Origin of the sequence: Halodesulfovibrio sp. (assembly GCF_015482765.1) — a bacterium.
In the GTDB taxonomy this organism is placed as follows: domain Bacteria; phylum Desulfobacterota; class Desulfovibrionia; order Desulfovibrionales; family Desulfovibrionaceae; genus Halodesulfovibrio.
The window spans coordinates 1-57,671 of sequence record NZ_JADMLB010000067.1 but is presented as its reverse complement, the minus strand read 5'-3'; the positions used below and the strand labels follow the sequence as shown (position 1 = coordinate 57,671).

Here is a 57,671-nt window from a genome sequence, read left to right as displayed (position 1 = left end):
AGTTCAAGGTGAAGATTTTCAGATTTATTCTCCGAAAATTTCGTTGGATTTCCATGAAAATTCCACGAATTTCATTTGTAACTGCCCGGAGGCATTTTCCGGTGCGTGCCGTCACGTCGGTGCTGCTGCACTTAAGTTCATTCCTTCACTTGAAGAAGGTAATGCAACGGAAGCAGCTCCTGCAAAGCCGCGCTCTGACTGGAGACAAAACTTCAGGTCTTACTTTGCAACCGAGCTCGAACCAGAGGCCGGTAGACACTACCTTCTTTACCGTTTTCACCCTGAACCGGGCAGACTGCAGGTTTCGTTCTTCCGTGCGAGACAGAACAAATCCGGACTGTCCACCGTACATAACGAAATTACAATCCAGCAAATTCTTGATCATCCGGACTGGCATGAACAGATCTCCGGTCTTGCAGAGCTGCTGGAGCAGGTTGGTAAATACAACGACTATTTCGGACATCGTGTAGAGATCCCTGACGGGCTGCTCACTTGGTTCCTGTGGACTGTTAAAAACGAGTATTACTTGTTCTGGCAGGACACAGATAAGCCGTGTCGTATTGAAACGACAACAATGCAGCTTAAACTCAAGCCCGATCTTGAGGACGCAGGACTTACTTTTGCAGTAATGATTGAAGGAAGCGGTAAGCAACCGTTATCCATTACTGAAGAAGATGTTTCTTTTCACGGTCAAATGCCATTATGGGTTTGCTGGAAAAAAGGGTTCCACCCTGTGCACACAACACTGGACTCCATGCTCGTTCAGGATCTTGTGCAGCATCCTCCTCATGTCAGCCGTGACGATATTCCGGAATTTCTTGACAGGGTATGGACACAGTTCCCTACATCCGATCTGCACGAGCCTGAAAAGTTTTTGGAGCATATGGAACCGATCTTTGTACCGGGTACATATAATCCAAAATTGTTCCTCGACGAAGAAGGCTCACTGCTCACTTTAGAAATTCAGAACTTTTACGAAACAATTCATGGTGAATTCCTGCTTCCGGGACCTAACCCTGAATTTATGACAGGCAGTTATTCTTTCGAAGACACAACCTACCTCATTCGTCGCATGCAAGATGAAGAGGCAAAGCTTGCTGAAAAACTGCTTGAAATGAACTTCCAGCCACGTAACAACCGAATCTGGTTCCTCGAACCGGAAGAAGCCATTACGTTCCTTCTGGATGCGTATCCAAAACTTATTGAGCAATACCGTGTATTCGGTGAAAAAGCGCTCTCTAAATACAAGGTTCGCCTTGCCACACCGGTTATCAATGCCACTGTGGAATCCAATGAAGACGAAAAATGGTTCTCTCTTGATATCGAAGTTGATTACGACGGCCAGAAAGTTCCTATCGACCTTATCTGGAAGGCATGGTCACAGGGCAAACGCTATGTTCAGTTGAAAGACGGTTCATACACAAGCCTGCCGGAATCATGGCTCGAGAAAGTTGCACACAAACTGCGTGCAATGGGTCTTGATCCGGAAAAACCACCTCAGCAGCGTTTTGAACAGTACGAAGCACCTGTATTGGACAACCTGCTTGATGATCTTCCTGAAGTTGAAACTGACGGTTTCTGGGACACATTGCGTGAAAAAATTCACACCTTTAAAGAGATTTCTGTGGTCAACCAGCCGGCTGGCCTGCAGGCAACTCTTCGAGGATACCAGCAGCAGGGTCTCAGTTATCTCAACTTCCTGCGTGAATACGGCTTCGGCGGTATTCTTGCGGATGAAATGGGTCTTGGTAAAACAATTCAGACACTTTCCTTCATTCAGCACATGGTTGAACGCGGAGACACTGGGCCTAACCTCATTGTTGTACCGACATCCGTTCTTCCTAACTGGGATCGTGAGGCTTCCAAGTTCGTACCTGAACTTAAGCGTCTGATTATTTACGGAACCCGTCGTGAGAACATGTTTAAACAGATCAACGAATCTGATCTGGTTGTCACAACATACGCATTGCTCCGTCGTGACCTTGAAGAGCTTCAGAACTACGAGTTCAACTCTATCATTCTTGACGAAGCACAGAACATTAAGAACCCGAACACAATCACAGCCCGTTCAGTTCGAAAAATCAATGCCCGTCAGAGACTCTGTCTCTCAGGTACCCCGATTGAAAACAACTTGTTCGAACTGTGGTCATTATTCGAGTTCCTTATGCCGGGCTTCCTTGGTTCTCAGCACGCATTCCAGCGCGGCATTGTAAAGCCGATCAAGGATGGCGATGTAGAAACCATTGAGCAGCTCCGTACCCGCGTACGTCCGTTCATTCTGCGTCGTACAAAGGCAGAAGTGGCAAAAGACCTGCCGCCTAAAATCGAAAACGTTCAATACTGTGCACTTGCTGAAGAGCAGGCAGAGCTTTACGGCGCACTCGCTGCTAAGCTGAAAGAACAGGTTATGTCCGACGTTGACGAAAAAGGCATGGCAAAAAGTCAAATGTCCATTCTGGATGCATTACTCAAACTGCGTCAGATTTGTTGTCACCCGCGCCTGTTGAACCTCAACATGCCTGGATTCACAACAAACCTTCCGTCCGGTAAGTTTGATGCATTCAAGGATATGATTACAGATATCGTTTCTGAAGGTCACAAAGTACTGGTCTTCTCACAGTTTGTATCCATGCTGCACATCATTCGCTCATGGTTACAGATCGCAGATATTCCGTACGCGTACCTTGACGGTACTTCAAAAGACCGTTTTGATCAGGTTGACAGGTTTAACGATTCTCCGGATATCCCGATCTTCCTGATTTCCCTGAAGGCGGGCGGTACCGGTCTTAACCTGACAAGTGCTGATTACGTTATCCACTACGACCCGTGGTGGAACCCTGCTGTTGAAGATCAGGCAACTGACCGTGCTCACCGTATTGGTCAGAAGTCACAGGTATTCTCATACAAAATGATTTGTCAGAATACAGTTGAAGAAAAGATCCTCAAACTTCAGGACATGAAAAAAGGTGTGGCAGACTCCATTATTCCTGGCAAGGAAGCATGGAAGTCCCTCACCAGAGACGACCTCGAAATGTTATTCGACATTTAAGTCTCAAAAAAAACAAGCGATAAAAAAGGGGGAACCTACTGGTTCCCCCTTTTTTATTTCACTTCATACATCATACCTGAGGTCTATATACAGCGCTTACCTTTCAAAGTGAGAAAGCGGCTTACACGGCACAATAAAATCAACATGAATATGCTCATCATGACGCACCCATGAACGTCGGGTAGAAAAAGCTATGTGCTTGGAAAGATACGTCCATCGCTTTGTCTTTTTCAAGTTTTTCTGAAGTTCCGAATCAAAAATTACTCTCCATATTCGTATATCGTAAGCCGACGCCTTCTTGTGCAGCCAATAAATCTGCTCTGCCAACGCTTCAAAATCTATCTGTAGCGACCCCATCCGACCGGCACTATCGAACTCTAGCGCGTATCCGAGTTTGTTAAAAACAGAACACGGCAAAGGAACTGAACGCCCCTCTGCATCTCTGACCGGCACCATCAAATCAACCGATAGTCCGTTTTGATGCGTCTTGTGCGGTTTAAATGATCCACCACTCTCCCAGCCTGTTTCTCCATACACAAATACGGCATCAGGTATTGTCTTTTTCAAAGAAGCATATGAAGCAAGCACAACCTGAGCAACCTTGGAATGAACATACGTTCTTCCTGCAAGCCACCCCACGGTCGAGTATGCGGAAAAATTATCGCCGCTATAGGGAAGTGAAACTCCGCCAGCTAAACGCCCATGTTTCGTTTTTCCAAAACAAATACTCTCTTCTGCCCACACCTGCGAACAACACCCAAAAGCAATGCTTATCAGCATTACGAAACAGGCAATTTTACCTATTTTACTCATTCGATACTTCTAATAAAAGCAGCCGCAAAAGATGCGGCTGCCTGTTTCTTTATATTTTGTGTTACCTGTTTACACAGCGGATCTCTTTGCAGAGTTATCAAGAACACCTTTCACAAGCTCCGGCAATTGCGCCAAATCAGGACTGATAACAAAACCAGCATCACGCATGGCCTGAAGCTTTCCTTCAATGCCTCCTGTCTTTTCATCCAGAATTGCACCGGCATGCCCCAACCTTTTACCCGGAGGAGCTGTTCGCGCCGCAATGAAGGAAACGACAGGCTTTTCAAAACCAGTCATCTTCACATAACGGGCAAGCTCTTCTTCAGCAGAACCGCCCACTTCACCCAGAATAAGAACTGCGTGCGTGTTATCATCATTACGTACCAGTTCAAAAAGATCAGTAAAGCTTGTTCCGATAAAAGAATCGCCGCCGATACCAACACATACTGACTGCCCTATTCCAGCCTGAGAAAGTCTGTCTGCAGCTTCATACGTCAACGTGCCTGAACGGGAGAAGATTGCGACATTACCGGCTGTGAAAACTTTTGCCGGCATAATCCCGATCTTGCATTGTTCAGGAACAATTATTCCCGGCGTGTTCGGGCCGATGATCCGTGTTCTTGTTCCGGAAATATCCTTAAGTGCAGACAGCATACTCGCTTGCGCAATACCTTCTGTAATACAGATAACCCAAGGGATATCCTCAGCTGCGGCTTCAGCCACGGCATCGGCTGCAAATCCGGCAGGAACAAAAATGATTGATGCATCTATGCGGTGATGTTTTTTTGCTTCATGAACAGAGTTGTATACAGGAATCCCCATAACCTCTTGCCCACCTTTGAACGGAGTGACACCGGCAACGATTTTTGTTCCGTACTCCTGCATCAACGCAACATGCCTCTGGGCAACTTTACCAGTTATCCCCTGCACCAGAACTTGTGTGTCCTTATCGACACCAACCACATTATCTAAACCAGTTCTGGTAAACGGAGGCATCAATGAAGGTATCTCTTCTTCATCAAGAACGTATTCTACAGTGGGAGCATCAACTGGCTTCAACGAATGAAGCGTTTCTAGTGCTTCGTTCATTTCACCTGCTATGAATACATTTTCCACAGCAGCTTCATCCATTAAAGCCCGTCCCTCTTCTGATTCAAAACCGGCCATACGGATAACAATCGGTTTCGGTGCAGGTTCGCCTTCCAAAACAGCCAGCAAAGCCGCGCCAACTTCTTTACACGAAACAATTCCACCGAATAAATTTATGAAAACAGCCTTCACATCCTTGTTACCGAACAAAAGATCCAAAGCCCGCTTAATACGTTCTCTGTCGGCCGCACCGCCAAGATCCATAAAGTTTGCAGCAGTCAGACCGTTAAAGTTCAACAAGTCCATGGTTGCCATAGCCAACCCTGCACCGTTAACAAGGATACCTACCCAGCCCTTAAGCTCCACATAACTCAGCCCTGCTTCACGAGCGACAGTTTCTTCGCGGGAATGATGCTCAGGCGTGTAGTACTCTTCAAGCCTGTCCGGATACAACTCAACCATGTTGTCATCCAGCTCAACTTTACCATCAAGCGCAACCCACTGCCCTTGCGGCGTAATAACAAGCGGATTGATCTCTGCCATAAGCAGACCAAGTTCTGTGACAATACCGTAGAGCTTTTTAACGAGATCGCAGAATCCCGCAAAATGTTCTTTACCCACCCCAAGCTCAAAAAACGCAGCACGCAAGTGATGAGATTTGAGACCGGAAAGGAGATGAATACGCTGAATAAGGGGTTTGGCAGCTTGTGTTGAATTCTCAACCTCAATACCGCCTGCGGAACTTACTGTGAAAAGAAGGTCTTTGCGCTCACGGGAAAGCACAAAAGAAAGGTAACATTCTTTTGCAATATCAGTTGCTTCTTCTACGCGAATAAACGGAACCGAATTGCCTTTAATCTGCATGGAAAAAATTTTTTCTGCATTCCGGTGAAAATCTTCAGGCGTATCCGCCCGTAAAATACCACCGGCTTTACCACGCCCGCCTGTCAGCACCTGTGCTTTCAGATACCATGGTGGACTCATATTTTCGGGAACAGAAACAGACTCTGGAGTTAATAAAATTCCCTCTGGGATTGTAATTCCTGCCTCGCCAAATAACTTCTTGCTCAAGTGCTCGTTCAGAAACATGGTGCTCCGTCCGTAAGATGAGAGTTGTCAGTCATCAAGTCATGGAACCATTCGCTGGACAAGAATATTTGCGTACAGTTTCCCGTACATGTCGGATAAAGACATCTGCTTATGCCAGCAGGTGACATATACACTGATGACACTCCAGAGTTTGCGTCCTCTCACTACATCCGGAGAAATACCGACTAAAAACACTTTTTCATCAAATACTTACATCCAGCTTTTTAACCGTACGCATTATGCACTATCCTATCAAGTGAACAATTCATACAGGTATCATTTCATACCCCCTCAACAATCGCCTTTTCATGTGGCTAATATTGCAAACTGTTGAGATACGCAGTGCCCGTAGCGGGCACTGCCATTATCTACGCATGTACTAACCTGCTATAAAACGATAGCAAATTAAAAACCTGCATCTTCATTAATAAGAACAACTTTAATGCGTTTTGCAGGGAAAGACTTTTCAGTGATAGTCCAGATATTACAGATACGCTGCGGGCTGGAACAGTCCATACAGTGACCTGTTTTTTTGCAAGGAGTTTTCATGTCCAAGCGCATGGTGTTAACTGGTGCAGCATAATCTTTTACGCGGAACATCGCGTCATCGACAGTTTCAACCAATTTATTACGGCTGATGAAAAGCACAACATGTTTAGGGCCAAAGTTCATTGCAGCAACACGGTTACCAACCATATCAAGGTTAACCAGCTTACCGCATTCAGTTACTGCGTTGGTGCCTGTAAGGTACAAATCTGCAAGTAAAGACTGACGGCGAAGTTCGTACTTCTCTTCGTTAGGCAGTGACTTGTTGTATGTATCAATAACGTCCAAAGAATCATCTTCGCGTACAGCTTCCACAATACCAGTATCCATAAGCGTTGCAGAGCCACCGAAAGACACAGTTTTTACACCTTCAAGGGAAGGCAGAATCTGTTCTTCAAAAACTTTTTTAGAATCGGCAACTGAATCTGCCATGAAAACTTCAAAGTTATTTTTTTCAAGAGCCAGCTTCAGTTCTTCAAGACGTAAAGCCCAGTAAGTTTCGATCGGTTTCGTCATAACTAGTCATCCATACCTGTTTTAAATGGTTTGTTCTCTTTATACAGAGCCAACCGCTTTTCGTATTTCGTCAGCTGGAAGTTAGGCAATCTATATTGAACGCCTCGTTTCACAGCTTCCTGCTGTGTAGCCACAGCCTTTTCAAATTCGCCAGAGGCTGCATACGCCGCAGCTAAAGAATCAAGCACACGCGGATGTCTTTTGCTTCGTTCAACAAGCGGAAGAAGCAAAGCAACAGCACGCGTTCCATCCCGTACAGAATCATCAGGAGATGTTGCTAAAAACCATGCGGCTTCATTAACGGCAGAAATAGAACCGGACAGCAACAGAATCTGCTCCATGTCAGCTTTTGCTGAAACAAAATCACCCATATCGCTAAACGTCTGCATTCTGGAAACAAGTAAACGGGCATCACTCGGTGTAGAAGCCAATCCGGTATTCAAATCCTCAATAGCAGCGGGAAGATTACCGGTAGCACGCCACAAAGCGGCACGGTTAAGTAACGCTTCAGAATATTCACTGTTAATTGAGATAGCACTGTTGAAATCACTGAACGCTGCATCCAGTTTTCCCAGCGCAATCCTGCAATATCCTCTGTTATTGTAGGCAACGGCATTACTGGAATCCCGTTCAATCAACTTTGAATACATAATTTCAGCCGCGGAAGACTGCCCAAGTTTCTGCAACAGTCGTCCTTGTGCCATCATTAAATTCAACCGCTCAGGAGCCAACGCAGCCGCTTTCTCAAGCCAGAAATATGCTGTTCCATATTCGCCTTTTTTTAATGCAATCTTGTAAAGATAATACACCGGCTCCATCATGGTGGAATCATACATATGTGCTGTTTTTAAAAAAGGTTCGGCCGCATTATAATCTTTCATTTTGTAGGCAATAACACCACGTGCAGCCGGAATAACAGCGTAGTCATCACCGCTGTCTTCAACAGTTCGAAGAATATCATGCGCAGCAACAAAATCTCGTTTATGAGCAAGAGCAATAGCTGCCAGCCCCTGAGACATCACAAACTCTTTCTTCTTTTTTTTCCGCAGGGAATTAAAAAACTTAATCCCTTTGTCCTGCCTGTTCTTTTCATCTCTATCTACACTGAAGGCTGTAGACCTTCGAGGAGAAAGATTAAGCAACGCGTACTGCTTAGAAAATTCTTTCGAAAGTGAAAGCACTTGTGACCACTTTCGATTTTCATAAGCACTCAACAGTGAAGCGTACACTTTGTCACTGTCAGCAAGTTTCACCTGCAATTCAGGAGAAATAAATGTACTTGCTGTCGCAGGAAGAATCATTCCCGCACAAAAACAAACGGCGAGGAGCAAAGCCCCCGCGCCGTTACGTATTCTATTAAAAACCATACCGCATGTACTCCTTGTCCCTGCGGTTAATGCTTTGTATAAATCGATACTTTTCATTGTTACATGCCTGTTCAAGAACTTTTTTACCAATATCCCTGCATCGGTCACATGCTCCAACCGGAATCTCAACACCTAAGCTGAGAGGATTCACAGATGACCACGTTTCGAGACGTAAAACTCCGGAACACTCAGGACACAGCAACACAGACTCAATCTGACTCTCGCTGATCCCGTCAGTATCGTAATACACATCTTTCGCGCGAACAATAAAATCGCCGTCGCGATCATACCCCTGCTCTTTCACCAACGCATCAATATCCGGCGTTGAAGAAGCAAAGTAGCCGTCCAGCAATTCGCTGGAAAGCGCTTTAATATATTCGGTTACCTGTTCCGTCTGCGCATAGCGTCGCGGATCAAAATCCGGCTCTGCAACATATCCGTAATCGATACCTGCCATTGCCAGACATATGCCGAGGTTTACATACGGCAATGCGCCTTGGATTGAATAACCGCCTTCAAGAACTGCAATATGCGGATTCAGCAACTCGTTAAGTTTTGCGTACCCGCGTGCAGAAAAATTCATATTCGTAATAGGGTCTGAATAGTGATTATCCTGCCCAGCTGAATTTATTATGATATCCGGTTTAAAGTCGTCCAGTACCGGAAGCACAATGTTTTCGATGGCGTACAAGAATCCTTCATCAGAAGTATTCGGCGGCAGCGGAATATTGAGCGTTTTGCCATAGGCATTTACACCGCCGCGTTCTGCCGGAAAACCACTTCCCGGATACAGCGTACGCCCATCCTGATGCATGGAAATAAACAGAACGTCCTTATCATTCCAGTACACATCCTGCGTTCCGTCGCCATGATGGCAATCAGTATCAACAACGGCAATTTTGAGCGGGCCATAGGTTTCCCGTATGTACTCAATCATCACAGCTTCAATATTGATATTGCAGAATCCTCGGGAACCATGAACTGATTTCATCGCGTGATGACCGGGAGGGCGAACCAAAGCAAACGCTTTATCCTTTTCTCCCTCCATCACCAGCTGAGCAGCACGAATAGCACCACCGGCAGAAATTAAATGTGACTTAGTGCACACGCTCTCTACGTTGGGAAAACAAAAATGCGTGCGTTCCACATCTTCCAAAGAAGCCACCAGCGGTTTGTACTCTGAAATGCCTTCAATATCGAAAAGTCCTTCTTCACGCAGTTGATCCTGTGTGTACAAAAGACGTTCTTCTCGTTCCGGATGCGTTGCACTTATTGCCCAGTCATAGGCGGGGAAAAAAATAACCCCTAAAGAATTCTTCGCTCGTAGCATACGTTTTTTCTGCCTGCTCTTGCCAGCCAACAACCGTTGACTCAACATTTTTTGTTTAGTCAACACTCTCAGTTTTCATCATTGCAATAGCTGTTCGCATCTTATCAACCACCTGTTCAAATACTTCATCAGGAGTTAAGGAAGCGTCTACAACAGCAAAGCGTTTATTGTTCAAAGCTGCCCAGGTAAGATACCCTTCACGCACGCGGGAATGAAATTCCATCGCCTCAGCTTCAAAACGCCCTTCCGCTCGGGAAAGTCCCTGCTCAATGTTACGAGACAAAGCACGACGCAAACCAATTTCAGGTTCAACATCAAGAAGCAGACTCACATCCGGCCAAAGCCCTTTGGTGGCAACTTCGTTAAAGGAATGAAGCAGATTCGGATCTAAACCGCGACCATACCCCTGATAGACAACAGTTGAATCAGCGTAACGATCACAAAGAACAACCTTTCCCTCTTCAAGAGCAGGCTTAATAACTTGCGATACATGCTGCGCTCTGTCAGCAAGATACATGAACAGCTCAGCTTCGCTGGTAATATCTGTATTCTCAACATCAAGCAGTAAAGCGCGAAGAGTTTTACCAAGCTCGCTGCCACCCGGCTCACGAGTAAGCAGTACTTCGTACCCTTCGCCTTCCAACCAGGCGTGTAATCTTTTTAAAACGGTACTTTTACCGGAACCTTCCATTCCTTCCAAAGAAATAAACATAATGTATCCTTACTAGCGCCTTGGGCGAGTCTGTTGCGAAACAATCCCCCGTTACAAGGAGGTGGCTTTTCAGCATTTCAAATTCGTTCGCAAAATAATCAACTACGAAAAAGACTCTACTCTTCGCCTGTTGTAGGTGTACCCGAAGGCGTTGATGTATCTGAAAACGCTTCAGGAGAATGAGTGACAGCAGTTGTACCGAATACTTCTTCTGCAAGTGCATTCGGCTCCGGCGGGGTCATTTTCGGCTTAAAAATAAACCGACCTAATGTATTCTGATACGGAGTCCAACCAGTATCACCATCTTCAAAATCACTGAATAAGCCGCGAAGCTGTGCAAGCTTTGCATCAATATTATCAGCATAATGCAGCACCAGTGCTTCAGCGGTAGCAGGAAGTACTGGGGAACCCCATTCACGCTGCCCATGGTGTCCGAGGATCAGATGCTTAAAGTGCATCTGAAGCTCAATAGACAATCCGGAAGCAGCCAAATACGGCTCAACTTTTTCTAAACCGATATTGATGTGCCCGATCAGTCGGCCTTCGTCCGTGTAGTCTTTAACCAATCCGGCACTCAATTCCCATGCCTTCCCGATGTCATGGAAAATTGCTCCGGCAAGCAATACCTGACGATCAAGCTCAGGGTAATGATCACACAACTTCATGCACAGTTCAGCAACAGACAACGTATGTTCGAGCAGGCCGCCAAGATATGCATGGTGAACATTTTTCGCACCAATAGCATTCTTGAAACGTGCAGAAATTTCTTCATCATCAAGAGCACTCTGAACAAATGTCATCCACGGAGCATGTGTAAAAACTGAAGAACACAACGCAAGAAGATCTGCATACATGTCATCAGGATGCCGCTCTGCTGCTGCAACAAAATCGCCCATATCAAGCTCTGATTCATCTTCAGGTGTGAGTATTTTCATATGCTCAATATTCACATCCAAAATGTCCCGATACGTACTGGCACGACCTTTTACCGCAAGCATTTGCCCCGCGGCAATTTCAGGGAACTGCTGAGCAAGAGGACTCCAGACCTTTGCCCCGATTGAGCCGGTCATATCAGATAATTCGAGTCTCCAGTACGGTCCATTACGGGCTTGAGCAAGCGTTGCCTGAGTGATGGAAAAAATGGAAAGTACTTCATCATTATTGGAAATATCTCGAACAAATTGTATTTTTTTAAGGTCCATTTTATACCCTGAAGAAATAAACATACGACGTTTTTACAACAGCCGCGTAAACGCAGCCAGTTTATAAACTATACAGTATAACACCTGCTCATTGATTTTTTCTGAAATACACAGAAAAACAGTAAGCACACATAAAAGCTGTGCTCAAAGCGCAGGCAGAATTTACGTTTCAAAAGTAATACCAGCAAGTACCACTTCTATCATTAACAAAGATATGCTTCCTGTTTTTTAAAGAAGTTGTCAAACCATTTGATGCTGGAAAATACACGCAATTACCAGAGGTTCTTATGATTATTGCACTTACTAATGATGACGGAATACAGGCACCGGGTTTAAGAGCCATTTACAAGGCACTCGTCGAAGCAGGCCATACCGTCCATTGTGTAGCTCCGGTTACAGAACAATCTGCTGTAGGCCACGCTGTAACACTTTCCATGCCTCTTCGAATCAAAGAGTTCAAAGAAAACGGCTTCAAGGGAAAAGGCGTATACGGAACACCCGTAGACTGCGTCAAGCTTGGACTCAACAGCCTTATTGATGAAAAAATAGACCTTGTCATCTCCGGAATTAACGCAGGAGCAAACGTAGGGCCGGATATCCTTTACTCCGGAACAGTTTCAGCTGCGACAGAAGGAGCAAGTATGGGGTACCCGTCAATGGCAGTATCCTATGACAACTTCCGCCCTGAAGACTTGTCCGAGCAAGCAAAGTTTGCAGTGGAACTTGCGGAAAACTTGCCATGGAATGCACTGCCAAGGCGCTGCGTTGTAAACTTGAACTTCCCTAACATTCCAATGGATCAAGCAAAAGGGCTGAGAGTCTGCCCGCAAACCAGCGCTACATGGAAAGACTGGTATGTACACAAAACAGACCCGCGGGGTGGTAGTTACTGGTGGCTGGATGGAAAGATTCCACCGGAAGATGTAGCAATGGGAACAGATCGTGACCTCTTAACTGAAGGATACGTCACATTAACTCCACTGAAATTTGAATTCACGGATGAGCAAACCCTGTCAGCGTTGTCGGTTTTGAATACAGACCAGTAGCTCAGCACTGCTGTTTAGTGAAGTAGCTTTCAACAAAAGAACAGTACTACCCGTATCGTGCTGCTGTTTCCTACCGCAGTACGGTACAATTAGTAAGAAAAATTGACCATTGCAAACCGGTGCAAACAGTAGTTTTTACGATTGTTCACAAAAATAATTTGAGAAATATGCAACTAGCTATTGCAGTTTGTTTACTTTGCTTTTATGAGCACCACGTGTAAAGTACACATGTTTGACGTCAGAGAGAAATATTCTCCGCGCGTTAAACTGGATATACCATTTTCAACCTGCGTCTACTGCCCCATGAGGCACCGAGCCGGTGCTTTGCTACAGTCGAGTGTAAACGGTTAACTTACCGCACGGCCCATACGCGCCCATGGTCGAACTCGTCTTTTTAGTAGCAATGTGGCAGCGTTGGACGTATGTGTTTTGTATCAGTAATCATAGTATTATAGCTTGTTATACGTAATACAATGGCTACCATAATTTTTTTTGAGGAGGTTATTTATGCCACTGATCGGTACTAAAGAGATGTTTGCTCGTGCATACAAGGAAGGCTACGCAGTTGGTGCGTTTAACGTAAACAACATGGAAATCATTCAGGGTATCATGGAGGCAGCTCAGGAAGAAAAGGCTCCTCTCATCCTGCAGGTATCCGCAGGCGCACGCCGCTACGCAGGTCAGACCTACATTAAAAAGCTCATCGAAGCTGCTCTTGTAGAAACAGACCATCCTCTCGCGTTACACCTTGACCATGGTCAGGACTTTGAAATTTGTAAGCAGTGCATTGACGGCGGCTTCTCTTCTGTAATGTTCGATGGTTCCCACCTCGACTTTGAAGAAAACATCAAAATTACCAAGCAGGTAGTTGAATACGCGCACGAGCGCGGTGTTGTTGTTGAAGCAGAACTTGGTCGTCTTGCAGGCGTTGAAGATGATGTACAGTCTGACGAGTCCATCTACACTGATCCTGATCAGGCAGTAGAATTTGTAGAGCGCACCGGTTGTGACTCTCTTGCTATTGCTATCGGAACAAGTCATGGCGCATACAAATTCACAGGTGAAGCACGCCTTGATTTTGATCGCCTTGAAAAAATCAGCAACATGCTCCCAGAGTACCCTATTGTACTCCACGGTTCCTCTTCCGTGCCTCAGGAGTTTGTTGAAATGGCAAACAAATACGGTGGAGACATTGGCTCTGCTCGAGGTGTTCCGGAAGAACTGCTCCGTAAGGCTGCCACTTACGGTGTTTGCAAGATCAACATCGACACAGATATCCGTCTTGCAATGACAGCAAACATCCGCAAACATTTTGCAGAGAACCCATCCCATTTTGATCCACGCCAGTACCTCAAACCAGCCCGTCAGGCTGTAAAAGATATGGTTCAGCACAAGATTAAACACGTGCTGGGCTGCTCTAATAAGATTTAACACACTACCGCTTAGGGAGCTTTCTCATGGCTGTGAAGCTTGGTATCAATGGTTTTGGTCGTATTGGCCGCTATCTCGTTCGTCTTCTTGCTGACGACCCTGAACTCGAAATTGCTGCGATTAACGCACGCGCAGACAACGAAACCCTTGCTCATCTTTTCAAATATGATTCCGTTCACGGTACATTTGCCGGAGAAGTTGAAGCAAACGAAGAAGGTTTCAAAGTTAACGGTAAACAGATTATCGTTACCCGCTGTGCACGCGGCGAATGGATTTGGGGTGAACTCGGAGTAGAGATCGCTGTAGAAACCACAGGTACCATCAAAGACCGTGACGGTCTTGCCGAGCATATTGCATGCGGTGCAAAGAAATCTATCATTTCTGCACCAGGCAACGGCGTGGATGCTACCATTGTAATGGGCGTTAACGATGACACATATGATGCTGAAAAACATCACGTGCTCTCCAACGCATCCTGCTCCACTAACTGTCTTGCTCCGGCAGCTAAGGTAATTAACGATGCTTTCGGCATCCAGCATGGTCTCATGACAACCATTCATGGTTACACAATGGGCCAGCGAATCCTTGACGGTTCCCATAAAGACCTTCGTCGCGCACGCGCGGCGGGTATGTCTATGATTCCAACAACTACAGGCGCAGCTAAAGCTGTTGGTCTTGTGCTTCCTGAACTTCAGGGTAAACTCGATGGCATGGCTATTCGTGTACCAATCCCTGACGGTTCCCTCATTGACCTTACTTGTACTGTGGATAAAAACACCACTGTAGAAGAAGTCAACGCAGCACTCAAAGCTGCTTCTGAAGGTTCTATGGGCGCACACCTTGGCTACTCCGACGAACCACTTGTTTCCGTTGATTACATCGGCGACACTCATGGCGGCGTAGTAGACAGCCTCTGCACAAGCGTAATGGACGGTAACATGGTTAAAGTTCTCGTATGGTACGATAACGAAGCCGGCTTTACCAACCAGCTCGCTCGCCTCCTCCGTATGGTTGGCGCATCCCTGTAGAACTCATTTGAGTACAAAGAAAAAGCCCGTTGCATTAGCAGCGGGCTTTTTTTTATGCACATGTTCGAGCCCCCACACACAAAAAACTTCCCTAATCGGGATCAAAGGGGCGGGCTCCCTTGCGGGGATGCAAGGGGCAGCGCCCTTTGCCCCTCGGAAAGCCGCCGGAGGCAAACAAAAAAAGCCCCCGACACGTATGCATCGGGGGCTTCATATACTGAATCAAAATGACTACAGTTCGTTAGGCAGTTCCTGAAGTTCAGAATACTTGAACACAGGACCATCTACACAAACGTATTTGTCACCGATGTTACAACGACCGCAAAGGCCAACACCGCACTTCATACGTTTTTCGAGAGTAGTGATGATTTTGTCATCTTTAAAGCCAAGCTCATTAAGAGCCATGAGAGTGAACTTAATCATGATTGGAGGTCCACAGGTCACAGCGTAGCCGCTGTTGTCCGGATTGATCTCCTTGAGTACGTTCGGGATAAGACCGGTCTTTTCATGAGGATTTTTGCCCCATTCTTCGTCCGGATTATCAACGGTCAATACTACATCAATGTCGTCACGCCCAAGCCACTCTGCAATATCTTCCTGATAGCTCAAATCCTGAGGAGTACGAGCACCGTAAAGCAGAGTAATTTTGCCGTAGTCATCGCGGTTATCCAACAAGTACACAAGAAGTGTACGAAGCGGAGCCATACCGATACCACCACCGATGAAAGTTACATCCTGTCCTTTCATCTCTTCAGTCGGGAATGCGTTACCAAGCGGTGCACGCACGCCGACAGAATCGCCAGCTTTAAGCTGGTGGATACGGGAAGTAACTTCACCTACTCGCATAACGGAGAACTGGAGGTAATCCATACGGGTTGGAGAAGAGTTGATTACGAATGTTGATTCACCGATACCGAAAACAGACAGCTGACCCACCTGACCCGGTTCAAAGGTGAAGTTTTTCATCACATTCTCATCATCAAAACGCACACGGAAGGTTTTAATGTTGGAGGTCTCTTCAACAACTTCCATGATGGTAGCCATATCCGGCAGAACTGGATTAGCTTTCATTATTTAGACTCCTTCTGAGCGCTGCGAGCCTGTGCTGCTTTAACAATTGAACGGATATCAATAGAAGCAGGACAACTCTTGATGCAACGACCACAACCACAGCAAGCAAGATGCTGATCGTATGTATCAGGGAAGTATGCGAACTTGTGGTTCACACGGTTTTTAAGACGTTTACCTTTTGTTGTACGCGGGTTGTGACCGCTACCTTCCAAGGTGTACTGGAAGCTCATGCAGGTATCCCATGAACGCAGACGCTTGCCGGTTGTGCCTGTTGATTCATCAGTAATGTTGAAGCAGTAACAGGTTGGGCAAAGGTACGTACATGCACCACAGCTCAAGCAAGCTGCAGCCTGATCATCCCAGAACTCGTCATCATCAAACACAGCAAGAAGTGCTTCCGGAGCGTTGGAGAAGTCATGTGCTTCGCCAAGCATTTCACGGGTTGCCTTCTTCACAGCTTCAGCTTCAGCACATTTGTCACCGCCGTCAGCGAAGAAGCTTGCTTCAAGCATCTTTTCGCCGCGCTCGGTAACAGCTTCAGCAGTGTAGCCGCCCTGAACAGGAGTCAACAGTACGTCAGAACCAGCTGTATCAGCAGGACCGCTACCAACTTCATGACAGAAACAGGTAGACTCTACTTCGTGACAAGCGAGAGTAACGTACAATGTGTTTTCACGACGTGTTGCGTAGTAAGGATCGCGAATACGATCGTTTACAAACACGCTATCAAAAACGGTCATACCACGGGTACCACAAGGACGCGCACCGAAAACTACTGCACGTTCTTTCGGCAGAGTTTCTTTAATGCGAACAGAGGTACGTTCCGGGTCTTCCGGATCTTTATCATACTTGTAAGTAAGCAGAGTTTCGTTCTGAGGGAACACTGCTTCTTTAGGTGAACGCACTGGCATACGGTCAAGAACCGGCTTACGGCCTTCTCCATACGGACGGAAGGTCACACTTCCGCCATCATCCACCGGAATAAACACTACGTGGTCTTTAGCAAGAGCCTCAAGCCACTGGTTTGTGTCTTCGTGTGAGATAAATTTGCAAGCCATGACTAGTGCCGCTCCTCGATAGTTGGTTCTTCCACTTTAAAACACATAAGCGGAGGAGTCTCTTCCGCGTTGGTTCCTGCATTGTATGCAAATACATCGCGTACAATGCCAGCCATTTTGCGTCTTAACAGCATAATCGGAATATCCATTGGACAAGCACGTTCACATTCACCGCACTCAACACAACGACCGGTAAGGTGCATTACGTGAATAAGCTGGAACATGAAGTTATTCTGCACATCAACATCTTCGCTCAGCCATTTAGGCTCACGAGAGTTTGCAAGGCAGTGATCTTTACATACACACATCGGACACGCGTTACGGCATGCGTAACAACGGATACAACGACGCATCTGGTCCTGCCAGAATGTAAAGCGTTCTTCCATGGTAAGCTTCTCGAAATCTTCAAGAGCTTTATCTGTTGCAGAATCAGCCTGTTTAGCGGATTCCTCACCAGCAAAGTGAGAACACTGCAAGGTGTTAGGGTAAGAGCATGTTAAGCACTTATCAGCACACAATTCAGTAAACGGCACAGTTTCTTTTTTGTCGCCGGCTTCAACGGTTACGTTTGTACCGTCGTTTTCAAGAGACGTAATGAAGCCGATGTCGCCGAAACGAGCCTGAAGTTTTGTGTGGTTCAAAACACCGTTACAACCGAAGCCGAAGATAGTGAGATCTTCTTCTTTAAGAAGTTTCTCCTGAAGAAGCTGGATAACGGAACGGGAGTCACACCCTTTCAGCACGAGACCAACTTTCTTACCGCCGCGCATTTCACGCAGGTAAGTAGCCGGGTTCACAACGCAGAATTCGTTAACAACGAGCTTATCAATATCTTCTTCAGAGCGGATAAAGAGAGGGCTGGTGTGCAATGCATCATAACCCTGCTGCCAACCGATAACTACATCCAGATCAGGTAATGCCTGACGGATTTGTTCTTTAAGTTCTGCAAGAGCCTGCATTACGCTTTCTCCTTATGGCACGGGCACTGGTCACCAAGGGAAACAGCAGCCGCGATTTCTTTCAGACACTCTTCATCATAACCGGTGCCGCCAGCCATTTTTGTAGCCGGTCCCAGTTTGCGAATACGTTCTGTAAAGGAGGTAACAACATCCTGCCAGCGCTGGCCTTCAGATGCAGAAACCCATGTGTAATGAAAGCGTTCCGGATCAATACCGGTAACGGACAGGAACTGCTTGAGCATTTCAAAGCGACGGCGGGCGTAGAAGTTACCTTCAGCGTAGTGGCAGTCACGTGGGTGACAACCGGATACGAGTACGCCATCAGCACCGCTAAGGAGTGCACGTGCAATAAACAGCGGGTCAATACGACCGGAACAAGGTACGCGGATTACGCGTAAATCTGTAGGCTGTTCAAAGCGAGCAACACCTGCGGTATCTGCACCACCGTAGGAGCACCAGTTACACAGGAAACCAACGATACGAAGATCTTGGCCTTCTGTTAAAAGTCCAGTTGAGCCTGACATAAGGCGTTAACCTCCGCGAGAATCTGGTTGTCTGTAAAGTGCTGCAGCTGGATAGCACCCTGAGGACAGGTAACGGTACAAATACCGCAACCCTGACATACTGTTTCAATAACTTCAGCTTTCACATTGCCTGCACGGTCGGTTACTTCTTTGATTGCACCGAACGGACAAGTGGTAGCACACTTCATACAGCCTATGCAGCGGGAAGTATTCACGCTGGAAACCTGCGGGTCGCTTTCAAGCTTGTCTTTGGAGAACAGAGTCATAACTTTAGCTGCGGCTGCACTACCCTGACCAACAGAAGTTGGAATATCTCTTGGGCCTACACAGGAACCTGCAAGGTAAACACCGGCAGTGTTTGTTTCAACAGGCTTCAGTTTAGGGTGAGCTTCCATAAAGAAGCCGTAGTTATCGTAAGAGATACGCATTTTTTCAGCGAGTGCAGGTGCATTTTTCGCACTTTCCGCACCAACAGCCAGAACAACAAGGTCAGCTTCCACTTCAACCTGAGTACCGGCAAGAGTATCAGAACCACGAACAACGTAACGATCGCCTTTAGGGTAGATCATGGATACGCGACCGCGGAGGTACTGAACGCCGTACTGTTCCTGTGCTCTACGGGTGAACTCATCGTATCCTTTACCAGGGGAACGAATGTCCATGTAGAAAACGTAGGAATCAGAATCAGGGATGTGATCCTTAGTAAGGATAGCCTGCTTTGCAGTGTACATGCAGCAGAAACCGGAGCAGTAAGGGCGGCCTACGGAAGGATCACGAGAGCCTACGCACTGTACAAACACAACTTTTTTCGGCTCTTTACCATCGGATGGACGAATAATGTGACCACCGGTAGGGCCGGATGCGTTCATAAGACGCTCATACTGCAGGGAGGTAATAACGTCCGGGTACTGACCTGCGCCATACTGTTTGTACACAGAGTGGTCGAACATGTCGTAACCGGTAGCGGCGATAACAGCGCCGACTTTTTCGGTAATAATTTCATCCTTCTGCTCAAAGTCGATGCACTTAGTAGGACAAACTTTGGCACAAACGCCGCATTTGCCTTTCTGAAGCATCAGACAGCCTTCAGGATTGATAGCGGCTTTCTTAGGAATAGCCTGCGGGAAAGGAATGTTAATTGAGGTACACTTGGAAATGCCTTCGTTGAACTTATCAATGTTCTTTTTACTTGGGCATTTTTCCATACATGCGCCACAACCGGTGCACTCATCCCAGTTTACGTATGTAGCTTTTTTGCGCACCTGCACATCAAAGTTACCAACGTAGCCTTCGATTTTTTCCACTTCAGACAAAGCATACAGCGTGATGTTTTCATGCTGTGATACGTCTACCATCTTCGGTCCCAAAATACATGAGGAACAGTCGACAGTCGGGAAGGTTTTATCGATTTTTGCCATTTTGCCGCCGATGGATTGCTCACGCTCAACCATCACAACCTGATATCCGGCATCAGCACAATCAAGTGCAGCCTGAATACCGGCAACACCACCACCGATAACAAGAACGCGTTTTGTTACGTCGAACTTGTTTGCGTAAAGTGGATTGTTGTTACGCAGTTTGGCAACAGCAATAGATACCAGCTCAAAAGCTTTAACCGTGTTACGTTCCTTGTTCTTACCGATCCAGGAAACGTGTTCACGAATGTTCGCCATTTCGAGCATGTAACGGTTAAGACCGGCACGCTCAAGAGCACGACGGAACGTTGCTTCGTGCATACGTGGTGAACAGGAAGCTACCACTACGCCGTCAAGCTTGTGCTCTTTAATGGCTTCAATAATTTCATTCTGTCCCGGCTCGGAACAGGTGTACATAGTGTCTGTAGTAAACACTACGTCCTGCAAACCCTTTGCTTGCTCCGCTACAGCCGGACAGTCAACAGTAGCCGCGATGTTACTGCCACAGTGACAGATAAATACGCCTATACGCATACTCTCTCCTTGCTATAAAACGTCAGCAAAACGCAGACGAGGTGTCGGGTCTACTACGAGCTTGGACAAGCCAACCTCTTCAGCAGAAAGACCAAGAGCCAAACCGAGCAGCTGTGTAAAGTACACAACCGGAATATCGTAGCTTTTGCCGTTTGCACGATTCACCTGACCCTGACGAAGGTCGAGGTTCATCTGACACAAAGGACACGCAGTAACGATAATCTCTGTATTCAGGGAATCAGCCACTTCAAGCAGACGACCTGAAAGTTCAGTTACGATATTTTTCTTGGGCATACCGGCTGCGGCACCGCAGCACTCAACTTTAAGCGGGAAAGGCAGTACAGTCGCACCGCAAGCTTCCATGATCTTGTCCATCGCCATTGGATTTTCAGGATCATCAAACTTCATCAGTTCCGGCGGGCGGTTCATAATGCAGCCGTAGTAACAAGCTACGTTAAGATCTTTAAGAGGCTTAACAACAGCTTTCTTGATAGCATCAATGCCTACGCGTTCGATGATGAGCTGCAAGGTAGAAGCAACAGAAGCCGCTTCTTCACAGGATTCATCAAGCAGAGCTTCAACTTTCGGACGATATTCTTCGTCTTCAATTTTATGAGAAGCAGTGCGAAGGTTGGCAAGACAGCTCGGACAAGGAGTTACAACTTCTTCCTGTCCCTGCTTAGCAGCAAGAACGAGGTTGCGAGCAGAAAGTGCTGCAGAAAGAGTGTGGTTTACTGTATGAGCCGGAGTGGAGCCACAACAGCTCCAATCGTCGATTTCGTGAAGCTCGATACCGAGCTTTTTACAGACTGCACGGGTGGACTTGTCGTATTCTACAGACGTGCCACTACCGGAGCAGCCCGGGTAGTATCCTACAGAAATTGACATTAGCTGTTCTCCTTGACGGCATCACGCTCTCTGAAACGTTTGAAAATTTCAGATACGTGTTCTTTACCGCGAATTTCATGCGGTTTAATCGAAAGCTTATTTTTAGGAAGCATTGCTGGAGCGAGATCAACATCTGTCCAGAATCTACCAGTTTTGCGAATGTATGTAGCTGTTACGCCAAGTTCATACACACGACCGTGCTTTTCGACCGATTCAAGGAAAGCATCGCCGAATGCTTTAACATTACGCTCAGTAGCGTAGCCTGCTTCACGTGCCATGTGACGCAGAACATCCATAATTTTGGCGACATCAATGCTGTTAGGACAGCGAGTTGTACAGGACTGACAGGTTGCACACAGCCATATTGAATGGCTTTTAAGAACAGCTTCACGCTGACCAAGCTGCACAAGACGCATCACGCGACTTACAGAGAGGTCGTACGCAAAGTTATAAGGACAGCCAGCGGTGCAGTTGCCACACTGGTAGCAAGCTAACACATTCTGTCCACTTCTCTCCTGAACTTCACGGATGAATTCTCTATCCGGTGAGTTAAGAGGGATGGTTTCCATGGCTCCTCCGAATGTTGACTGAAAAAGGCAGCAAATTGGCATACAAAACATGCCTAAACACCAGTTCAGCACAGCGTGATACAGGAAAACGAAGAACTCGGAAGCACTTCAGACCCCAACTGATATGCAACAAAGGCGAGACAGGGCTGACCATATCGTCAGCTTTTTACGGAATATACTCGAAAAGAGTGCGGATCTTTTTGTTGCTTTAACCCATAAACAACAAAAACCGTACTTTCTCAGGTAGGCAAACAAGTGCTGTCTCACACATCAACTCTTCCAACTTAATCCCCGTAAACATTGTGGGTACCAATCACAATAATAGGGATGAAGTGTATCACTCTATTTATATCCATAGACTAACGCCGCTAACAAACATTGGCAACCCGTATAGTGTTTTTTTTTGCATTTATTTTCTGCAAAAAAATTCAAAAAAAACGCTGTTTTGTGATTTTACCATCACAATAACTACAATATTTTACTGGATAATACGAAATCATTGAAATTTTGTGCTGATTTGAGCGTTCAATCATTTTGTAAAAAAATATTTGATTGATCGCTCAAATATTAGGAAACGAATATCCATCTCTTCAAGCGCAAAAAAACGGGGAAAAAAAGTGGAATAAATTCCACTCTTTTTCCCCGCAAACCTGCCCGAAGGCTCGGAGTGTTTCCATTGGCCGAGGGCGTCCCCCCGGCACTTTATGTGCAAACAGGCAGCGTGCCCGTCCTGCTCTACACTGGTTGTATTATGCCCATAAGTTTTATCTTCGCTATGATATGAGACAGAAAAAAACACTTCTATAACAGCTAGATGCCTACTAACAGTTGTACATCACCCCACTACCGCCCACCCTCTTGTCTTTACCGGTACACATAATTTATGTACATTACTGACTAAATTTTCTTCACCATAAGGAATTACTATGCCCGGATATAAAGCTCACCTTACAGGTGGCGCAGTATTAGGCGGCAGCACCATTGCTGCTGCAGTTTACTTTTCCTACCTTCCTCAGGATGTCTGGCTTCTATCAGTGCTGTTTGCCATAGCAGTCATGGCATCCCTCTTCCCCGATACAGACACAGAATCCAAGGGGCAGAACTTTTTTTACTCGATCATGGCAATTACGGATGTGCTGCTCATTGTGAACAAATACTATCAATGGGCTGCAATACTCGGTCTGTTTGCGATGCTCCCAGCATTGGGAAAACACAGAGGCTGGACACATACATGGTGGGCAATGCTGCTCGTACCTGCACCGCTTATTGCGCTGCCGTGGATATTCTTCCGCGAGACATGGGTTGTCACACTGCCTTACTACCTTGCAGCTGTTGTAGGATATTTTTCACACCTGCTGCTCGATAGAGAGTTTTAAAAACAAAAAATCCTGCCGAAGTACTTCGGCAGGATTTTTTTATTCAAACTACATACGTCCGTGAATTGTCAGGTACAAATCACCGACCCAGCCCCCGATCTTGCGACCAAGCTTTCGTAAACGTATCGGATGCCCGACACGAAAATCTTGCGGCAACGTTATTTCCAACTGTCGGGTTCCACCGGCAAGCCCCTGAGAAAGAGTAAGACGAACTTTTGCTCCGGGGCGCAGGTTATGCATAGGCAGGTGCATTACCTGATTGTCATCAAGCTGCCTTTGCAACCATCCTTTCATTCCACCAGTCATGTCGACTGAAAAATCACGCTCACCCCACTGCATAGAAAACTTACGTTTCTTAGGCAGCTTTATTGATGTGCCACCATCCCTGCGTATTTCCCGATAAATGTCTTCAAAAACACGCTTTGCAAATGGATCATTTAAAATTTCATTAAGAACAGATTCTTTTGAATAGCTGCGCTGCTCTTTGCTCCAGAAGGAATCATCAAATTCAGGACGCTCCTTATTATATGTATCACCACTCTGCGAAGCTTTATTCCGTTGCGCATCAAAATTAGTTTTTGCTTTTCGATATGCAGCCCGCGCTCTATCACGCACATTGCCATCACGAGAAGCACGCTCGGAACGATATCCGCTCGCAGCAGAACGAGCTTTACCGGTAGACTGTGAAGAACGCTTCGGCCCCCCGTCTTTGGCAGAAGAAGTAATAATAACATACGCTTCATTCAGCTTTTGAAACTTCTTGGAAGCATCAGGATCATCAGGATGCAAATCAGGATGCAATTCAAACGCACGCTTACGGTATGCTTGCTTTACGGCATCTTCCGATGCCCCGTTAGGTACATTCAATAATTTGTAGCATTCACGTAACGTCACGTTTTCCTCCATGAAAACAAACTGACACGATGAGGAGCGAGCCCCATTGTTGTATAAAGAAGTACAATGCTGCAAGCAGAGATAACAGACAGCACTGCCATGCTTTCCCCAAAAAGCACGACAAAACAAGAAAAGAAAAATACAAAACAGCATCGCACCGTACTGCAACAACCTGTAATTGTACGAGCTATACCATACGCTAACATTATATATAAAAAAAGGCTGGTTTCATAAGTACAGAACCTTATGAATACCCAGCCTCTTTATATGCAAAAAAAATGTGATATCTATGCAAACTTATTCATCATCAAGAATAAGAGCACGTGCCTCACAGCTTTTATCACTGGCAAGCAGGTTATGTTCGCGAAGATATTCTCTTCCCTGCTTGGCAAATTCATCGTGGGTTACATCTCTTCGGATGCCGGGACAAAAGTCTTTAGCCATTTCCCAAGAGTCTGCATCAATTACGTTTCCACGGAAATACGGCCATGCACGGCAAATATCAGGCTTGGCAATGTGAACACCGCAGCCTTTACCCTGCACAAAGAAAATACAGTAATTATCTTCACCCACACGGATGCGAAGTTTGCCATCTTTAATTTCACCATATTTTTCGGTGAATTCTTCAGCGGACATTTTCAAGTGTTCAGTAATGCGGGTAAGATCTGTAGGGCTGACAATAATGCCGCCTTCACCTTCACAACAGTGTCCGCACATCTGGCAATCAAACGCTACTTTCATCTATTTTTTCTCCAAACCAAGCCTGCTGTGTTCGACCATAATACATTTGTCTTCAACTACAGCAATCTTATTGGCAGCAAGTTTTTCTCCGGCTTCCTGACTTCTGATACCGGACTGCATCCAGAACATGGTCGGCTTATCAGACAAAGCAAGCACTTCGTCAGCATGAGCCGCACAGTATTCAGATGCACGGAATACGTTTACGATATCAACAGGTACAGGAATATCTGCAATGGACTTATATGTCGTCAGTCCCCATACATTCTGCCTGACAGGATGCACAGGAATTACGGTGTATCCCTGATCGATAAGATATGTACCAACCATATTAACAGGCTGACCGGCTTTATCTTTTGCACCGATAACCGCGATCACTTTTGCCTCAGCAAGAATTTCGCGCATGGATTCATCAAAAATCATAACGTCCTCTCAGAAAAGATTCGCGACAACTAAACGGTTGCGCGGGCTGCAATAGCAACACCGCTAACTCAAAACAGCCTGTACAAGCCATTTTTTCGCGCAGCATCCAATGTAAGTACAGCAGCCAGTGGTTTCTGTATACTGTATTCGCCCCGAACACCAGCAGTTCATATCCTCATTGCTCACAGGTGCAGATTGGCATATAACCAACAGCACATCGAAGGAGCGCTTATGTCTAAGATTCTACCAGTTATTGAGAAAATTCCTGCAGAAGAGCTGGCACTGCGTCATGCTCGCTGCCGCGATCTATTAGACCGCTTTATGCCGGATGTATCAGGCATGCTTATTTTTTCCCGCATCCAACTCTACCACCTGACAGGTACGTTGGCGAACGGAGTCTTCTGGCTCCCGAAAGAAGGGAAGCCTGTACTTATGGCCCGCCATGGTGTTGAGCGCTGCCGCCTAGAAAGTTCTATCGAAGAAATCCACCCATTCCGTTCATTCAGCGATATTGAAAAAATATTGAGCGATGTAGGAACGCCGTTACTTCCCGCAGAAGCAGCAGATGTTGCTGTCGATTTTGGCGGAGTAACATGGCAGGTGGGTGATTTACTCCGTAAAAAACTTCCTCATATATCATTTATCCCATGCGACCGGATTCTTACAGCTGCACGGGCTGTAAAAACAGAATGGGAACTGAAAAAACTTCGCATGAGCGGCGAACGCCATCATCAGGCACTGTATCACGACCTTCCGAAACGCCTTCATATCGGCATGACCGAGCGTGAAATTGCGCATGTATCGTGGGAGATTTTTTTCCAGAAAGGCCACTGCGGCATGCTTCGCATGAACGCCTTCGGAGAAGACATCTTTTTAGGACACATAGCAGCAGGTGAATCAGGAAACTACCCGAGTCACTTTAACGGTCCCCTTGGGCTCATGGGTGAACACCCTGCCACGCCGTTTATGGGATATGCCGGAAAAGTCTGGCGTCAAAACTCCCCTCTTGCTGTAGATATCGGCTTCGCTCTTGAAGGATATCATACAGATAAAACGCAAGTATTCTGGGCTGGAAACAAAAATAAAATTCCAGATGTTGTTCGCAATGCACAGGATATCTGCACAGAAATTCAAAACACTATCGCAGAAGAACTTCGTCCCGGAAGTATTCCTTCAGAGCTGTATGCAAAGTCACTCAAGATGGCTGAAAAAGCCGGATTTGAAGACGGATTCATGGCGCTTGGAGGCAACAAAGTCAAATTCCTCGGACACGGTATCGGACTTGGTATCGATGAACATCCCGTTATTGCAAAAGGGTTCGATGCCCCTATTGAAAAAGGGAACGTCATCGCCCTTGAACCTAAAATAGGTATTCCGGGAATCGGCATGGTCGGCGTTGAAAACACTTTTGAAGTAACTGACGGCGCAAGCGTTTGTTTAACCGGTAATCAATACGACATGATATGTGTTGAATAAATTCATCTGACTATAACTTTGGCTGGCATGTTTGAATTTGGCAAACATGCTAGCCAAACGATACAAAATCCCTCATAACAAGAGTATGAAACAGATAAACCGACTTTATACTCTTTTTGCATGTTTGCTCTTCTTGGTGGCAGCGGTATCTATCAGCTTTGCAGCTGAAGCACCCGCTCAATTCTCCGTTGAGGCGTTCACTTCTGCGTCTCAAGACCATGCCACCATTCTTAAACTTCGAATCACACCGGATGCAGAGTACCATTTTTACTCCCGGGAAAAAGGTGAAACCGGAAGACCATCCTCCATATCTGTTTCACCTAAAATAGCTGATGCTACTGTCCGCTATCCCGCGGGAATAAAATCTCAAGATCCTATCCTGACAGATAAAACAACCTACCTGTATGAAGGTGCTGAAGATATCTTCATCACCATACCGGATCATTCAATTACAAAAGTAAAATTGATCGCTTCTATTCTTCTGTGCTCAGACGTCCGCTGTACACCTGTTCACAAGGTACTGCCGTTGGATTGGAACAATCTCGACCTTCCCGACGCAGAGGCACAACTTTGGTGGAAAAAATACACCGCCATCAAACCGATTGCACCTGACAAAAATACAGACAGCAATGCAGCAACCGGAAAACAGAACAAAGAACTGGCAGAAAAGCTCGGAGTCCAGCTTCCGTCTACCACTGAGACTGCTCGAACTGTCAGCCCTTCAATCAGTTCATCGTTCTCCTCGCAGTCAGAACCAAACGCCTTAACAAGGCAATCCAACAAATTTTCTGAAGCAAAAAGTTATGCTCCGGCAGCACCTGAAGTCATAAAATATGAATATGATTTCACGCCGCGCTTCTTCCTACAGGTGCTTGAAGTCTCAACACTGAGTAAAGCCATCCTCTTCGGACTCATCGCAGGTCTTATTCTCAACTTTATGCCGTGTGTTCTGCCCGTTATCAGTCTCAAATTATCCTCTCTTGTTGCTGCGGCACAGATTACTGATAAGGCTGAACGGAAAAAAATGTTCCGAGATCACAATATGTTTTTTGCTCTCGGTATTCTCACATGGTTCTCACTTCTCACAATTATCCTCACCAGTTTTGAACTGGCGTGGGGACAACTTTTCCAGAATCAGGGTCTTCTTATCGGTCTTGCAATTCTGATTTTTGTCCTTGCACTTTCAATATTCGATATCTTTCCGTTACCGATGTTCAACCTGACAGGACGAGGCACCGAAAACGGACACGACAGATGGAGCGCCTTTTCTACGGGCCTGCTGGCAACACTGCTGGCAACACCATGCAGCGGGCCTTTCCTTGGCGGCGTTCTCGGGTGGGCATTCCTGCAACCGGTAGGTGTTCTGGCGTTCATCTTCCTATCCATCGGTGTCGGCATGGCGTTACCGTATATCGCTATGGCTGCATTTCCGGCTCTCGTAGGTCGCTTCCCTCGTCCCGGAGCATGGACAGGTACGCTGTCGCACATTGTCGGCTTCTTCCTGATGGGAACAGTTGTATATCTTCTCTACGTACTGCCTACAAAAGTACTGCCGGGCATGCTTTTTATCCTATGGATCACAGCTATCGCAGCATGGACATGGGGTAAATTCTCCGGCTTGGCATTCTCGCGCAGAAGAAACATTCTTGTAAGACTTACATGCGTGGCTCTTGTTGCTTTCACAGTAACAACCGTCTTTAGAGAACCGCCTAAAGCAAAAGACTGGCAGGACTTTACTCCGCAAACTTTCTTCTCAGAAATCCATAATAAACGAATGGTTGTTGATTTTACTGCCGACTGGTGCCCGAACTGCAAAGTTCTGGAACAAACAGTTCTCACACCGGAAAATCGGGCAAAATGGGAGCAAAAATACAACGTAGTATTTGTTCGTGTCGATCTCACAAAAGAAGATGCAGAAAAACAAAAATTCCTTGAGTCGCTTGGTTCCAGTTCTATTCCGGTTGTCGCAATTTTCCCGACAGGAGAAAGAGCCAACGCCCCAATCGTCCTGAGGGATATATTCACGACAAGCCAGATGGAAGGCGCCCTTAGAAAAGCGTTTGAAGAATAGTTCCATAAAATAAAAAATCCCCGCTGAATTCAGCGGGGATTTTTTTATTCTCTATCGTCCAGTAACAGCTCGTAAACGTATCGAAATCTGTCACTGTTTCTTTTGATCTACGCAAACCTACATTCCGTAAGAACACGTAACCGGTAATAACGTATGCTATTCCCAAATAAGGGCAGCCCATTCGCCTTCAATAATACGACGAGCTTCAGGAAGTCCAAGCTCTCTGTAGACAGCTTCAACCTGATTTGCCTGCGTCTCAAGCAAACCAGAAAGAACAAGACATCCACCCGGCTTAACAAGCTTGAAGATCTCAACAGCCATTTCCATCAACGGACGAGCCAGAATGTTTGCAAGAACAACATCAAAGTCACCACATACAGCATCAGCTGAACCTTGGTAGACTTCAAAGAAGTCAGAAGAAACTTCGTTCAGAACTTTGTTCTCTTCTGTATTTTCAATTGCGAGCATGTCGATATCGACACCCACGCCGGAAAGTCCAAGCTTTACACACCCGATGCCGAGGATGCCTGACCCAGTTCCAAGATCAAGGAACTTTTGTCCCTCATGAATACGCCCTTCAGACGCAAGCTGAGAAACAGAAGCAAGGCACAATGCTGTTGTAGGATGATGCCCGGTACCGAAAGCAGTTTTCGGTTCAATCACAATCGGAGTTCTGCCTTCAAGCGGTTCTGAGTCACACATCCAAGGTGCAATAACCTTGAAGTGCTCACCGATTTTTACCGGTGTAAAGAAGTCACGCCAAGCTTTCATCCAATCCTGATTAGGAACATCAGAACGTACCACATCAGCTTCCGGAACAGCACTGTAAAGCGCCGTTAAAAACTCTTCACAGAATGCCGGATTCTCAATGTGAACACGGTAAAGAATATCGCCGGTAGGAAGGTTTTCTTCTTCCCATCCGTAATTGAGCTGCTGAACCATAGCAATGGTTGCCATGTCCTGCATGTGCTCGGGAACACGTATTTCCAGTCTGACAAGGTCTGCCATAAATTAATTATCCTCTTGCCTGATATCGAGCCATTTTCTTTTCGAGTTTTCGACTCAAGGCAGTAAGGACGTAACAAATCACGAAGTACATGACAAGGATGGTAAGGTAGATCTCCATCGGAGCGGAAAGCGTACGGTTGTTTATCTGTACTGCTGCACGTGTGAGTTCGACAACCCCGATAACGTATGCCAGCGATGTATCTTTGGTCAATGATACAAACTGGTTAACGAAAGAAGGAATCATATTGCGCAGCGCCTGCGGTAAAATAACGTAGCGCATTGCCTGAAGGTGAGTAAGTCCGCTTGCTCGCGAAGCTTCCATCTGTCCTTTTGGCAGAGCAATTACACCCGCACGTACAATTTCACCAATATAGGCGCCCGTAAACACGATAAAAGCAACCAATGCAGATTCAGCTTCCGGTAATGTTTTTCCAAGTAAAATCGGTGCAAGGAAATAGAACCAGAAAATAAGCATCAACAAAGGTACACCGCGGATAATTTCAATGTACACAACAGACGGGTATTTAATGTACCAACGTTTGGACAAACGCATCAGACCGGCTGCAAGGCCAATCCAGAACGCACCGAAAATACCACCGATGGAGAGCAGAATACTTAACGCAAGGCCGCCTAACGGTCCTTCCGGATAAGCACCCCAAAGAAGATACGGAAAGTTATCTATTACAATATCCCATTGCATATGTCGTTCTCCTAGTAGCTAACAGCACGCATGTAGCGTTTGTTGTAGAAGTTGATGGAGAAAGAAACTATCAGCGAGATACACAGGTAAATAAGTGTACTGATGGTGAACGCTTCGAATCCACGGAATGTGTAGGATTCAATCTGGCGTGCCATGTACGTAAGCTCTGCAACACCGATAGTCATACAAAGGGAAGAGTTTTTAACAAGGTTAAGCGCCTGTGAAATCATAGGCGGAACAATAATCCTGAAAGCCTGAGGCAAAATGACGTAGCGCATAGCCTGAACAAAGGTAAGGCCGCATGCGCGTGAGGCTTCAAGCTGGTTCTTAGGAATAGAGTTTACACCGGCACGAATTTCTTCAGCAATAAATGCCGCGGTGTAAACAGATAATGCAATAACACCGGCACAGAATTCAAAATCCTGTTCGTAAAGCCAATCAAGGGCAAAACGAGGAAGCAGACTGTCTGCGCCGAAGTACCAGAAAAATATTTGTACAAGGAGCGGGGTATTACGGAAAAATTCTGTAAATGAAGCGCTAAACCAGATAAGTGGTTTAACTTTAGTCATTCGCATTACAGCGATAGCAGTACCGAGCAGTAAAGCAATGGCAAGCGAGACCGCAGAAATCTGCAGAGTAACGCCGACACCACTGATAATCCAATCCAGATACTCACCGGAAAGGACTTTGTTCCAATCGAAGGTATAATTCAAAACAGCCTCGAAACAGTAAAATAAAGAGCGCAATGCAGCCATTGCGCTCTTTATCGGTTAGTTAGAGCTTATGGCCACAGTTCCATCTGCCAAGTAAGAGGCAGATAGTAGTTGGAATCTTTGCCGAACCATTTGTTGTAGATTTTCTGGTACTCACCAGAGCGCCACAGGTCGTTCAAAGATTTGTTGATAAAATCGCGGAAGTCGGAATCGTTTTCTGCAATACCAAGACCGTAAGGCTCAGCAGCGATGTAATCGCCAACGATAGCCCATTTGCTTGGGTCTGGAGCAGAGTTTTTAAGACCGAGAAGGATAGTAGAGTCAGTAGTTACAGCAACAGCTTTGCCCTGTTTGAGAGCAAGGAATGCCTGCGGGTACTCGTCAAAAGAAAGTACGCGTGCTTTAGGCTGAGCAGATTTAATATTTTTTTCAGAAGTAGAACCTTTTACGGTTGCAACTTTTTTGCCTGCAAGGTCAGCAGCTGATTTAATACCGGAATCTTTCGCTACGAGCAGTTTCTGACCATCCATGAAGTATGTGATGGAGAAATCAATAACTTCGTCACGAGCATGCTTATGAGTCATGGTCGCAGCAGCGATATCAATCTGTCCATTAACAACCATAGGAATACGGGTGGAGGAAGTAACTGTCTTAAGCTGCAGTTCTACACCAAGATCTTTTGCAATTGCGCGGCAGATATCAACATCAAAACCAACAAGCTGGCTGGAATTCTGATCCACGTAACCGAAAGGAACTACAGAGTCTTTAACGCCACAAACTAATGCACCACGTGCTTTAATGTCGTCAATTTTACCCGCAAAAGCAGTAGTGCAGGCCAGTACGAGACATAAAGTCAATGCCATCAGCACAAAACGTTTCATATACTTACTCCTATTTAGCTGGTCCAGAGTTTGCGAAAAATAACAAACCCATATTATTCTAGAGGATTTCCTTCAAGAAAGCCTTTGTTCGCTCATGCTGCGGGTTGCTGAAGAAATGCTCAGGAGTGCCTTCTTCAACAATTTCTCCGCCGTCCATAAAGATTACACGGTCAGCAACTTCACGGGCAAAGCCCATTTCGTGCGTTACACACAGCATTGTCATGCCTTCGCGTGCAAGGTCCTTCATGGCGTTAAGAACTTCGTTGATCATTTCCGGATCAAGAGCAGAGGTCGGTTCGTCAAAAAGCATTACTTTAGGACGCATAGCAAGCGCACGGGCAATTGCCACACGCTGCTGCTGACCACCGGAAAGTTCGATTGGATATTTACTTGCCTGATCATGAATACCAACGCGCTCAAGCAGCTTCATTGCAAGCTCTTCAGCCTGCCCTTTCGCCATGTTGCGCACTTTGATAGGTGCAAGTGTTACGTTATCAAGAACACTGAGGTGCGGGTACAGGTTGAACTGCTGGAACACCATGCCAACCTCAGTACGAAGGTCGTTTACATTAACGTCATCTGCATGAATGGAATGTCCTTCAAGCAGAATTTCGCCCTTCTGGATTTCTTCAAGGCGGTTGATACAACGAATAAAGGTAGATTTACCAGAGCCTGAAGGTCCACAAATAACCAGAACCTCACCCTGTTCAACCTTTTCACTCACGTTTTTCAAAACGTGAAAATCGCCATACCACTTGTTGATATCTTTGATTTCAATCATCGCCATGATGAATACATCCTATATCGGGCCCGCTAAAAAGCGTCCCGTTTCCATTTTTGTTATTTAGAAAAAGAAGAAGATGACGTTCTACAAGAGAAGAAAATGTACAATGCGAACTAAAAAATGAGGCTATTTTGAAAATTTTCAAAAAGTAAAACCCCATACACCCCCTCGAACGCAACTCCGCTAACCTCCCAATCTTATTACATGAGTATTTTATTTTTTGTCAACTCAACTGCGATTCTCTCCGAAAAACCTAAAATTTGATTTAACTGCCCGCACAACCATCAAAGACTTTTCTCCTATATTATAATACCTTATATCACAAAAAGAGACTGAAGCAAGTATCTACTTTCTAGAATAAATATAGTCTTTTTTTCTTTTTCAAAATTTGAAAAATACAACGCAAAACTCGACTGTTCGCGAGTTTTACAAATTTGTTATATTTTATTTGAACTTCAAAACACACCTGCTATCTTAGCGGTTTATCAGCGACAATATTGTCGACAATCGCGATGACAACCTGACAAGTCATTACAATTTGTGCTGTTACAAATTTTTCTGAAAAAAAAATTGTAAAATTATAAAAAAAAATCCCCGCCTCTAATAAGACGGGGATTTCCAGTAATGGAAAAAGTAGTAATGCTACTTATTTTAAGAGAGAAGCTCTTCCAATACGTTTGCAAAGGAATCAATGTCTTCTTTGGTGATAACAAGCGGCGGCACAAGGCGCAGAACACGTTCTTGAGTCAGGTTCAAAATAAAACCACGCTCAATCAAAGCATTCCAAACGTCTTTCCCTGGCTGTGACAGAACAATCCCTATCATCAGGCCATGACCGCGTACTTCATCAATAGTACCCGGATGACGTTCTCCGATTTCACGGAAGCTCTTCATTGCATACTCACCAAGATCATGAGCATGCTCTGCAAGCTTTTCATCAACCATAATATCAACAACTTTGGCTGCAACGGCAGAAAGAACAGCACCTGCACCAAAAGTAGTTGCATGGCTGCCAGGCTCAAAGCCCTGAGCCACTTCATCGGTGCAGAGCATTGCACCCATAGGAAGTCCGTTTGCTAATGCTTTTGCAGAACTCATCACGTCAGGTTTGAGATCAAATAACTGGTGAGCCCAGAACTTGCCTGTACGACACAGACCGGTCTGAATTTCATCCACCATAAAGAGAATTCCCTTCTCCCGACAGATACGCTCAACACCTTGCGCAAATTCAGCGGTCATAGGGCGAATACCACCCTCACCCTGAATAACTTCTACAAGCACACCGGCTGTTTTGTCAGAAATAGCTTCTTCAAGAGCAGAAAGATTACCCCACTCCACTTGCGTAAACCCTTGCGGGATAGGTGCAAACCCGTCAGCAAATTTTGCCTGACCGGTAGCAGCAACCGTCGCCAGAGTTCTACCATGGAATGCACCAGTAAATGTAATAATTTCACCGGCATCACGCCCTTGAACCCGCTGTGTGTATCGTCGGCAAAGTTTAATGGCAGCTTCGTTTGCTTCAGCACCTGAGTTACAGAAAAATGCTTTGTCAAAATGACAGGTTGCAAGAAGCTTTTCTGCAAGATCAAGCTGCTCTTCCTGATAAAACAAGTTGCTCACATGCACGAGTTTTCGTGACTGCTCAGCTACCACTTCTGCCAGCTCAGGTCGGCAATGACCAACGTTGGTCACAGCAATACCGGCTAACAGATCAATGTACTCTTTACCATCAAAGTCATATAAACGGGCGCCTTCACCATGCTTAATAGCGATGGGGTATCGTCCGTAAGTGCGGCATAAAAGCTTTTCTTCACGCTGTTTCAACGCATCAAAACTAGTACTCATTCTATTATCCGCTTTTTTACCGCTCACTGCGGGTTACAAGGTTACGCTACATAGTTCCGGTATGACCGAAACCACCTTCGCCACGCTCAGTTTCTTCAAGTGAATCCACAACGGAAATCTGAGCACGGAAAAACGGCTGAAAGACAAGCTGTGCTACACGTTCACCACGCGTAATCACACGGTCTTCACCGGAAGTATTTAATAAGGAAATAAAAATTTCACCACGGTAGTCCGGATCAACAACCCCGACTCCCTGACTCACTGTTAAGCCCTTTTTGGTTCCAAGCCCGCTTCGGGAATAAATAAAACCGGCAACAGTTGTGCTTTGCGGATCTATAGCTATCCCTGCAGGAACGGCGTATCGCCCGCCTGCCGGAATCATAATTTCTTTCTCGTCAAAACAGGCACGTAAATCCAGACCGGCTGAATACGGTGTTGCATACGCAAGCCCGTCAGCGCCATTTTCAGTACCATATAATTCTGCTGCTGAATCGCGTAAAAAACGAACGTTCAGCTGTAATGTCATAGGGTTCTGCATTGAATCCTGATTACTCACAGATAACTCCAGAATGTTAGTCAAATATTTGGTCAAACAAACACATCAATATTCCAGACACGGCAGAGAGTAAAGAAACGAAAACACGTTCCCACTCTTCGTGCAATATGTACAGTCCAGATTATCATTTTTCAAAAAAATATCGGAAAGTTATCCGAAAAACACGGATAACAGTAGTATGATTAATCATCAAAAACACTGCGAAAAAAGTGACTCTGTGGCATAACAGGCTTGAATGCTCTAATTGTACGCAGGAGAAACAGCATGCAGCCGTTAAAAATATTCAATGTAATTCCAAAGCTGCCGGAGGGCCTCGAAGATCTGTGGCAGCTGGCCTATAATTTCCGATTCTCATGGTGCGGGTACACCGATAATGTTTTTAAACAAATCGATCAGCAACTCTGGTCAACAACAAGCCACAACCCACTCTTATTCCTCCACCTTGTTGATCCCAAAAGATTGGAAACAGTAGCAAAAGACCCGTTCTTCCAATCACAACTCAAGCTGACCATCGAGACTCTGAACGAATACTTTGAAGAACGACCTTCACCAGTCATAAAAGACGCATCACCAGAAAACCCTGCTGTTGCGTACTTCAGCTTTGAATTCGGCATCGCCAGCTGCATGCCTATTTACTCCGGCGGGCTGGGCATCCTTGCGGGTGACCATCTAAAATCTGCATCAGACCTGAATATCCCTCTGGTGGGCATAGGGCTTCTCTACAAGCACGGCTACTACCGCCAGTACCTCACACCGGACGGCTGGCAGCAGGAATCCTATCCGGATCTCGATTTTGATCAGATTCCGATTCTTCCGGTTGAAGATGAAAACGGCAAACATCGTCGCATCAGCATTCCACTTGGCAACCAGCAGCTTCAGGCACAAATCTGGAAGGCTCAGGTAGGACGCATTACGCTGCTTCTTATGGATACAGAAATTGCTGAAAACCCGCCTGAACTGCGCGCAATCACAGCCAGCCTCTATGGTGGAGGCAAGGAAATGCGCCTGTGGCAGGAAATCCTGCTTGGTATCGGCGGCATGAAGGTTCTTGAAGTCTGCGGATACAATCCACAAGTAATTCACATGAATGAAGGACACTCTGCGTTCGCAGGCGTAGAACGCATACGCTCGTTTATGCAAAAAGGGCTGTCATTTGAATCGGCATCAGAAATCGTAGCTTCAAGCTCCGTTTTCACCACACATACACCGGTTCCGGCCGGTAACGACAGATTCAGTCCTGCGCTCATGGAACAATATTTTTCAGAATACGCACGGGATCTCGGTCTGGCGTTCAAAGTTTTTCTCTCATTCGGACGAGAAAACCCGTTTGATGATCAGGAAGAATTCTGCATGACCGTCCTCGCATTGAAACTTTCCCGTTTTAACAACGGCGTTTCAAAACTCCATAAGCATGTCTCCCGCAGAATGTGGAAAGCCCTCTGGCCGCTCTATCCTCACGATGATATCCCGATATCCGCCCTTACCAACGGAATCCACGCACCAACATGGACAGCAGGCGACATGGGCGAAGTATTCGATCGCTATCTCGGTACAAACTGGCGTGAAGATCCGGACTGCAAAACCTTATGGAGCCGTGCCGCAAACATTTCGGACGCAGAACTCTGGCGAACCCATGAACGCCTCCGCGCACGACTTGTCGATTTCTCCCGTAAACGCCTTCGCGAACAACTTCAGGCACATGGCGCACGAAAACAAGAAATTCAAAATGCTGATGAAATCTTAAATCCTCAAGCACTAACCATTGGCTTCGCAAGACGCTTTGCCACATACAAACGCGCAAACCTTATCATGCGCGAAAAAGAAAAACTTCTACGCTTGTTCAGAGATGTGGACAGACCTATCCAATTTGTTTTCGCAGGCAAAGCACACCCTGCGGATAACGAAGGGAAAAAGTACATTAAAGAAGTAGTTTCTACATGCCGTAGCCTCGATTACCGATTCCATATGGTATTTCTGGAAGACTACGACATCGAAATCGCAAAACATATGCTTGCCGGTTGCGATGTGTGGCTTAACACACCACGCCGTCCGTACGAAGCGTGCGGTACAAGCGGGATGAAAGCAATTTTTAACGGCGTGCTGACCTTCAGTACGCTTGATGGCTGGTGGGACGAAGCATATCTGCCGGATAACAGCATAGGCTGGGCAATCGGCAAAGGTGAAGAATACACCGACCCTGATTATCAGGACTACGTTGAACTGCGCACTCTTTTCAACGTGCTCGAATTTGAAATTATTCCGGAGTTCTACGATCGCGGACGCGGCGGTCTCCCCCGCCAATGGATACGCAGAATGAAAAAAGCGTTAACAACGCTCGGGCCGGAATTCAACTCGCACCGTATGGTCATGGACTACGTGCATAAAGCATACAAGCCCGCGTATGATAACTACATCAACCTCTCCCGTTATGACTTCCAACCGGCACGGGAACTCGCAGACTGGCGTAACGATATTATGACTAAGTGGAGTGGAATTGATTTACGTAATGCTCAAATTGAAATTCTTGATGAAACTTATGTCGGACAATCCATAAAAATCAGTGTGGATGTAAAGCTGAACGGTATCGCCTGCGAAAGTCTTTCAGCGGAAGCGTACTTCGGACAAGTTCAACAAAACGGCGAATTCGCCTCCCGACACATCCGTAAACTGAAACCTGTAGGAACTCCTGACACAGAAGGCTGGCAGCACTTTGAAGGCGTTGTCACACCTTCACGTCCGGGTCGATTCGGATACACAATCCGCATTATCCCTACCAACCCGCTTCTCATTGATCCACGATCACTTGGTCTCATCCGCTGGGCAGTGCCGCAAGAAACATCTTCCTAGAGCATAGGCACTCAACTAAACCTTAATTTCATATCATTATATATAGGGCGAAGGTGCACACAGCACCTTCGCCCTTTTCAAAACAGTTGCTAAACTGAAGCCAATGGTCTATTTGACGCACATTCCCATAGGAGGCTTCTGTGTCAGAACTATCCAAGATTGCTATCATCGGCGGCGGCCTTGCAGGCTGCGAATGTGCCCGCAAGCTCTCCAGAGCAGGCGTTGCCGTTACTATATTTGAAATGAAACCGGAGCAGTACTCTCCGGCACACAGCTACGAAGGACTTGCAGAGCTTGTATGCTCAAACTCCTTCCGCTCCGACCAGCCTGATGCTGCTGTCGGTATCCTGAAACAGGAAATGCGTGAACTCGACAGCCTCGTACTTGAAGCTGCGGAAGCAACCCGCGTTCCTGCCGGTAAAGCTTTAGCTGTTAACCGTGAGTTATTCAGCGACTACATTACGAAAGCCATCAATGAGGATGAAAACATCACCCTCATTCACAAAGAAATTACATCGCTTGATGCTGAAGAACTTGCAGAATTTGACGCCATTGTTCTTGCAGCAGGTCCACTTGCCAGCAACGCACTGAGCGACTCCTTAGCAGCAACTATCGATGCAACACATCTCTACTTCTACGATGCAATTGCACCGATTATTTCAGCTGAATCCATTAACATGGATATCGCATTCTGGGGTTCCCGCTACAATCCTGAAGACAAGGACTACCTGAACTGCGCCCTGAATGAAGAAGAATACCATGCTCTTCGTGAAGCTCTGATTGCCGGAGAAAAAGCTCCTACCAAAGATTTTGAAAAAGAAATTCACTTTGAAGGGTGCATGCCGATTGAAGCGCTGGCAGAACGCGGCGAAATGACTCTGGCATTCGGTTCTTTTAAGCCGGTCGGCTTCACCGACCCGCGTACAGGAGAACGTCCTTTTGCTCTGGTTCAGCTGCGTACAGAGAACTTGAACAAATCCATGTTCAACCTCGTTGGCTGTCAGACAAAGCTCAAGTACAAAGAGCAGGATCGTATCTTCCGTATGATTCCCGGTCTCGAAAATGCTGAGTTCGTCCGTTACGGCAGTGTCCACCGCAACACGTATGTGAATGCGCCAAAAACACTGACTGAAGAACTGGCTCTCAACAGCCGCCCAAACATCTTCCTCGCAGGACAGATTACCGGTGTAGAAGGCTACGTTGAGTCTGCGGCTTGTGGTCTGTGGTTAGGCACCATGCTTGCGGCAAAAGCCAAAAAGCTTGAGCTTGCAGAACCTCCTGCGGAAACATGCCTCGGCGGTCTTCTTACGCACTTGCGTACAGAGCAGAAAAACTTCCAGCCTGCCAACGTTCAGTTCGGTCTTACTCCGGCACTGAACCGCAAAGCTCGTAAAAAGGAACGTAAAGCATTGTATGCACAACGTGCCCGTGAAAAATTCACTGCGTGGCTCGAAGAACAGAAAGAAACTCTCGAAGATTGTTGTTTATAAAAAAAAGCGTGGTTCATATGAACCACGCTTTTTTATTTTTATTTATAGAGGGCAGCCCGTAACACGGTTCGCCTCTTCAAAACCTTAAGCCAACTACTCAGCTACTGTGCCACTCTTTACAATATATGTCTGTGCAGTACGGGCAGGTACAGTAACCGAAAGCTGATTAGCAGCTCCGGAAATAACTTCACCTGTAATTCCTTCCTCTAGAAGAACGTCGCCGGAAGCGACTCGTTGCAATAAAGAAAAGGTTTCAGTCGCTTCAGTCTCACCAAAGTTAATTACATTTACCGCCGCCAGTGCTTTTAGACTGTTATCCGGAGGCAACTGGAATACCTGAATAAGTACACCCTTGTTCTTCACTTTAGGCAGTTGAACAACTCGAGCATTCTGCATTCCGAGAGCATTACGCAGTTTAATTAACCGGCGCATATTTCCGGCGAAAGATTCCGCCATCCGCACATCTGAATCTAAATCATCAAAGACAGTTTGAGCCTTCGGCAAACCAATTTCTGTAAGAATGTTAGTACCGCCACGGGATGTAATATCATACCCGCCGGCAACATTCTGCCGTAATGCATCTTCTTCTGTCACGTAATCAAGCAAACCGGCTTTAAGGGGCAATATGCCGAGCAATTCATCCGCTGAAAGCATAAAAATACCGGGTTGCATTGCCTGAGTATGCCCGAGCAAAGTAAGACCGGAAGTCACTGCTGTCCGCTGCTCATCTGTCAAATTCCGTAATTTGCGTATCCCTTGAACAGAAGCAACAAAACCAGCAGGAGTCAGGTAGAGCTTGTCTCCGGAAAAATAGACATCCCCACCGGTTGTTGCGAGTTTTCCTCGAACAGTATCCAAGTACCGTTTTCGCATTGCGGTATTGTTCTTCTGCTGAGGATTCGCCATGAATGGAAATGAAAAGTTAATATACGGTTCCGGTTGAATACGGTGAATAAAGCGTTTCTGATCTATCCCCATCTGCAACGTCGTAAACAACGTCTGCGCAAGCAATGTGGCATCACCGGTTGCATAGGCATATTCAGCAGACGTTGCCAGCGCATGGTTTACCACAAAATCAACGCCGCCTTCAGTTGCAGCCTTAAGATCCGGTAACGGCAGGTTATCTTCAAGGAATGTCCAACCACCATACCGTCGAGCTTCCTGTGCAATGTCTCGTGCAGCCTGAACAGCAGTATCACCAACACCAAAGCCGGATGTTGCGGCATTCGGGTATGCAGGTTCAAGTCCGTATAAAGGCGCTACACTCACACTGGTCATAGCCGCATGAAGCATGCCTATTTCCTGAATCAAAGAACCGGAAATAACACGACGCGCAGACTTTGAAGGATCATTCCAGTTCAATACAGGACGAGATTCCGAACCATATCCCAAATAAACAAATCGACGGCCGTTTCCATCCAGTCCCTGCACAACATCAGTTGCATACCAGTTCAAAGGAATCACAGAAAGCGTTAGCGATTCACGAACTAAAGGAGGCGGTAAAATCCGCGCACCGCGCAACGTCTTTAACGCAGCATCATCTACAGGCACTGCACGGGTTCTGGTTTCAATCTGTGGAAGATGCTTCCAATACTCCCGAGGCACCTCAACCATACAATATAATCCCTTGTATGATTCTACACCGCGTGCGCTTAAAAAGTAGTCTGCTCCTCGTCCTGTTGCAAAAGGAATAGTAGCATCCCCGACTATCATTCCATGTTTATTGGCTTTGCGTAAAAACTCATTAAACCCGCGTTCGTCACCAAATCCTTTTGAGAAAAGGTAACTCACCGTATCATCACCAAGCTGACGCTGCTCTGTAGGACTTCCCCAGATAGCGCCGCTTTCACGCATTGAGCGGATATGAATGCCACGAACTCCCAAACTCTTCATCGTTTTGAGAAATCCTTCGCTCTGCAAGGCAGAAACCACTGTTCCGGTACCGGACGGCAGCGTACGGGCTGCGTCAAAGGTTACCCAAACCGGAGCCAGATTAAGCATCATATCAACACGGGGCTTTTCATAAGGGCCAAGCCAGAATAAATTTGTGCCGGAAACAACACTGGAAAGCTTTTCAGAATTTGTCAGCATTGCCTGCTTTTCCAACCACTGGACATATCCCGGATTCGCCCTGCCCATCACCTCTGTTTCCATAGATAAATCAGAAGGTTTTTGAGAGCGGACAAGCCCCGGAGGGGTACAACCTGAGACCATGCAGAAAAGAGCAACAAGCAACAATATCTTTTTTTTCATATGGGCAAAAACTCCACACCACATACGCCGGAGCGTAAGATGCTGTTATCTAAATACCACACGCAAATAACACGTATTCAACATCTCAGTATTTGCGGTAATGACAGTCATATAAAAAATCCATTCAACTCATTCACAAAACGGCAACGCTACCCGCGAAGCCCTCTTCTCCCCGACACGCTACAAAAAAATTAACAAGTCAAAATAACAGGTAGATAAGCACTCAGAGCACTGTATTCTACGTATGCACATGTTCAGGGCTGTTGATTGAAAACAAGAAAAAACGATACCCGATATCAACCGTCGCATACATTGCTCGCAAATTAACGAACAGGCAAGTGCTTTAGATGCGAATCATGCAACAAAAAATAACAGCAAAAAACACTGTGCTGAAATAATTACTCTTCAACACAACAAATCAAAGTAATAAGAGTAAGGGAAAAGAGTGATGCTATTTTTTCCTTTACAGAATGCAAAAATATTGTTCAATCAACCAGTCTGCTTCGTGAATAGTACTATTCTTCCGCCAATCAAGTGTCCTTCCTGACACCCTGCATTCATTAGCACGAGAACTTTCAGGCTTTCAAGATGCCATGTACACATCCTGTTGTGATACATACTTTTTTCGTGCACTAAACACGAAGTGTTTTTATTAACGCAACCAAGGATAATCCATGTCTTTTTATTCTATAGATCAAACAAAATGTAAAAAATGCTTCATCTGTGCAGAAGTGTGCCCCAATAAACTTCTCCTGAAAGATAAAGAAACTGGTTTTCCCAAAATGCGTATCGGTGCTGAAGCTGCCTGCCTTCAATGCGGGCACTGTGTAGCTGCCTGTCCGGTAGACTGTGTCCAGCTCGAACCAATGCCTAACGATCATTTTCTTCAGGTTGATTCATCTCTGTCTATTTCATCAGAGCAAGCGGACCAGTTTATGCGCACCCGCCGTTCCATCCGCTCTTTTAAATCTAAGCCCGTAGAACATGACACACTTCAGGCGATTGTTGATCTTACAAACTATGCTCCATCAGCAAGCCACAAACAGCCGGTTCAGTGGGTAATGGTCGAATCTCCGGAATCAGTACGCGAGATGGCTGAAATGACCATCGAATGGATGATGGAACTGCGCAAAAACAACCGTGAGCTTGCTAAGAAATACAGCGTAGCAGGACTTATTGCCGGATGGAAAAAAGGACAGGATCTCATCCTTCGCGGCGCACCGCATCTTGCAATTTCCTACATGGATAAAAATAAAACATGGCACGACACAGACAGCGCTATTGCCCTTTCCTATCTGGAGTTGGCAGCCCATTCACGCGGAGTCGGAGCCTGCTTTGCCGGATTTTTTACCTATTGTGCCAATGATTATATGCCGCTAAGAGAAAAGTTAGGGCTGCAAGAAAACCACGTTTGCTGTGGCGGCCATATGCTCGGTTACCCTAAATTCACCTATCCACGGATACCAATGCGCAAAAAGTTACCCGTCAACTGGTTGTAACCGTCATAGAAGCCAACTGTATGCCCGTAAGAACAACGTAACGACTGTTACAAAGTCATTTTTATTAGATTGCCCCCCTTGCACAGCGCAGAACAAAAAAATTCTGCGCCAACAAGCATAAGCGTACGAACAATTCTGAACGTTTTGAAACACGCAACAATGCGCAAGGTTGTCATCAACTGATACAGAATGCGTTACAACCGGAGTAGATACAATGGCAGTTATAAACGGCACAAATCATTTTCTCAAAGATAAAGCGGAAGTTGAGGATGCAGACGCAACCATGACCTTCGGCAAAAAAACAGAGCTGGATACCTTTTCCCCTGAGGACGGTATCATTTTCCTGATCGGTTTTACCGGAAGCAAACGGCATACACTCGCTGAACTGCTTTCAGACAAACTCAGCATGAGCGTGCAGGCACCGGACGAAATTCCATCTTTGGATGCATTGCAGACTCTCTGCCAGCAGAAAGGATCAATCATTGTTGTTCCACAATCTGCAATCCGTAATGAAGACGTACGCAACGCCCTGCGCAACCATGGGAAGGTATTCTACCTCATGACGGAACTTCTGCACCTTGCCCATAATCTGGGTCTTGATGCTGAACAGGGACGCGAAACACTGGGCGCAGATTTTTCTGAGCTTGAGCCACACATGCTCGCTTCGCTCCATTTCATTCTCCATGGCTGGAAAGAGCCTGAAGATCTCATTGAAAACGTGCTGGAACCGCTCGGACTCCTCTAGCCTTTTCTTCTTTCAATAAAAAAAGCGGGTGGATCAAATGATCCACCCGCTTCATATTTTCTTTACATTGCGCCCCGCCAAATCTCCAGCAACCAACGCCCGATACCGACCGAGAACAGCAGCAGCCCTTCATTTCGCCCTACTTTGCCGCGCATTCGAATAATCAGCCACAGCAGCGCCACAACGCCGACAGCAAGACTCATATTCAAAAGCTCACCCGGTCTTACTGCCAGAGGTTTAATCAAGGCTGTAATTCCGAGTACACCGGCAAAGTTGAAAAAGTCACTGCCGACAAGGTTCCCCAGAATCATATCATTTTTGCCCTTCATAGAAGCAGCAAGACACGTCACAAGTTCAGGAAGCGAAGTTCCTGCTGCAACAATAGTCACACCAATAAACCACTCGCTCAAACCGAAAACTCGTGCAACGCCTGATGCTCCATCCACAACAAACTGACTGCCGAAACTTACAGCAAGAAGCCCAAGCGGAAGAAGTAGATAATCTTTAAGGGTAGCAGCTTCGCCTTCACCGGGAGCATCACACAACGCGGTTCCTTCACCGGAAGCCGGCTTTTTACAGCGGAAATACATCCAGACCAGATAGCCCACAAAGACGGTGGTTAAGATAACGCCGCTCCAACGCTCAAGATACCCCTGAGAAACAGCAAGGCGTGTAAAAAGCTCAACACCGAAGAGAATTGGAATATCACGAAGAATAAGCGCCTTGCTACCGGAAACACTTTTAATCATCGCAACAGCGCCAAGAATAATCCCTAGATTAAAAATATTTGAACCAACTATGTTCGCGAACGAAATGGATGGAATCCCTTTCAATGCGGCAGTTAATGTTACCAGAAACTCCGGCAGACTGGTTCCCATTGCAACAATCGTCAACCCGATTACAAGTTCAGAAATGCCGAAACGTCGAGCGATAGCTGAAGCAGCATCCACAACCCAGTCAGCTCCTTTCCAAAGAAGAAGCCCGCCAGCAAAAAGGTACGCAATATATAAAAGCATGTAGTTACCTGATAAAAAAGTTAGTAAGCCCAGTTGGAAAAACACGTTGCAAAACAAAGAGGTGGTGTAAGATGAGTTCCCTCAGTTGTCTAGCATTTGGGTATAATTCTATCCTTTCGAGAGTTGAAGAATACTCCATGCAAGCGTATTCTACCCTACACACGTTAACTCTACTCAAAAGGATATACCATGTCTGTGATAGCAGAACTTTCAATTTTCCCGATGGATAAAGGCGTCAGCATGAGCCCCTATGTCGCCCGTGTTGTAACAGTCATTAAAGCAAGCGGCCTGGCCTACGATTTCGGACCGATGGGAACGACAATAGAGGGAGAATGGGACGACGTTATGCAGACAGTCTCCGCCTGCTACAAAGAGCTGGAACAGGACTGTGACAGAATCTACCTCACACTGAAAGTAGATGCCCGCAAAGGGCGAACAGGCGGATTGAAAGGTAAAACGGAATCCGTGGCAGCAAAAATGGCGTAGCCGCTTTTCCCGTCGTGAATATAAAAGCCGAGTATCAGAATTGTCTGACACTCGGCTTTGTTTTCGTCATGGAAGAGAACACGTCTCTGACGCCTAACAAGAACAACGGCTGTAGATTACTGTCCCTCTTCGGAACATGCACCGTGTTCTTTTTCGATCATCTGAATACTCATCCACTTGCCGCCGCGGAATCGACTGAAGGCTGCAATTGCAAGAGTACATACGTACACAATAAGCATGCCCCACAGCACATGTAAGCCTGCATCAAAGACAAAGCGTCCGATGAATACCGGCACACCAAGACACAGGGTTGCGCAGATGGCAATTGCCCACATTACATACATCGTATCACCGGCTCCTTTCAAGGAACCGAAGAAGATCAGAGCAATCGCATCCTGAATGCAGAAGAGAGCAACATACGCCAACAGAATCTGACATGTTGCCTGAATCTGTGTGAAATCCGCAGCAGAAAGATCTGCCGGCTTAAAAAGCGAAGTCAATTCATACGGGAATAACACAAAGATCGCGCCGAATGTTCCCATCCAGACCAACGCCACATGCAATACGCTGTGCGCAGCTACAGTAGCCTGACCAACGTTGTTTTTCCCCATAGCCTGACCAACCAGAATAGAAGCTGCAATATTCAGCCCCACAACCGGAAGAAAAGCCAAGGAGTTGATAGACAATACAATGTTTGAAGCCGCAAGCTCTGTTTCACCCAGTCGGCCGATAACCATAATAAATACGGTAAAGGCAAAAACATCAAAGAAGTTGTTCACACCGCTTGGAACACCGTAGCGCATCATGCGAACAAACAAGTCCTTGTTGAAACGCCATGAACGGATAACATGATATGTTTCATCATTCTTCTTGGTAAACACCAGCCATGCATACATAACAATCTGCATAGCCCATGAAGAAACTGTTGCAATCCCTGCACCTGCAATACCCATCTCAGGAAAAATCCACACACCGTTAATAAGCATGTAATCGAGAGGAATATTGATAATCACGGCGATAATGTTAACCACCATGTTAGGACGCGTCTGCCCTAAGCCGGTAAAGAAACAACCGATAGCATTGGCTACCAGCGCACATCCTGAACCGACAGTAAGGATAGAGAAGTAAATCACTTCTTCACGCTGTACTTCCGGCGCATGGCCTACAAAGGCAAAAAACGGTTCAGCAAATAATGCCAGCGAGGCAAGCAACACCCACGCAACGCAGCAAAAATAAATTGCCTGCCAAACAACGGAGCCGATCTTTTTGCACTTACATGCCCCGTAATATTGAGCAATAAATACAGAGCTATAGGCAGAAATACCCAAGGCAAACAACAAGAACACCAGATTGACCATCGCAGCAGGCAAAGCAGCAGCAATAGATATCAGTGAATAATTACTAAGAAAAATACGGTCGGTAAATTCCATTGCAGTTGTGGAGCCTAAGCTTACAACAAGCGGCAATCCGACATTAAGAACATCACGATACCCGAACGGTTCTTTCCAGCGTCTTTTCAAACGAGATAACATTTACAAACTCCTGAGGTAATCCCCTGAATATAGAGGCAATCCAACAAAGCCACATATAAACAGGACGTAATAACTATATGTTGCGAAACGAATACTCATACCCGAAACAAAGCACAAGACAGAATTTTATGCCTCGTCGCTTTGTACAAATCAGGGCACAGCATTCCTTACATCAAATTTGATTCAACTAGTTGAATCAATAAAAATTGAACTAACAAAATCAATTTTTATTGAAATAAGAAGACACGTTCTACGCAAGCAATTTTTATTTTACAAGAAAAAGATGCATTCAAAAGTTTATCCTTTCAACACGGCATGTTATCCGTGTATGAAAAGTAAACGTGTGTTCATTTTTTCTTGGATGCATTTTAACCCTAGTATTTTCTTGAGTTTCTCATCCAATCAAGCTTATTTTATGCTAACTTTGAATGCACAACCTAGTTTTTTTGAAGCTACTCAACCATACAGGATATACCATGAGCGACGTTTCTGATCCTACAAAGTCACAAGAAAACCCGAAACGCACCGAAGACAATACCTCGGAAGCCCCGCCTGAAAAGGCTGCGGAGTCTTCTGTTCCCACTCAGACCAGTGAAGAGGAAACGCCTCTCGATGAAACTCCTTCAGAAGAAATTATACCTGCTGAAGAAGAGTCCGCTGAACAAAAACAAGACAGCGAAATCGCTTGGTCTGAATATACTGAATCGCCAGAGCTTCCTGCTACCGAAGAGCACTCTTCTATAGAGAGCGAAGAGCCAGCATCAATTACTTCTGAGGAAGAACCTCCTCAAGAAGAATCAGAGACGATAGTCCCTTCCGAGGTTGACTATACAGAGTCAACTGAAAGCACAGATGCGTCTCCGGTTGATTCTGCTAAAGAGCAGGACACTGACGAACCTATTTCCGACACCATTTCCGATGATGACACAAACGACACAGATGATGAATTGATAGTTGCTGCCGCAGCATCAAAAGTCAGCAGTCGCTTTGGCGGAACACGCACAGAGAAAATTTACCCAGATCCTGAACCGGCTGATTCAGAGACTCTTGAAAAAGAAAAACCGCACCACGGTACGGTTTCAGCTGAAGTGCCTCCAAAAGAAAAGAAACAAAAGAAAGAGAAAAAGCCGAAGGAACCACTTCCGGATGTCGCTCCGGAAAGCAAAACTCTTACGCTTCTTTCCCTACTCCCATGTGTCACATTGCTTGCTTTTGCGGCATTACAAGGCGGTATCGCCCTTTTCTTCCGTGACCTCTGGCCACTTCAGGAAACTCAGACTGCCGCTGTAGTAAAAGATACGCTTGCAGCTTCCAACTGGCTGACTCCTATGCTGGACGGAAAACCGTACAGCGGTGCAATGCCACTATACTTCTGGTTCACAAGCGCTGTGGCACTGATTCCTGACGTAGCCCTCACCTTTGCAGTTAAAGCCGCTACCGTTATCAGCAGCATGCTTTTTGTTCTTTCCACCTACCTGTTCTCGCGGGCAGCCGGAATCAGTAAAAAAACAAGCCTGACCTCTGGTCTGCTTGTCATGGCTGCATTCCTTCCTGCTGTAACTATGCAAATCAACGGATTGGAAACACTCTTTGCAGCACTGGTAACATTTGCGCATGCAGCCTTCGTCATGGGCTGGAAGCGTCAACGCTCTTTCTTCTGGCTTCTTATAGGCTTTATCTGTGCTGCTGCGGCAACACTTACCGGAGGCTTCCCGGGACTCTTCCTGCCGCTGTTCAGCATTATTTTTGTTTCCTGCTGGAGAAAACGCCCGACACGTTTCGGCGAATGGGATGTAGCCGGCGGGTTCGGAATCTACCTTTCAATCGTACTCAGCTGGTTTGCATATGTATATTTTGCAGTGCAGCCGGAATATCTCTTAAACCTTGTACCAAACATCCTTGCAGCACCATTTGAAGGCGCATTAAACCACCTCCCATACTGGTGGCATATGCTTGCAATGCTGCCATTCCTTTTACTGCCATGGCTTATTGTTATTCTCCTTCTCCCATGGACAAAACTTTTCAGCATCTCACTGTACAAAAACATTCTGGCCACAAGAAATCCTGAATTCATCGGCATTGCCTACCTATGGCTCTCAGCCGTTTTAACCTGTGCACTCTACTGTGTGCTGGACTACATGACACCAGTCTGGCTTCTCGTACTGCTCCCGCAGCTGGCAATTCTTGCAGCACGGGCTATCAGCAACTTCTCACCATTACGCAGCAAAATATTCTACAGACTCCTTGCTGTTCTCTTCCTTGGTGCAGGAGCAGGTCTCATTGGTCTTGTAAACTTTACCGATGTTGTTCCATTCGCCATTGACGGCTGGATGTACATGTCTGCCATCCTGTTAGCCGCTGCCGGTATTTTCTGGATCAAATTCCCGCTCAACAGCCGACTCGGCATTGTCGGTATCACAGTCGTTATGACACTGTTGTTGCAGCCGCTTTTCATTATGTCTGCGCCTGCAATTAACAGCTTCATCTCAACAAAAGATATCTCCGTGACTATGGAAGAATACGCAGCTAAAGATTTTGTACCGGTCGTGTACAACACTGACCCTGCCCCATTCGCATACTATGTCGAAAAACCTATCACTCACGCATTTGATCTCCACTCGCTCACAACACTTTTGAACGCAAACAAGAATGTTGTACTCATTATGACTGCCGCAGAGTGGGAAAACTGGCTCACAAAACCGGAATCTCTGGAATTAGTAGGCCGGCAGGGTGCAGCAATTCCTCATCTGGGAAAAGGATTTGTGCTTGCAATACAGGAAAAACGATCCACCAGATACATGCCTCAAGACTCTACAGAACCTCAGCCGGAAAATATGACACCTCCGGCAACTGATGAACAGCCGACTGTAAATGAGCCGGAAACAACTCCTCCAGTTCAAAACGAACCAACGTTAGATGCACCGCAAACTGACAATGAAGAAGATCCGGCACCGCTTCGTGAACCACTGAATGACAACAGCACAACAGCAACTTCACCCGACGCAGCACAGCCGAAAGCCGCTATGGTCAGCCCTGTAACAACAGATCTCACCATTCCAGCTAACTAACTGATACTTACCAGACAAAAAAAAAACGCTCTTCACATCTGTGAAGAGCGTTTTCGTTTGTTCAGGTCTACTTCTTGTCGTCATCAACCGGCTCACAATCGATCACTATTGCCTGCCGAGGAGTCTGATTTTTTTCATCGTTTTTTATTTCAGTAAAAACGGTCTGTTCATCTTTCTGCTGACCACCAGAGGAGTGCCATGTGTAATAGGTAAATCCAGCATGGTTCTGACCTGCGCTACGAACAGCAGCTGCATTAAACTGCTTACGCATCCATCGTGCCAGCGGCTTTCTTGTAAATGGAAGCAACATAGCAAGACCGGCAAAGTCAGTCACAAATCCCGGTGTAAGAAGCAGCAAGCCGGCAACAAGGATGAGTAACGCTTCCACCATTTCATCAGCAGGCACCTGTCCCTCATTCAGAGACTGGCGAACCTTCTGCATGGTATTAAAGCCTTCCATGCGGGCAAGCCACGCACCGGCAATACCGGTAAGAATCACAATTCCGATTGTAGGCAACCCGCCAATGACAGAGCCTACAGAAACCAGCGTATATAATTCAATAATCGGAATAAGTGTAAACAGTAAAAATAATCTTCCAAACATATTGTTGTGCCCTTCAAGTTCTAAGCAATCTATCCGTACCATGAACAACTAGTCATTCTGTAAGAGATGACAAGGTTTTTTATGGCTACGCCCCCACCTAAACAGAACGGTCTACTCTAATATACAGGAATTATGCAACAAGTCACCACCACTTGCTGCCCTGTACACATACTAATACCTGCGCTCAAAAAACAAAGCAGGCATATGTAAAAAGTAGCATACTGCAAAATTATAGTAATTTGATAGAATCTATGAAAACAGATTTCACTATCTGCACTGATTAGTAAAGAGGCTAATGCGAAAAACAGAGCAGATTATATAAGGAGGGAATGCTTGAAATATTTTTTTGATAAAAAAAAATCTCATCATTGCTGATGAGATTTTTTCTTTTCTTGTCCAATCTGGATCGCCGAAAAAGCTTAAGCACTCTTAGTTGCTACAGGCTTCACAACAGCGCCAGAGCGCAGACAACGGGTGCAAACGTTGATAGATTTTACCTGACCAGTAGGGAACTGATGACGTACACGCTGGAGGTTAGGCAGAAAACGACGTTTGGTTTTGATGTGTGAGTGAGAAACATTGTTACCGACCTGTGGGCCTTTACCGCAAATAGCACATTCTTTAGCCATGGCGATTCTCCGTATATTAAAGAAAAAAATTTATTGCTTTTATTGTCACGCGGGCAGAACTTCTCTAAAAGTTTTACTGCAACTGCGCAAGCAAAGAGATGGGTGTATTATACCCTCGATACAAAAAAGGCAACCCTTTTCTTGACAAACAAACACTGTCGCATGTAGAAATCCCCTTCCGCAAGAGGACATCAATATGAAACAACTTTGGCTAGCAATCAAGGATCTGCCTCCTGAAGGCAAGGAAATAATCATCAACGACCAGTCCATATGGCAAGGTCCCATTGATGAGTTCGCTCTTCCCTACACTATTAAGGAAGAGTTTGCAGCCCGTTTATTCCTCATCCCTCAAGAGCAGGGATGTATTTTGCACGGCAGCCTGACAGGTACTGTTAATCTGCCATGCAACCGTTGTACTCAAGACGCAACCATTACCATCAATCAAAATTTTGATGAAGTATTCATGCTTGACGAAGAGCTAAGTTCGGACGATACCGAACCTAATGTTCGCATCGCAAACGAAAGTACTGGAATCGAAATTGAGATTGCAAGTGTACTTTGGGAAGAATTTGTCATCGCCCTTCCGGTCAAACCCTTATGCAAGGAAGACTGTAAGGGTCTTTGCGCTGAGTGCGGCAAAGACTTAAACACTGGAAAATGCGAGTGTGAAGATTCAACACTCGATCCTCGCTTTGCGGTTCTTCGGAACCTTAAAGTGAATAAATAACGATTACGTCTTTCGGAATTCGTTCGAAAGCAGATTAAAGAGAGGTCTGTCATGGCTGTAGCACAGAAAAGAAAATCTAAGTCCCGTAAGGGCATGCGTCGCTCCCACCACCGTGTGGCTGTACCTTCCGTAGTATACTGCGAATGCGGCGAAGCAGCGCTTCCACACCGCGTTTGTGCAGCTTGTGGCACTTACAACGGTCGTCAGATCAGTAAGGACGATGCATAGCATTCCCGTTATAGCCGTGGACGCAATGGGCGGTGACATTGGCCCGTCCGTTAACGTCCCAGGTGCTATCAAGGCTGCTCGCACCTTCGGTATCAAAGTCATCCTTGTCGGTAACGAGAAGCTGATTAATGCCGAACTCGATAGGCTACCCCTTAACGGGGTGGCCTATGAAGTAGTGCACACCGACGAGGTGGCAGGGATGGACGAGAAGCCTTCCGATATTCTTCGTCGCAAAAAAAATGCATCTATCCAAGTTGCATGCCGCCTTGTAAAAGAAGGCAAAGCTGACGGCATCGTCAGCGCCGGTAACTCCGGTGCCACAGTTGCGTGCGGCATGTTTATTATTGGACGCATTGCCGGCGTAGAACGCCCTGCCCTAGCGAGCGTAATGCCTACAGAGAAGAACCCTATCGTTCTTCTTGATGTAGGAGCCAACGTAGATTGTAAGCCTCAGCACCTGTTCCAGTTCGGCCTTATGGCCAACGCCTTTGCCCGTGACCTTCTGGAGTATGAATCTCCACGAATCGGCCTTCTTTCCATCGGTGAAGAAGAAGGGAAAGGCAACGTTCAGGTAAAAGAAGCCTACGACCTGTTCAAACTGACAAACGACATTAACTTCCTGGGGAACGTTGAGGGACGTGACCTCTTTACAGGTGAAGTTGACGTTGTTGTCTGCGACGGTTTTGTAGGCAACGTGGCCTTGAAGCTCAGTGAAGGTCTCAGCACCTCAATGAGCCGGCTGTTAAAACGACAGTTGATGTCAAGTACAATTGCTAAGATAGGAACATTACTGGCGAAAAAAGCGTTTAAAAAGTTTGCAAAAATTGTGGACTACGCCGAATATGGCGGCGCACCAGTTTTGGGACTTAAGGGGATCGCGATTGTATGTCACGGCGCATCGAATGATAAAGCTATCTTCAATGCCGTAAAAATGGCATCTACTTTCGTACGCAAAAAAACAAATGAACGCCTAGTTGAAGCAATCAGCGCCAATGAAGAGCTGACAAGCTTCGGCAGAGCTATTAAGAACTAAAGCTGAGGCGGTGCAGTACTACTGTGCCGCTTTGTAGCTTTCCGGAAACTGCAATGAAAAAGCAATGTTACATCCGGGGCTTCGGAGCATTTGTTCCTGAAAAGGTTCTAACCAACTTCGACCTCGAAAAGATGGTCGACACAAGCGACGAATGGATCAAAACTCGCACAGGTATTGAGCAGCGCCACATTGTGGCAGAAGGTCAGTCAACTTCCGACCTCACCTCTCAGGCAGCTGAAGTTGCCCTTGCTGATGCGAAGATGAACCGGGAAGAGTTATCTCATATTCTTGTGGCGACCTGTACTCCAGATGCCTACTGCCCAAACACAGCATGCATCACTGAAGACAAAATCGGCTTAAAAGGCCGCATGGCTCTCGATTTGAGCGCAGCATGCTCCGGCTTTGTATACGGGCTGAAACTGGCTAGCTCTCTTGTCCAGACAGAAGAAGATGCAAACATCCTTCTGTGCGGCGGTGAGACTATGTCATCCCGTACTAACTGGGAAGACCGCAACACATGCGTTCTTTTCGGTGACGGTGCCGGCGCAGTCATTATCTCAGCCACACCTACAGAAAATTCTACTGCTGTTGTAGACGTCGAACTTTCCTCTGATGGTTCTCTGCGAGACCTGCTGACAATCCGCGGTGGCGGATCTTCTCTGCCGTACAAAGTCGGTCAGACAGTTCCAGATGAACACTTCATTATGATGCAGGGACGCGAAGTCTTCAAACACGCTGTCCGCAGCATGGTAGGCGTGTGTAAAGACCTTATGGAACGCAACGGTCTCACTCCTGATGATATTGACATGCTCATTCCTCATCAGGCTAATATGCGCATCATCGAAGCTGTCGGTAAAAAACTTACCATTGCGACTGAACGAGTGTTCGTAAACGTAGATAAAGTAGGGAACACCTCTGCTGCTTCTATTCCTATTGCACTTGGACAGGCAAAAGCTGACGGTTTACTCGAACCGGGTAAAAACATTCTGCTGACAACATTCGGCGGCGGTTTCACCTGGGGCGCAGCACTTCTGAGAACATAGAGACTGGAAACTAATGCCCTTCTCTTTCTAAAAGCTAAACATTATTACATGTTACACAGCCAGTTTTGGGAATTGAAGTTATACTCTCTTTAAGGTATAAGGCATTGCTTTTAACACCCTAACCAGAAGCGAATTATTATGGACTTACTTTCAACTGCACTGGTTACCGGCGGCTCTCGCGGCATTGGAAAATCTATTGCTGAGCAGCTGGGTAAAGCCGGATTTCAGGTTTACCTCACATACGTTTCTAAGCCGGAAGAAGCTCAGAACGTAGCAGCAGCAATTGAAGCTGCCGGTGGTAAAGCAAAAGCGTTCAAATTAGATGTTGGCAATCCTGAAGAGATTGCAGCATTTTTTAAAGAAGAAATTAAAGACAAAGTGAAACTGGATGTTCTTGTTAACAACGCCGGTGTCACTAAAGACGGTCTTCTCCTTCGTATGAAGAATGAAGATTTCGATCGTGTCATTAACGTAAACCTGCGCGGAGCTTTTGTTGCTTGTAGAGAAGCAGCAAAAATCATGAGCAAACAGCGCTGCGGCCGTATCATCAACCTCACTTCCGTAGTGGGCCAGATGGGCAACGCTGGTCAGGCTAATTACTGCTCTGCTAAAGCCGGTATTATCGGTATGACAAAATCTATGGCAAAAGAACTCGGTGCACGTAATATCACCGTTAACGCTGTTGCCCCTGGTTTTATCCAAACCGATATGACGGACGCTCTTCCAGAGAAAGTGCGCGGTGATTACGAAAAAGCAATCCCTCTCAAACGCATGGGCAACGTAGAGGACATTGCAAATACAGTAGCTTTCCTTGCATCAGATGGTGCCGGCTACATCACAGGACAAGTTATTGCCGTTAATGGCGGCTTGTACTGCTAGCGGACTCTTTGTCCGTAATAAAACTTTACTGCTTTCCTTTGAGAAGGCAAAATAACAAAAAGAAACAATCCGTTGGAGGAATCCATGTCTGCAGAAGCAAAAGTAAAACAGATCATCATTGAGCAGCTCGGCGTATCTGAAGAAGAAGTTAAAAACGAAGCATCTTTCGTTGAAGACCTCGGCGCTGACTCCCTCGACCTCACCGAACTCATCATGGCTATGGAAGAAGAGTTCGGCGTTGAAATTGACGACGACGACGCACAGAAAATCCTGAAAGTTCAGGATGCATACGACTACATTGCTAAACAGCAGTAGTCAGCACTGTTACAGCGTTTTATATACAGGCGTCTTGTGCATTACTGCATAAGACGCCTTACCCGCTTATTTTGATGACACATAAATGAGGTAGTGTCATCGGCGCAACGTGAAGAGAAGCGGGTTGAATTGATCTCTTATACAGCGCACTTTTTCCCAGGAATGAAGCATATGACTGAAAAAAGAGTAGTAGTAACTGGCGTTGCCACCATCAACCCACTCGGGAACGATGTTGACACAAGCTGGGAGAAACTGATTGCCGGCGAATCCGGAATCGGTCCTATCACCCAGTTCGATGCAAGCGAGTTCACTTCACAGATTGCAGGCGAAGTTAAAGATTTTAATGCAGCTGACCATATTCCGGCTAAACAGGCTCGCCGCATGGACCGTTTCGTACAGTTCGGCGTAGCATGTGCAAAACAGCTCATGGAAAGCTCTGAATACGAAATTACCGATGAAAATGCGAAGCGCGTGGGCGTAATGCTGGGTGTAGGTCTTGGTGGTCTTAATACCATCGAAACCTTCCACACAAAACTCACAAGCGCCGGTCCAAACAAAATCAGCCCATTCTGGATTCCAATGCTGATTTCAAACATGGCACCGGGACAAGTATCTATTTTTACTGGCGCAAAAGGTCCAAACCTTGTATTCACCAGTGCTTGTGCATCCGGTACCCACGCAATCGGACACGCATTTGAAGATATTAAATACGGACGCTGTGATGCTGTCATCACAGGCGGTGTAGAATCCACTATCACCCCAATGGGTGTATCCGGCTTTACCGCGCTTAAAGCGCTTTGCAGCAACCGTAACGATGAGCCGCTTAAAGCTTCCCGTCCATTCGACGCAGAACGCTCCGGCTTCATCATCGGTGAAGGCGCAGGTCTGCTCCTTCTCGAATCATACGATTCTGCAAAAGCCCGCGGTGCAAAAATTTACGCGGAAGTTGTGGGCTTCGGTTCTACAGGTGATGCATTCCATATGACTGCACCACGTGAAGATTCCGAAGGAATGGCTCAGTCAATGCTCGACGCTATTGAAGAAGCGGGCATTGCACCTGATGCTGTGGACTGCATCAACGCACACGCTACCTCTACCGCTCTTAATGACAAGGCAGAGACGGGTGCGATGAAAAAAGTCTTTGGTGATCATGCGTACAAACTGCGTATCTCTGCGAACAAATCTCAGACGGGACACCTGTTAGGTGCTGCTGGCGGCATGGAGGGGGTATTCTCCTGCTTGACGCTTGATAAAGGAATTGTTCCGGGAACCGCAAACCAAGAATCACCAGACCCAGAATGCGATCTGAACTACATGGGGAATGGTTCAGAGAAGTATCAAGCTGAGTTCGTTCTCAGCAACAACTTCGGCTTTGGCGGCACAAACGCAAGTGTGCTGTTCAAGCGTTTCGACGGGTAATGTGTGGGCGTATGCAACGTGTAGTTGTGTACGCCCTTTTTCTTCCTCATTTAAATCGTAAGGGGCATCACTCATGGATGAAGTCTTTATCCAAGATCCCGAAGTAGGCCGTTCCATTTTTCAAGAGATCGATCGTCAGACCGGTGGTCTTGAATTA

Annotated in this window: 49 protein-coding genes (1 of these 49 running past the window's edge); 20 read left to right on the top strand and 29 right to left on the bottom strand. The window is 46.2% G+C overall.

Annotated elements, in window-relative coordinates; all coding sequences use genetic code 11:
• Nucleotides 1–3,049, top strand: the 3' portion of a protein-coding gene (locus tag QZY95_RS12655; protein WP_290924056.1) for a DEAD/DEAH box helicase. It extends 155 nt beyond the left edge of the window; the window shows 3,049 of its 3,204 coding nt (coding positions 156–3,204); its start codon lies beyond the left edge, outside the window; it ends in the stop codon at nt 3,047–3,049.
• Nucleotides 3,050–3,145: 96 nt separating this feature from the next.
• Here QZY95_RS12655 and QZY95_RS12650 read toward each other — a convergent pair whose 3' ends face one another.
• The 7 genes from QZY95_RS12650 to QZY95_RS12620 all read right to left on the bottom strand — a co-directional run bounded on the left by QZY95_RS12650 (nt 3,146) and on the right by QZY95_RS12620 (nt 11,713).
• Entirely contained in the window at nt 3,146–3,862 is a 717-nt protein-coding gene (locus tag QZY95_RS12650; protein ID WP_290924054.1) for a penicillin-insensitive murein endopeptidase, read from the bottom strand.
• 69 nt (nt 3,863–3,931) lie between these two features.
• Nucleotides 3,932–6,040 carry a succinate--CoA ligase subunit alpha gene (gene sucD / locus QZY95_RS12645; protein ID WP_290924052.1) on the bottom strand — a complete coding sequence of 703 codons (2,109 nt, stop codon included), beginning with the start codon at nt 6,038–6,040 and terminating at the stop codon, nt 3,932–3,934.
• 405 nt (nt 6,041–6,445) lie between these two features.
• A complete protein-coding gene (locus QZY95_RS12640; RefSeq protein WP_290924050.1) occupies nt 6,446–7,102 on the bottom strand; it encodes a lactate utilization protein in 657 nt (218 codons plus the stop codon).
• A 2-nt stretch (nt 7,103–7,104) separates the two neighbouring features.
• Nucleotides 7,105–8,469, bottom strand: a complete 1,365-nt coding sequence (locus QZY95_RS12635) for a tetratricopeptide repeat protein (protein WP_290924049.1) — start codon at nt 8,467–8,469, stop codon at nt 7,105–7,107.
• Nucleotides 8,459–9,799, bottom strand: a complete 1,341-nt coding sequence (locus QZY95_RS12630) for a histone deacetylase (protein WP_290924047.1) — start codon at nt 9,797–9,799, stop codon at nt 8,459–8,461. The genes QZY95_RS12635 and QZY95_RS12630 overlap by 11 nt, the downstream gene beginning before the upstream one ends.
• A gap of 55 nt (nt 9,800–9,854) precedes the next feature.
• Entirely contained in the window at nt 9,855–10,511 is a 657-nt protein-coding gene (gene tmk, locus QZY95_RS12625) for a dTMP kinase (protein WP_290924045.1), read from the bottom strand.
• Between the two features lie 116 nt (nt 10,512–10,627).
• Nucleotides 10,628–11,713, bottom strand: a complete 1,086-nt coding sequence (locus tag QZY95_RS12620) for an HD domain-containing protein (protein WP_290924043.1) — start codon at nt 11,711–11,713, stop codon at nt 10,628–10,630.
• Nucleotides 11,714–12,000: 287 nt separating this feature from the next.
• Between QZY95_RS12620 and surE the strand changes: the two genes are divergently transcribed.
• From surE to gap, 3 genes are all read left to right on the top strand, one after another.
• Nucleotides 12,001–12,759 (top strand): 5'/3'-nucleotidase SurE, encoded by a 759-nt coding sequence (gene surE / locus QZY95_RS12615; RefSeq protein ID WP_290924041.1) that lies wholly within the window; start codon nt 12,001–12,003, stop codon nt 12,757–12,759.
• 507 nt (nt 12,760–13,266) lie between these two features.
• Nucleotides 13,267–14,190 carry a class II fructose-1,6-bisphosphate aldolase gene (gene fba / locus QZY95_RS12610; protein ID WP_290924039.1) on the top strand — a complete coding sequence of 308 codons (924 nt, stop codon included), beginning with the start codon at nt 13,267–13,269 and terminating at the stop codon, nt 14,188–14,190.
• 26 nt (nt 14,191–14,216) lie between these two features.
• Nucleotides 14,217–15,218, top strand: a complete 1,002-nt coding sequence (gene gap, locus QZY95_RS12605; RefSeq protein ID WP_290924037.1) for a type I glyceraldehyde-3-phosphate dehydrogenase — start codon at nt 14,217–14,219, stop codon at nt 15,216–15,218.
• Between the two features lie 231 nt (nt 15,219–15,449).
• On the opposite strand, the gene QZY95_RS12600 is transcribed toward gap, so the two are convergent.
• The 7 genes from QZY95_RS12600 to QZY95_RS12570 are packed head-to-tail and all read right to left on the bottom strand — an operon-like array spanning nt 15,450 to nt 22,236.
• Nucleotides 15,450–16,289 carry an FAD/NAD(P)-binding protein gene (locus QZY95_RS12600; RefSeq protein ID WP_290924036.1) on the bottom strand — a complete coding sequence of 280 codons (840 nt, stop codon included), beginning with the start codon at nt 16,287–16,289 and terminating at the stop codon, nt 15,450–15,452.
• Complete coding sequence (locus tag QZY95_RS12595; protein ID WP_290924035.1) at nt 16,289–17,347, bottom strand: 4Fe-4S dicluster domain-containing protein; 1,059 nt, start codon at nt 17,345–17,347, stop codon at nt 16,289–16,291. The genes QZY95_RS12600 and QZY95_RS12595 overlap by 1 nt, the downstream gene beginning before the upstream one ends.
• 2 nt (nt 17,348–17,349) lie before the next feature.
• On the bottom strand, nt 17,350–18,306 hold the full coding sequence (locus QZY95_RS12590) for a 4Fe-4S dicluster domain-containing protein (protein WP_290924034.1): 957 nt from the start codon (nt 18,304–18,306) through the stop codon (nt 17,350–17,352).
• Nucleotides 18,306–18,830 (bottom strand): hydrogenase iron-sulfur subunit, encoded by a 525-nt coding sequence (locus tag QZY95_RS12585; protein ID WP_290924033.1) that lies wholly within the window; start codon nt 18,828–18,830, stop codon nt 18,306–18,308. The genes QZY95_RS12590 and QZY95_RS12585 overlap by 1 nt, the downstream gene beginning before the upstream one ends.
• Nucleotides 18,806–20,779 carry a CoB--CoM heterodisulfide reductase iron-sulfur subunit A family protein gene (locus tag QZY95_RS12580; protein ID WP_290924031.1) on the bottom strand — a complete coding sequence of 658 codons (1,974 nt, stop codon included), beginning with the start codon at nt 20,777–20,779 and terminating at the stop codon, nt 18,806–18,808. The genes QZY95_RS12585 and QZY95_RS12580 overlap by 25 nt, the downstream gene beginning before the upstream one ends.
• Nucleotides 20,780–20,791: 12 nt before the next feature.
• Nucleotides 20,792–21,667, bottom strand: a complete 876-nt coding sequence (locus QZY95_RS12575) for a CoB--CoM heterodisulfide reductase iron-sulfur subunit B family protein (protein WP_290924030.1) — start codon at nt 21,665–21,667, stop codon at nt 20,792–20,794.
• Entirely contained in the window at nt 21,667–22,236 is a 570-nt protein-coding gene (locus tag QZY95_RS12570; RefSeq protein WP_290924028.1) for a 4Fe-4S dicluster domain-containing protein, read from the bottom strand. The genes QZY95_RS12575 and QZY95_RS12570 overlap by 1 nt, the downstream gene beginning before the upstream one ends.
• 926 nt (nt 22,237–23,162) lie before the next feature.
• On the opposite strand from QZY95_RS12570, the gene QZY95_RS12565 reads away from it, so the two are divergent.
• Nucleotides 23,163–23,612: a metal-dependent hydrolase gene (locus QZY95_RS12565; protein ID WP_290924026.1), complete on the top strand. Its 450-nt coding sequence runs from the start codon at nt 23,163–23,165 to the stop codon at nt 23,610–23,612.
• Between the two features lie 48 nt (nt 23,613–23,660).
• Here QZY95_RS12565 and QZY95_RS12560 read toward each other — a convergent pair whose 3' ends face one another.
• The 3 genes from QZY95_RS12560 to QZY95_RS12550 form a co-directional block, all read right to left on the bottom strand.
• Complete coding sequence (locus QZY95_RS12560) at nt 23,661–24,506, bottom strand: J domain-containing protein (protein WP_290924024.1); 846 nt, start codon at nt 24,504–24,506, stop codon at nt 23,661–23,663.
• 297 nt (nt 24,507–24,803) lie between these two features.
• A complete protein-coding gene (locus QZY95_RS12555; RefSeq protein WP_290924022.1) occupies nt 24,804–25,247 on the bottom strand; it encodes a YkgJ family cysteine cluster protein in 444 nt (147 codons plus the stop codon).
• Nucleotides 25,248–25,667 carry a CoA-binding protein gene (locus QZY95_RS12550; protein ID WP_290924020.1) on the bottom strand — a complete coding sequence of 140 codons (420 nt, stop codon included), beginning with the start codon at nt 25,665–25,667 and terminating at the stop codon, nt 25,248–25,250.
• 231 nt (nt 25,668–25,898) lie between these two features.
• Here QZY95_RS12550 and QZY95_RS12545 point away from each other — a divergent pair, with 231 nt between their 5' ends.
• Nucleotides 25,899–27,143: a Xaa-Pro peptidase family protein gene (locus QZY95_RS12545; RefSeq protein WP_290924018.1), complete on the top strand. Its 1,245-nt coding sequence runs from the start codon at nt 25,899–25,901 to the stop codon at nt 27,141–27,143.
• 85 nt (nt 27,144–27,228) lie between these two features.
• The gene (locus QZY95_RS12540; protein ID WP_290924017.1) at nt 27,229–29,214 is read left to right on the top strand and encodes a cytochrome c biogenesis protein CcdA; all 1,986 of its coding nucleotides are present in this window, start codon (nt 27,229–27,231) and stop codon (nt 29,212–29,214) included.
• A 156-nt stretch (nt 29,215–29,370) separates the two neighbouring features.
• Here QZY95_RS12540 and QZY95_RS12535 read toward each other — a convergent pair whose 3' ends face one another.
• From QZY95_RS12535 to dut, 7 genes are all read right to left on the bottom strand, one after another.
• Nucleotides 29,371–30,222, bottom strand: a complete 852-nt coding sequence (locus QZY95_RS12535) for a 50S ribosomal protein L11 methyltransferase (RefSeq protein ID WP_290924016.1) — start codon at nt 30,220–30,222, stop codon at nt 29,371–29,373.
• 7 nt (nt 30,223–30,229) lie between these two features.
• Nucleotides 30,230–30,922, bottom strand: coding sequence for an amino acid ABC transporter permease (locus QZY95_RS12530; RefSeq protein WP_290924014.1), 693 nt, complete (start codon nt 30,920–30,922; stop codon nt 30,230–30,232).
• Nucleotides 30,923–30,933: 11 nt separating this feature from the next.
• Complete coding sequence (locus QZY95_RS12525) at nt 30,934–31,635, bottom strand: amino acid ABC transporter permease (protein WP_290924012.1); 702 nt, start codon at nt 31,633–31,635, stop codon at nt 30,934–30,936.
• A gap of 68 nt (nt 31,636–31,703) precedes the next feature.
• A complete protein-coding gene (locus tag QZY95_RS12520; protein WP_290924010.1) occupies nt 31,704–32,516 on the bottom strand; it encodes an ABC transporter substrate-binding protein in 813 nt (270 codons plus the stop codon).
• Between the two features lie 58 nt (nt 32,517–32,574).
• Nucleotides 32,575–33,303, bottom strand: a complete 729-nt coding sequence (locus tag QZY95_RS12515) for an amino acid ABC transporter ATP-binding protein (protein WP_290924008.1) — start codon at nt 33,301–33,303, stop codon at nt 32,575–32,577.
• Between the two features lie 648 nt (nt 33,304–33,951).
• Entirely contained in the window at nt 33,952–35,145 is a 1,194-nt protein-coding gene (locus tag QZY95_RS12510; RefSeq protein WP_290924006.1) for an aspartate aminotransferase family protein, read from the bottom strand.
• A gap of 46 nt (nt 35,146–35,191) precedes the next feature.
• Nucleotides 35,192–35,671 (bottom strand): dUTP diphosphatase, encoded by a 480-nt coding sequence (dut, locus tag QZY95_RS12505; protein WP_290924131.1) that lies wholly within the window; start codon nt 35,669–35,671, stop codon nt 35,192–35,194.
• Between the two features lie 294 nt (nt 35,672–35,965).
• On the opposite strand from dut, the gene glgP reads away from it, so the two are divergent.
• Both glgP and trmFO read left to right on the top strand, forming a co-directional pair.
• Nucleotides 35,966–38,548, top strand: a complete 2,583-nt coding sequence (gene glgP, locus QZY95_RS12500) for an alpha-glucan family phosphorylase (protein WP_290924004.1) — start codon at nt 35,966–35,968, stop codon at nt 38,546–38,548.
• Between the two features lie 140 nt (nt 38,549–38,688).
• Nucleotides 38,689–40,038, top strand: a complete 1,350-nt coding sequence (trmFO, locus tag QZY95_RS12495) for a methylenetetrahydrofolate--tRNA-(uracil(54)-C(5))-methyltransferase (FADH(2)-oxidizing) TrmFO (RefSeq protein WP_290924003.1) — start codon at nt 38,689–38,691, stop codon at nt 40,036–40,038.
• Between the two features lie 93 nt (nt 40,039–40,131).
• On the opposite strand, the gene QZY95_RS12490 is transcribed toward trmFO, so the two are convergent.
• Nucleotides 40,132–42,291 carry a hypothetical protein gene (locus QZY95_RS12490; RefSeq protein WP_290924001.1) on the bottom strand — a complete coding sequence of 720 codons (2,160 nt, stop codon included), beginning with the start codon at nt 42,289–42,291 and terminating at the stop codon, nt 40,132–40,134.
• 674 nt (nt 42,292–42,965) lie between these two features.
• Between QZY95_RS12490 and QZY95_RS12485 the strand changes: the two genes are divergently transcribed.
• Together QZY95_RS12485 and QZY95_RS12480 are read left to right on the top strand one after the other, a co-directional pair.
• The gene (locus QZY95_RS12485) at nt 42,966–43,790 is read left to right on the top strand and encodes a nitroreductase family protein (RefSeq protein ID WP_290923999.1); all 825 of its coding nucleotides are present in this window, start codon (nt 42,966–42,968) and stop codon (nt 43,788–43,790) included.
• A 214-nt stretch (nt 43,791–44,004) separates the two neighbouring features.
• Nucleotides 44,005–44,535, top strand: a complete 531-nt coding sequence (locus QZY95_RS12480; RefSeq protein ID WP_290923998.1) for a shikimate kinase — start codon at nt 44,005–44,007, stop codon at nt 44,533–44,535.
• Between the two features lie 62 nt (nt 44,536–44,597).
• On the opposite strand, the gene QZY95_RS12475 is transcribed toward QZY95_RS12480, so the two are convergent.
• Nucleotides 44,598–45,551, bottom strand: a complete 954-nt coding sequence (locus tag QZY95_RS12475; protein ID WP_290923996.1) for a calcium/sodium antiporter — start codon at nt 45,549–45,551, stop codon at nt 44,598–44,600.
• 189 nt (nt 45,552–45,740) lie between these two features.
• On the opposite strand from QZY95_RS12475, the gene QZY95_RS12470 reads away from it, so the two are divergent.
• Nucleotides 45,741–46,037, top strand: coding sequence for an MTH1187 family thiamine-binding protein (locus QZY95_RS12470; protein WP_290923994.1), 297 nt, complete (start codon nt 45,741–45,743; stop codon nt 46,035–46,037).
• Nucleotides 46,038–46,153: 116 nt separating this feature from the next.
• Here QZY95_RS12470 and QZY95_RS12465 read toward each other — a convergent pair whose 3' ends face one another.
• Nucleotides 46,154–47,569: an MATE family efflux transporter gene (locus tag QZY95_RS12465; RefSeq protein ID WP_290923991.1), complete on the bottom strand. Its 1,416-nt coding sequence runs from the start codon at nt 47,567–47,569 to the stop codon at nt 46,154–46,156.
• Between the two features lie 476 nt (nt 47,570–48,045).
• Here QZY95_RS12465 and QZY95_RS12460 point away from each other — a divergent pair, with 476 nt between their 5' ends.
• Complete coding sequence (locus tag QZY95_RS12460; protein WP_290923988.1) at nt 48,046–50,637, top strand: hypothetical protein; 2,592 nt, start codon at nt 48,046–48,048, stop codon at nt 50,635–50,637.
• Nucleotides 50,638–50,704: 67 nt separating this feature from the next.
• Here QZY95_RS12460 and QZY95_RS12455 read toward each other — a convergent pair whose 3' ends face one another.
• On the bottom strand, nt 50,705–51,241 hold the full coding sequence (locus QZY95_RS12455) for an FxsA family protein (RefSeq protein ID WP_290923985.1): 537 nt from the start codon (nt 51,239–51,241) through the stop codon (nt 50,705–50,707).
• A gap of 419 nt (nt 51,242–51,660) precedes the next feature.
• The gene (rpmB, locus tag QZY95_RS12450) at nt 51,661–51,870 is read right to left on the bottom strand and encodes a 50S ribosomal protein L28 (protein ID WP_066854980.1); all 210 of its coding nucleotides are present in this window, start codon (nt 51,868–51,870) and stop codon (nt 51,661–51,663) included.
• A gap of 196 nt (nt 51,871–52,066) precedes the next feature.
• Between rpmB and QZY95_RS12445 the strand changes: the two genes are divergently transcribed.
• From QZY95_RS12445 to fabF, 7 genes are all read left to right on the top strand, one after another.
• On the top strand, nt 52,067–52,597 hold the full coding sequence (locus QZY95_RS12445) for a DUF177 domain-containing protein (protein ID WP_290923981.1): 531 nt from the start codon (nt 52,067–52,069) through the stop codon (nt 52,595–52,597).
• A gap of 51 nt (nt 52,598–52,648) precedes the next feature.
• Nucleotides 52,649–52,825, top strand: a complete 177-nt coding sequence (gene rpmF / locus QZY95_RS12440; RefSeq protein ID WP_020001270.1) for a 50S ribosomal protein L32 — start codon at nt 52,649–52,651, stop codon at nt 52,823–52,825.
• Entirely contained in the window at nt 52,818–53,858 is a 1,041-nt protein-coding gene (gene plsX / locus QZY95_RS12435; protein WP_290923975.1) for a phosphate acyltransferase PlsX, read from the top strand. Before rpmF ends, plsX begins: the two co-directional genes overlap by 8 nt.
• Nucleotides 53,859–53,911: 53 nt before the next feature.
• Entirely contained in the window at nt 53,912–54,901 is a 990-nt protein-coding gene (locus tag QZY95_RS12430; protein WP_290923972.1) for a beta-ketoacyl-ACP synthase III, read from the top strand.
• A gap of 135 nt (nt 54,902–55,036) precedes the next feature.
• A complete protein-coding gene (gene fabG, locus QZY95_RS12425; protein WP_290924128.1) occupies nt 55,037–55,780 on the top strand; it encodes a 3-oxoacyl-[acyl-carrier-protein] reductase in 744 nt (247 codons plus the stop codon).
• An 84-nt stretch (nt 55,781–55,864) separates the two neighbouring features.
• Nucleotides 55,865–56,095 carry an acyl carrier protein gene (gene acpP / locus QZY95_RS12420; RefSeq protein ID WP_074215034.1) on the top strand — a complete coding sequence of 77 codons (231 nt, stop codon included), beginning with the start codon at nt 55,865–55,867 and terminating at the stop codon, nt 56,093–56,095.
• Between the two features lie 171 nt (nt 56,096–56,266).
• A complete protein-coding gene (gene fabF / locus QZY95_RS12415; RefSeq protein ID WP_290923968.1) occupies nt 56,267–57,514 on the top strand; it encodes a beta-ketoacyl-ACP synthase II in 1,248 nt (415 codons plus the stop codon).
• Nucleotides 57,515–57,671 lie beyond the last annotated feature (157 nt).

Bases quoted from the DNA above. Each gene is read 5' to 3' on its own strand.
- QZY95_RS12650 (WP_290924054.1), bottom strand. From the start codon at position 3,862: ATGAGTAAAATAGGTAAAATTGCCTGTTTCGTAATGCTGATAAGCATT.
- sucD (WP_290924052.1), bottom strand. From the start codon at position 6,040: ATGTTTCTGAACGAGCACTTGAGCAAGAAGTTATTTGGCGAGGCAGGA.
- QZY95_RS12640 (WP_290924050.1), bottom strand. From the start codon at position 7,102: ATGACGAAACCGATCGAAACTTACTGGGCTTTACGTCTTGAAGAACTG.
- QZY95_RS12635 (WP_290924049.1), bottom strand. From the start codon at position 8,469: ATGGTTTTTAATAGAATACGTAACGGCGCGGGGGCTTTGCTCCTCGCC.
- QZY95_RS12630 (WP_290924047.1), bottom strand. From the start codon at position 9,799: ATGCTACGAGCGAAGAATTCTTTAGGGGTTATTTTTTTCCCCGCCTAT.
- tmk (WP_290924045.1), bottom strand. From the start codon at position 10,511: ATGTTTATTTCTTTGGAAGGAATGGAAGGTTCCGGTAAAAGTACCGTT.
- QZY95_RS12620 (WP_290924043.1), bottom strand. From the start codon at position 11,713: ATGGACCTTAAAAAAATACAATTTGTTCGAGATATTTCCAATAATGAT.
- surE (WP_290924041.1), top strand. From the start codon at position 12,001: ATGATTATTGCACTTACTAATGATGACGGAATACAGGCACCGGGTTTA.
- fba (WP_290924039.1), top strand. From the start codon at position 13,267: ATGCCACTGATCGGTACTAAAGAGATGTTTGCTCGTGCATACAAGGAA.
- gap (WP_290924037.1), top strand. From the start codon at position 14,217: ATGGCTGTGAAGCTTGGTATCAATGGTTTTGGTCGTATTGGCCGCTAT.
- QZY95_RS12600 (WP_290924036.1), bottom strand. From the start codon at position 16,289: ATGAAAGCTAATCCAGTTCTGCCGGATATGGCTACCATCATGGAAGTT.
- QZY95_RS12595 (WP_290924035.1), bottom strand. From the start codon at position 17,347: ATGGCTTGCAAATTTATCTCACACGAAGACACAAACCAGTGGCTTGAG.
- QZY95_RS12590 (WP_290924034.1), bottom strand. From the start codon at position 18,306: ATGCAGGCTCTTGCAGAACTTAAAGAACAAATCCGTCAGGCATTACCT.
- QZY95_RS12585 (WP_290924033.1), bottom strand. From the start codon at position 18,830: ATGTCAGGCTCAACTGGACTTTTAACAGAAGGCCAAGATCTTCGTATC.
- QZY95_RS12580 (WP_290924031.1), bottom strand. From the start codon at position 20,779: ATGCGTATAGGCGTATTTATCTGTCACTGTGGCAGTAACATCGCGGCT.
- QZY95_RS12575 (WP_290924030.1), bottom strand. From the start codon at position 21,667: ATGTCAATTTCTGTAGGATACTACCCGGGCTGCTCCGGTAGTGGCACG.
- QZY95_RS12570 (WP_290924028.1), bottom strand. From the start codon at position 22,236: ATGGAAACCATCCCTCTTAACTCACCGGATAGAGAATTCATCCGTGAA.
- QZY95_RS12565 (WP_290924026.1), top strand. From the start codon at position 23,163: ATGCCCGGATATAAAGCTCACCTTACAGGTGGCGCAGTATTAGGCGGC.
- QZY95_RS12555 (WP_290924022.1), bottom strand. From the start codon at position 25,247: ATGAAAGTAGCGTTTGATTGCCAGATGTGCGGACACTGTTGTGAAGGT.
- QZY95_RS12550 (WP_290924020.1), bottom strand. From the start codon at position 25,667: ATGATTTTTGATGAATCCATGCGCGAAATTCTTGCTGAGGCAAAAGTG.
- QZY95_RS12545 (WP_290924018.1), top strand. From the start codon at position 25,899: ATGTCTAAGATTCTACCAGTTATTGAGAAAATTCCTGCAGAAGAGCTG.
- QZY95_RS12540 (WP_290924017.1), top strand. From the start codon at position 27,229: ATGAAACAGATAAACCGACTTTATACTCTTTTTGCATGTTTGCTCTTC.
- QZY95_RS12535 (WP_290924016.1), bottom strand. From the start codon at position 30,222: ATGGCAGACCTTGTCAGACTGGAAATACGTGTTCCCGAGCACATGCAG.
- QZY95_RS12530 (WP_290924014.1), bottom strand. From the start codon at position 30,922: ATGCAATGGGATATTGTAATAGATAACTTTCCGTATCTTCTTTGGGGT.
- QZY95_RS12520 (WP_290924010.1), bottom strand. From the start codon at position 32,516: ATGAAACGTTTTGTGCTGATGGCATTGACTTTATGTCTCGTACTGGCC.
- QZY95_RS12515 (WP_290924008.1), bottom strand. From the start codon at position 33,303: ATGGCGATGATTGAAATCAAAGATATCAACAAGTGGTATGGCGATTTT.
- QZY95_RS12510 (WP_290924006.1), bottom strand. From the start codon at position 35,145: ATGAGTACTAGTTTTGATGCGTTGAAACAGCGTGAAGAAAAGCTTTTA.
- dut (WP_290924131.1), bottom strand. From the start codon at position 35,671: ATGACATTACAGCTGAACGTTCGTTTTTTACGCGATTCAGCAGCAGAA.
- glgP (WP_290924004.1), top strand. From the start codon at position 35,966: ATGCAGCCGTTAAAAATATTCAATGTAATTCCAAAGCTGCCGGAGGGC.
- QZY95_RS12490 (WP_290924001.1), bottom strand. From the start codon at position 42,291: ATGAAAAAAAAGATATTGTTGCTTGTTGCTCTTTTCTGCATGGTCTCA.
- QZY95_RS12485 (WP_290923999.1), top strand. From the start codon at position 42,966: ATGTCTTTTTATTCTATAGATCAAACAAAATGTAAAAAATGCTTCATC.
- QZY95_RS12480 (WP_290923998.1), top strand. From the start codon at position 44,005: ATGGCAGTTATAAACGGCACAAATCATTTTCTCAAAGATAAAGCGGAA.
- QZY95_RS12475 (WP_290923996.1), bottom strand. From the start codon at position 45,551: ATGCTTTTATATATTGCGTACCTTTTTGCTGGCGGGCTTCTTCTTTGG.
- QZY95_RS12470 (WP_290923994.1), top strand. From the start codon at position 45,741: ATGTCTGTGATAGCAGAACTTTCAATTTTCCCGATGGATAAAGGCGTC.
- QZY95_RS12465 (WP_290923991.1), bottom strand. From the start codon at position 47,569: ATGTTATCTCGTTTGAAAAGACGCTGGAAAGAACCGTTCGGGTATCGT.
- QZY95_RS12460 (WP_290923988.1), top strand. From the start codon at position 48,046: ATGAGCGACGTTTCTGATCCTACAAAGTCACAAGAAAACCCGAAACGC.
- QZY95_RS12455 (WP_290923985.1), bottom strand. From the start codon at position 51,241: ATGTTTGGAAGATTATTTTTACTGTTTACACTTATTCCGATTATTGAA.
- rpmB (WP_066854980.1), bottom strand. From the start codon at position 51,870: ATGGCTAAAGAATGTGCTATTTGCGGTAAAGGCCCACAGGTCGGTAAC.
- QZY95_RS12445 (WP_290923981.1), top strand. From the start codon at position 52,067: ATGAAACAACTTTGGCTAGCAATCAAGGATCTGCCTCCTGAAGGCAAG.
- rpmF (WP_020001270.1), top strand. From the start codon at position 52,649: ATGGCTGTAGCACAGAAAAGAAAATCTAAGTCCCGTAAGGGCATGCGT.
- plsX (WP_290923975.1), top strand. From the start codon at position 52,818: ATGCATAGCATTCCCGTTATAGCCGTGGACGCAATGGGCGGTGACATT.
- QZY95_RS12430 (WP_290923972.1), top strand. From the start codon at position 53,912: ATGAAAAAGCAATGTTACATCCGGGGCTTCGGAGCATTTGTTCCTGAA.
- acpP (WP_074215034.1), top strand. From the start codon at position 55,865: ATGTCTGCAGAAGCAAAAGTAAAACAGATCATCATTGAGCAGCTCGGC.
- fabF (WP_290923968.1), top strand. From the start codon at position 56,267: ATGACTGAAAAAAGAGTAGTAGTAACTGGCGTTGCCACCATCAACCCA.